Origin of the sequence: Conexibacter sp. CPCC 206217 (assembly GCF_030646165.1) — a bacterium.
Lineage (GTDB): Bacteria > Actinomycetota > Thermoleophilia > Solirubrobacterales > Solirubrobacteraceae > Conexibacter.
Genome location: NZ_JAUTDO010000004.1, coordinates 554,543 through 609,046 on the forward strand (window position 1 = coordinate 554,543; position 54,504 = coordinate 609,046).

Consider the following 54,504-nt stretch of genomic DNA (forward strand, 5'->3'; position numbering starts at 1 on the left):
TCGGCCGCGATCTGCGGATCCAGCGCGGCTGCGCCGCTGGCCGAGTCGCTGACGGTCTCCGGCTGCGGCTCACCGCCGATCGTGTTGACCCGCATCAGCGTCAGGCGCGCGTTGGCGTGGTCGCCGGTCTGGCGCACGACCTGCTCGAGCCTGGCGGTCGGGACGATCGTTCCCGCCACCTGCGCGACCTCGAAGACGGTCTTCTGCGCCGCCTCGCGCAGCTGCGTGATCTTCTCGTCGCGCAGCCGCGACTCCAGCTGCGGCGCGATGTACAGGTAGAGCACGCCGATCGACGCGAGCGTGATCGCGAAGAACAGGAACGCGAGCCGGTTGCGCAGCGAACGCATGACGGGGACGCGACGCGTCGGCGGGGCTATGACGCGTCCGTGTCGCGGAAGCGGTAGCCGACCCCGCGCACGGTGAAGAGGTACTCCGGTTCCTTCGCGTCGCGCTCGATCTTCTCGCGCAGGTGGCGGATGTGGACGTCGATCGTGCGCGGGTCGCGGTAGGCGGAGTCGCCCCACACGCGCGCCAGCAGCATGTCGCGCGTGAACACGCGGCCGGGGCTGCGCGCCAGCGTCAGCAGGATCTCGAACTCGACGAAGGTCGTCGCGATCGCCTCGCCGCGAACCGTCACCGTGCGCTTGTCCGGGTCGATCCGCAGCTCGTGCATGTCCAGCGAGCCGCCGTCGCGCTCGGACGCGCGCGACAGCTCGGAGCGGCGCAGCGCCGCCTTCACGCGGCTGCGGAACTCGCGCATCGAGAACGGCTTGGTGATGTAGTCGTCGGCGCCGATCTCCAGCCCGACGACCTTGTCGATCTCCTCCGACTTCGCCGTCAGCATGATGATCGGGACGGAGCTGCGGCTGCGCAGGCGGCGGCAGACCTCCAGCCCGTCGAGCTGCGGCAGCATGACGTCGAGCACGACAAGGTCGAACGGGCGCTCGTCGAAGCGCTCGAGTGCCTCCCGCCCATCCGTCGCCTGAACGACCTCGTAGCCGTCTCTGCGCAGGGGGTAGGAGAGCAGGGTCTGGATCGACTGCTCGTCGTCGACCAGCAGGATGCGCGTTGATCGCTCGGTCATCAGCTCCCGCTCGGAAGGTTAGTGCGTTGGCGCACGTACGCACAGGCGAGCCGGCCGGCCGGCCTGGATAACCTGCGGGTGTGCTCGACCCGCGGATCTACCGTGCCGCGTTCTTCCCCCTCCTGTTCGTGTTGGTGCTCGTCGGCTTCTCGCTGCGCGAACAACCGCGCGGGGCGACGACGACGCTGGCGCCCGACGCCTTCGACGGCGCCGGTGCCTTCAGGCAGCTCGACGCGCTCGCGACGGCCGCGCCGAACCGAGAACCGGGCTCCGCAGGCGACGCGCGCATCGCCGCGCGCGTGCGGGAAGGGCTCAGAGCGAACGGCTTCGACGTCAGCTCACGCCGCTTCCAGGCGCAGACGAGCGCGGGCGAGCGGACGGTCGAGACGGTCCTCGGCGAGCGCACCGGCTTCTCCAGCAGGCGGATCCTCGTCGTGACGCAGCGCGACGCGGTCGGCAGCCCGGCGCGCGCGCAGCTGTCGGCGACCGCCGCGCTGCTGGAGCTGGCGCGCGTGCTCGGCCAGCGCACGCTCGACCGCACGCTCGTGCTCGCGTCGATCAGCGGCGGCCCCGCGGCGGCGCGGGAGCTGGCGCAGAACCCGGGCGGACCGGTCGACGCCGTGATCGTGCTCGGCGACATGGCCGGCACCGAGACGGTCCAGCCGCTCGTCGTGCCGTGGGGCGACGACGCCAGCGTCGCGCCGCTGCAGCTGCGCCGCACGGTCGAGCTGGCGCTCGGGACCGAGGCCACGCTGCGCTCCAGCGGCTCCTCGCCGGCGTCGCAGTTCACGCGCCTGGCGGTGCCGCTGACGGTCGGCCTGCAGGGGCCGTTCGTCGGCGCTGGCCTGCCGGCGGTGCTGCTGTCGGCCAGCGGCGAGCGGCCGCCGGCGGCCGACCAGCCGGTCTCGAGAGAGCGCATGACGGCGTTCGGGCGCACCGCGCTGCGCAGCGTCAGCGCGCTCGACTCCAACCCCGAGGTGGCGCCGCCGTCGGCCTACGTGCTGATCGAGAGAAAGCTGCTGCCGGCGTGGCCGATCCGCCTGCTGGGCGCGGCGCTGCTGCTGCCGGTGCTGCTGGCGGCGATCGACGGGTTCGCGCGCGTGCGCCGCCGCCACGAGCCGGTCGGCAGCTGGCTGCGCTGGGTCGGCGCCTGCGCGCTGCCGTTCGTGCTCGGGCTGCTGCTGACGCTGCTGCTGAAGCTGACCGGCCTGCTCGACGCCGTCCCGCCGGGACCGGTCGCCGCGGGCGCGATTCCGCGCGACGGGACGGCGCTCGCCGCGATCGTCAGCGTGCTGGTCGTGATCGTGCTCGGCTGGTTCGCGCTGCGACCGCTGGTGGCGCGGCTGGTCGGCGCGCAGGGCGATCCCGCCACGCCGGGCGCCGCGTCGGCCGTCGTGCTCGTGCTGTGTGCGCTGGCGCTCGTCGTCTGGCTCGTCAACCCGTACGCGGCGCTGCTGCTGGTGCCGGCGCTGCACTTCTGGCTGCTGGCGATCGGGTCGCAGTCGCGGATCCATCCGTTCGCGGCGCTCGCGCTGTTCCTCGCCGGTCTGCTGCCGCCGCTGCTGATCGCCTACTCCTACATGCACCAGCTCGGCCTCGATCCGCTCGAGCTGGCGTGGATGGGCGTGCTGCTGGTCGCCGGCGGCGGGATCGGCTTCGGGATGGCGCTCGTCTGGGCGCTGCTGCTCGGCTGCGCCGGCGCGGTCCTGACGATCGTGCTGCGCAGCTGGTCGGGCGGCCCCGAGGCGTCCGCGCCGGTGACGGTGCGCGGCCCGTCGTCCTACGCCGGTCCGGGCTCGCTCGGCGGCACCGAATCGGCGCTGCGGCGGTGAACGCCGGCGGCGCACGCGGCCGCCGCGCACGCGGCGGCCCGCTCAACGGACCGGCATACTGAGCTGATGCGGCGCGCCCTGCGGGCTCTCTCCACCGTCCTGATCGTGGCCGGCGCGCTGCTGCTGGCGGACGCCGGCATCACGCTGCTCTGGCAGGAGCCGATCTCGGCGTTCATCGCCAACAGGCAGCAGAACAAGCTGTCCCAGCAGCTGCAGCAGATCGAGCAGACCGCGCCGACGCCGCTGCAGAGCAGAGCGCTCGCGGCGCTCAGAACCGAGCAGCACAGGATCGCCTTCCTCGCGCGCGTGGCGCGGCGCGAGGCGAAGGACGGCGAGCCGTTCGGGCGGTTGCGGATCCCGTCGATCGGCCAGGACTCCGTCGTCGTCAACGGGACCGCGCCGGACGACCTGCGCAAGGGGCCCGGCCACTATCCCGACACGAACTTCCCGGGACTCGGCGGCACCGTCGCGATCGCCGGCCACCGCACCACCTACGGCGCGCCGTTCAACAAGATCGACCAGATCGGCAGGGGCGACACGCTGGTCCTCGAGATGCCCTACGCGCGCTTCACCTACGTCTTCACGAGACAGCTGATCGTGAAGCCGACGGCGACGTGGGTGACGAGAGACGTCGGCTACGAGCAGCTCGTGCTGTCGGCCTGCCACCCGCTCTTCAGCGCCGCCGAGCGGATCATCGTGTTCGCCCGCCTGCAGTCCGTGCAGGAGCGCGGGGCGGCCGCCTCGCCGTCGCGCCAGCGCGCCGCGAACTGACCGCGGCCGAGCGGCCGCAGCAGTCTGACCGCGATCCGGCGCATCGACATCCGGACGCCTTCGTCTGGCCGGATGTCCAACTACGAACCCTGTTGCTCATGTGCCACCTCGGGGGTGGCGATAGACGGGTCAAGGACGGGCATCCTGATCAAGCGGGAAGCGCATTCGAGCGTGCCGCTGGCTTCAGCGCGCACGCGTCCGGAGAACCATGGACGAAACCAGAGCGATGAAGATCGACGAACTCAGAAACCGCATTGCGCGGGCGGACTACGACGTGGACGTCGACGCTGTCGCGGAGGCGTTCGTCGTCCGCATGCTCGCCGTCCACGGCGCGCTGCGCCGCGCCGACGTGCGCGCCCTGCTGGGCGACGCCTACGACGAGATCGGCGGCGTCCCGTCGCGGAAGTCGTGCTCGTAGCCGCGCAGTCGTGCGCTGTCGCCCGCCGCCGCCTCGGCGTCGCCGGCTGACAGCAGCACGGCGCCGGCTGCGGACGACGCGCCGGTCGCGGCGACCGTGCCGATCCACGTGATCGGGGCGGCCCGCTCCGCCGCTCCACGTGCCGCAGGCGGCACGCAGACGCACAGCTCGTAGTCCTCGCCGGCAGTCGCCGCGAACGCCGCGGGCTCGTGACCGAGCGCGCGCGCGACCTCGGCGACGCCGTCGGCGAGCGGGATCAGCTCCAGCTCCAGCCGCAGTCGGACGCCGCTGCGGTGGGCGATGTGGTCGGCGTCGGTCGCGAGGCCGTCGGACAGGTCGACCATCGCGCTGGCGCCCGCGGCCGCCAGCGCACGGCCCGCGGCGATCCGCGGCAGCGGCCTCAGGTGGGCCTGCACGAGCGCGTCGCGCGTCGCGCCCGGCGCGAGCTGCGCGCGGCCGTCCAGCAGCGCGAGTCCGGCGCCGGAGCCGCCGAGCGGGCCGGTCACGCCGACGAGGTCGCCGGGCCGTGCGCCGTCGCGCCCGACCAGCTCCCGCTCGCTGTCGGCCCACCCGACGACGGTGACGGAGACGACGAGCGCGGGGCCGCGCGCGAGGTCGCCGCCGGCGATCGCGACGCCGCAGCTGTGCGCGAGCGCCTGCGCGGAGCGAAACAGCTCCAGCACGTCCTCCTGCTCCAGCCCGGGCGGCAGCACGATCGCGAGATACGCCTCGCCGGGATCGGCGCCCATCGCGCCGAGGTCCGACAGCGCGCCGGCGAGCGCGCGGTGGCCGACGTCGGCGAGCGTCGCCGTCGCGTGCGGCGGGGCGAGGCGGAAGTGGACGCCGTCGACCATCGTGTCGACCGACGTGACGGCAAACGGTCGTGCGCGCACGACGGCAGCGTCGTCCCCGATACGGCGGACGACGCGGTCGTGGTCATGGTCGAGAATCTCGCTCAGCGCTTCGATCAGCGCGAGCTCTCGCATCGGTCAGGCTGCCCCGAGTCGGGCTCGGTCCGCCCGCCGCTCAGCGGTGGCGGTAGACGATGCGCGCGCGGTCGAGGTCGTACGGCGACAGCTCGCAGCGCACGCGATCGCCCGGCAGGATGCGGATGCGGAAGCGGCGCATCTTGCCGGCCACGTGGCCGAGGACGAGATGCCCGTTGTCGAGTCTCACGCGGAACATTGCGTTCGGCAGGGCCTCGACGACCTCGCCTTCGAGCTCGACCTTTTCTTCCTTCGGCAAACCGTGTCCTATCTGGGTGGGTGGATGTGGGCAGGCGCACGCAGCGCGCAGGCGCCCACCAAAGAAAGGTACCAGCCACCGCAGGGGCGGGGGGCGAATTCAGCGGCCGCAGCGGCGACCGCAGCGCGCGTCGGCGCTCGGACTCAGTTGCCCGGGGCGGCTGCGCCGCCGCCCTCGCCGCCGCCGGACGGCGTCTGTATGTCCGGCTCGCCCTGGGGCGGCCTGGCATAGGCACCGGGATCGGGGTTGGCCGTGCCGGTGTCGCCCCCGGTCGTGCCGTCGTCCGTCGTCCCGTCGTCGGAGCTGCCGTCGTCGGTCCCGTCGTACGAGTAGTCCTCGTCGTCCTGCTTGCCGGTGCTGGCGTATCTGCCGAAGAACGGCTCGGACTCGAACGTGCCGCCCTCGGGCCAGTCGGCGCCGCAATAGCCGTCGGAGGCGACCTGCATGTAGTCGTGCCAGATCGGCGCGGGGAACGTGCCGCCCTGCACGGACATGCCGTGCACGACCATCGGCGTCGGCGTCTTGTAGCCCATCCAGACGGCGGTCGACAGTCTCGGCGTGAAGCCGACGAACCAGGCGTCCTTGATGTCGCTGGTCGTGCCCGTCTTGCCGCCGGCGGGGCAGCCGTAGCCGGCGCTGACGCCGGTGCCGGACTGGACGTTCTTCTCCAGCACCGAGCGGGCCATCTCCGTCTGCGCCGGCGTGAAGGTGCGCTTGCTTCTGGTTCTGCCGAGGTCCTGGACGTCGCCGTTGCGCAACCGCACTCTCGTGATGATCGTCGGCGTGTGGCGGATGCCGCCGTTGGCGATCGTCGCGTACGCGTTGGCCATCTCCAGCACGGTGACGCCGTTGGTGAGGCCGCCGAGGCCCTCGGCCGGGTACGCGTCGAGTCTCGACGTGATGCCGAGGTCGTAGGCTGCCTGGCGCACGGCTTCGGGCGTGACGTCGGCGTCGAGCTGCGCGTAGACGGTGTTGTCGGACTGCAGCGTCGCGGCGGTGATCGTCTCGCTGCCGCTGTAGGTGAGGCCGAAGGTCTTGACGCCGTAGGTCGGGTCGCTCGCGAGCCAGCCGGGCTGCAGCTCTCTCGACGTGTAGTACGTCGTGTCCGGATTGATGCCCTTGCGCAGGGCCGCCATCAGCACCATCGTCTTGAAGGTCGAGCCGGGCTGACGCTGCGCGGTCGCGGCGTAGTTGTAGTTCGTCTTGCCGTCCTTCTCGTCGCCGTAGACGGCGGACGAGGCCATCGCGAGGATGTGGCCGTTGGCGGGGTCGACGGTGACGATCGCGGCCGGCGGATCGGCCGGGTCGTAGAGCACGCCTCTGATCGCGGCGCGCGCCGCGTCCTGCTTGGCGAGGTCGATCGACGTATAGACTCTCAGCCCGCCTGCGCGCACGACGTCGGCGCCGTACTTGGCGATCAGCTGCTGTCTGATGTAGTCGAAGACGAACGGCTCCCTGCGCTGCTGGTAGAAGGCGTTCGCCTTCACCCCCAGCGGGCTCGCCTTCGCCTCCTCGGCCTGCGCCGGCGTGATGTATCTGGAGTCGACCATCGCGTCGAGCACCTCGGAGCGGCGCTGCTTGGCGCGTTTGGGGAACTCGAACGGGTTGTAGCCGCTGGGCGCCTGCGGCAGGCCGGCGAGCAGCGCCGACTCGGCCAGGTTCAGCTGCGAGGCCGGCTTGTCGAACAGCACGCGCGCCGCCGCCTGGACGCCGATCGCCTCCTGGCCGCCGACCGTCGTGAACGGCACGTTGTTCAGATACGAGACGAGTATCCACTCCTTCGAGTGGAGCTTCTCCAGTTCGTCGGCGAGCTTCGCCTCGCGGATCTTGCGCGTCAGATCCTTTCTGTATCTGTTCTCCGTTATGTAGAGATTGCGCACCAGCTGCATCGTCAGCGTCGAACCGCCCTGCGACGAGGCGTCGCCGTCGGTGACGTTCTTGACGGCGGCGCGCACGACGCCGAGATAGTCGACGCCGCTGTGCTTGTAGAAGCGCTTGTCCTCGATCGCGACGGTCGCGCGCTTCATCAGCAGCGGGATCTGCGCGCCGTCGATCGGCGTGCGCAGCGTGTCGCCGCCGGCGATGAAGCCGAGCCGCGAGCCGTCGCCGGCGTAGACGGTCGAGATCGCGCCGGCCGGCTTGGGCCGGATCTGCTCGATATCGGGCGTGTCGTCGACGACGCCCATGACCCAGGTCGCACCGACCACGCCGGCGCCGATGCCGCCGAGCAGCAACAGCGTCACGATGACGAGGATGGTGCGCCGCACGGGGCGGCCGCGGTTGCGCTTGCGGCGCTTCTGTCGCTCTCGACGACTCACGGGTCCGGGGGAGACGAAGCGCCGCAGATCAGCGGCGCCGGTGCCAAAAGGATAGCCAGACGCGGATTTCGGCCAGCCGGGCCGGGCTCCTGCCGCTGGTGCTCAGCTTGCAGCGAGCTCGCTCAGCAGGCCGCGCTCGCGCAGCGCCCGCAGCGCGTCCGCGCGCAGCGCCGAGGCGTGCAGCGGTCGCTCGCGCGGCCCGACCGTGCCGCGCGAGAGCGTGTAGCGGACGCCCTCGGAGGCGACCTCGCCGATTCGCGCCACGGGCGTCCCCTCGATTCTGGCGAGCGCGTCCAGGACAGCGTCGGCGTCGAGCGCCAGCGGCAGCCAGAGGTCGACCTCCAGGTCGATCTGCGGCTCGACGATCGAGTCGTTGCGCAGCACGCCGGAGGCCAGCCGCTCGTTCGGGATGAAGACGCGGTGGCCGTCGCCGCCGCGCACGACGGTGTAATTCAGCCGCACGTCCTCGACGGTGCCGCTCTCCTCCTCGATCGCGACGCTGTCGCCGATTCGCAGCGGCTGCGCGATCGTCAGCATCACACCGGCGATCAGGTTCGCCAGCGTCTGGCGCGCCGCGAAGCCGATCACGGCCGCGAGCAGCGCGCTGGAGGCGAGCACGGTCGTCGCGAGCTGGCTGAGCGCGTCGAACTGGGCGAGCGCCGTCATCGCGCCGATCACGAGGATCACGAGCGTCGTCAGCCGCCGCAGGAAGCGCATCCGCGTGTCGACCTCGGACGTCAGGTCGTCTCTCATGACGGCCTCGGCGAACCGCTTGCCGCGATGGAAGATCGCGCGGTCGACGACCCATGCGACGACCACCGCGATCAGCAGCGAGAGGATCGCGGCGGCCCAGCGGTGCTCGCCGAGGAAGCCGTCCGACGACGCCGCCGAGACGAACGGGATGACAACATCGGCGGCGACCATGGACCGCGAGCGTAACGGCAGCGTCGGCGAGGCGTGGCGCGTCCTCTGGACGTCGCGTGCCGCCGTCTGGGCCGCAGGACTGCTCGGACTGCTGTGGCTCGGGCAGGCGCCGGGCAGCGAGCAGTTCGATCCTGGCGGGCTGACGCGCCCGTTCTCGCCGCTGGGCGATCTGCTCGTCGCGCCGTCGGCGCGCTGGGACGCGGTCTGGTACCTGTCGATCGCGCAGGACGGCTACAGCGACTCCGTCGACGGCGCGAAGGCCGCCTTCTACCCGCTCTATCCGCTGCTGACGAAGGTGCTCGGCTGGTTCGTCGGCTCGACCGTCGTGGCGGGGCTGCTGGTCTCGCTCGCCTGCTTCTTCTTCGCGCTCGTGCTGCTGCACAAGCTCGCGACGCTCGACCTCGGGGCGCGCGACGCGCGCTCGACGCTGCTGCTGGTCGCGTTCTTCCCGACGGCGTTCTTCTTCTCCGCGATCTACTCCGAGTCGCTGTTCCTGCTGACGTCGGTGGGCGCGGTGCTGGCGGCGCGGCAGGGGCGCTGGGCGTGGGCGGGGGCCGCGGGCGCGCTCGCGGTGCTGACACGCAACAGCGGCGCCGTGCTGCTGCTGCCGCTGCTGCTGATCTACCTCTACGGCCCGCGCGAGGACGCGTCGCCGCGCGGCGACGGGCGCTGGTGGAAACCGCGCTATCCGCTCGGGCCGTCGCTGCTGTGGCTCGGCCTGATGCCGCTCGCGCTCGCCGCCTACCTCGCCTACTGCGCAATCGTGCTCGACGATCTCTTCGCGCCGTTTCAGGCGCAGGGCCTGTGGGGCCGCCACCTCGTCCCGCTCGGCGGGGTCTGGGACGGCGCGCGCGCCGCCTGGCTGGGGCTGCGCCAGCTCGTGCACGGCTCCGCGACGCCGGTCTACTTCACCGACTCCGGCGGCGACCCGTTCTCCAACGCCGGCCAGAACATGATGCTGTTCGGCTTCCTCGTGTTCGCGCTCGTCGCGCTGGTCGGCGTGCTGCGGCGGCTGCCGCTGGCGTACGGCGCCTACACGCTGGTGGCGCTCGTGCTGACGCTCTCCTACCCCGTCGACGCGCAGCCGCTGATGTCCCTGCCACGCTTCGTGCTCGTGCTGTTCCCGCTCCAGATGTGGCTCGCGCGCTGGCTCGGCAACCGCGACGACGGGGCCGTCGAGCGCGGCGTCGCGATCAGCGCCGTGCTGCTCGGCCTGCTCGCCGCGCAGTTCGCGCGCTGGGGGTTCGTGGCGTGAGCAGCCGCGCGCAGAGCGCCTGCCGCTCACGCCGTCGGGAACGCTCGCCTGGCGGCTCGCCTTCCCGCGCCAGGGGTCGTCCGTGAGCGCGTCGGCGCACATCCCTCGCGCCTATCTCCTGGACGCGCTCGGCACCCTGCTGGAGCTGGAGCCGCCGGTGCAGCCGCTGCGCCGCGAGCTGCGCGAGCGGTTCGGGCTGGAGCTGAGCGCGGAGCAGGCGTACGCCGCTATGAAGGCCGAGATCGGCTGGTATCGCGCCAACCACGACAGCGCGCGCGACCGCGCCTCGCTCGCCGTCCTGCGCCGCGACGCCGCGGCCGCGCTGCGCGACGCGCTGCCGCCCGCGGCCGCGCGGATCGAGCTGGAGCCGCTGACGGAGGCGCTGCTGGCCGCGCTGCGCTTCCGCCCGTTCCCCGAGGTGCCCGGCGTGCTGCGCGCCGCGCGCGCCGCCGGCATCCGGCTGGTCGTCGTCTCCAACTGGGACGTCTCGCTGCACGACGCGCTCGCGCAGACCGGCCTCGCGCCGCTGCTGGACGGCGTGCTGACCTCCGCCGAGGTCGGCAGCGCCAAGCCCGCCCGGGAGATCTTCGACCGTGCGCTGGCACTCGCCGGCGTCGAGGCGGGCGCCGCGCTGCACGTCGGCGACGACGTCGCGGCGGACGTCGAGGGCGCACGCGCGGCGGGGATCGACGTGCGGCTGGTGCTGCGCGACGGCGCGTCCGCGCCCGCCGGGATCACGACGATCCGCTCGCTGCGCGAGCTGCCGGGCGTCGGCGCTGCGTAATCTCTGAAGCCGTGAGCAGCAGCGCCCCGCCCCCTCGCTTCGTCGCGCCGCCGCCGCGCCCGCTCGCCGACCCCGAGCGCGAGACCGCGTGGCGCCCGTGGATGGCGCCGTCCGCGCTGATCGGCGGCTTCCTCGCCGCCTTCATGGGCCAGCTGATCATCGCGGCGGTCGGCTCGCTGTTCGGGACGCCGGTCTCCGACCCCTCGCCGGCGGTCAACATCCTCGCGACGCTGTGGCAGGACATCTGCTTCGTCGGCGCGGCGATCTTCTTGGCGCGCTCGGTCGGGCCGGTCTCGCCGGGGCAGTTTGGCCTGCGCAAGACGGACTTCTGGCGCGCCGTCCTGATCGTCGTCGGGACGTTCGTCGCGTTCACGATCCTCAGCGGCCTGTGGTCGCAGCTGATCGGGATCAGAGGCGACGACGAGCTGCCCGACTCGCTCGGCGTCGACCGCAGCACCTACGCGCTCGTCGCCGTCTGCGTGCTCGTCACCGTCGTCGCGCCGCTGGCGGAGGAGTTCCTCTTCCGCGGCTTCTTCTTCGGCGCGCTGCGCAACTGGCGCGGCGTCTGGCCGGCGGCGATCATCACCGGCGTCGTCTTCGGCGCGATCCATGGCGCCGGGACCGACGCGGAGTTCCTGCCGCTGCTGATGCTGCTCGGTTTCCTGCTGTGTGTCGTGCGGTGGGTGACCAGATCGCTGTTGCCCTGCATCGCCCTGCACGCGGTCAACAACTCGCTCGCGTTCGGCGTCACCGCGGCCGATTGGCAGTGGTGGGCGGTCGTGCTGCTGATCGTCGGCGCGGTCAGCGCCTGCATGCTGATCTGCTGGCCGTTCGTCGGGCGTCGATCTGACCAGGCGATCGGCGCGGCGACGTGACGACGGCCCGCTCATCTAGGATTGCCTGCCTCATGACCGGCCGCACCGCCATTTCCGCCATCGCCGCGTCGCTTGCGATCGCCGCGACACCGGCCGCCGCGTTCGCTCAGGACGCGCCCGCCGAGCCCGTCGTCGATCCCGCCGCTGCTGCGGCGGCCGCCGCGCCCAGCGCAGCGGCGGGCGGTCCCCAGGCCACCACCCCCCCGCCGGCGGGCAGAGAGGCGGCCAGAAGAGGCGCCGCGAGAAGGGTCGCCGTCAAGAGAGCGGCCGGCAGAATCGGCGTCAACCTCGTCGGCGGCGTCTACCACGTCGGTTCCGCAACGCTGACGGTGCCTGGCAGAGACGTTCGGATCAGCGGCCGGATCGTGCCGTACGTCCCGCACCAGAAGGTGCAGGTCAGAGTCTGGCTCGGCAGCAAGCTGGCCAAGAACGTGACCGTCACGCCGAAGCCGACGAAGACGAAGGCGACCGCGACCTTCAGCGCCAGATTCATAGCCGGCAAGACCGGCGACGTCAGAGTCTTCGCGACGCACGCCCAGACGCCCGAGCAGGCGAGACTCGCCTCCAAGGCCGCCGCCGTCACCGTCGTCGACACGAGCGCCGGATTCGGCAGCAGCGGGCCGTTCGTGAGCCTCGTGCAGCAGAAGCTCGCCGCGCTCGGCTACGCGACCTCGACCGGCGGCACCTTCGACGCCGCCCTCGGCCGCGCGCTGGAGGCGTTCCGCAAGGTCAACGGGATGGACCGCACGCAGACGCTCGACGGCGCGATCGTCGACAAGTTGCTGCGGGGCGTCGGCGGCTTCAAGGTCCGCTACCCGCAGCACGGCCGTCACGTCGAGGCCCATCTCGGCCAGCAGGTGCTGGCGCTGATCGAGAACGGCAGAGTCTTCCGCGCGTACACGACCAGCTCCGGCAAGCCGTCGACGCCGACCGTGCTCGGCAACTTCCGCTTCTACTGGAGACAGCCCGGCGTCAACGACAGAGGCATGGTCGACTCGACCTACTTCATCCGTGGCTACGCGATCCACGGCTACCCCGAAGTTCCGACCTACCCCGCCAGCCACGGTTGTCTGCGGGTCCCGATCCCGGTCGCCGCCGACATCTACAACTGGGTGCACATCGGCGATCAGATCGACGTCTACTACTAGGCGCCGGGAACGGGGCGTTCCACGCATGCCGATCGTCGAGGCTCCGTACGGCGTCGAAGAGGCGCGCCGCCGCCTGGTCGCGGCGCTGCGCGCCGAGGCACTGGTGATCGGCGAGGTCGTGCTGACCAGCGGCGCGGTCGCGCAGTACCTCGTCGACGTGAAGCGGGCGATCCTGCTGCCGGAGGGTTTCTTCGCCGCCGGCGTGCTGATCGCCGAACAGGCGCGCGCGCTCGGCGCGACCGCCGTCGGCGGCCTGACGATGGGCGCCGACCCGCTCGCCTGCGCGGCGCTCGCCGGCGGCGCCGACGTGAAGGCCTTCTTCGTCCGCAAGGAGGCGAAGCAGCACGGGCTCAGCCGCCGCATCGAGGGCCCGCTGCTGACCGACGGCGACCGCTGTCTGATCGTCGAGGACGTCGTCACGACCGGCGGCTCGACCGTCAAGGCGATCGAGGCGGTGCGCGCCGAGGGACGCGAGATCTGCGGCGTCGTCGCGATCTGCGACCGCCTCGCCGGCGGCGCGGCTGCGATCGAAGAGGCCGCGCAGGCGCCGTACGTCGCGCTGACGTCGATCGACGAGGTCTATCCGGAGCGGCCAGACAGGGCGGCCGCGTAGCTGCGGCGTCGAGCGCCGGCCGCCGCGGCGCTCAGGCTGGACGTTCCGCGTGCAGCGTGTCGACGACTCGGCCGACGACTCTGCGCGCCGGCGAGCTGGGCGACTGGGCGCTGCGGAAGGCCAGCAGCGTGAAGGTCGCGTCGCCGCGGCGCTGCAGTGCGACGAGCGTGATCGCCTGCTTGACGCCGGTATCGGCGTAGGTGCCGGTTGCCGTCGCCAGCGCGCCCGGGTAGGGCGCCTCCTGCACCTCGCGGGCCGGCGAGGAGCGCAGGCCTCTGTAGCCCCTCAGGCTCTCGATCGCCTCCCTCGCGTACGTGTGCGGCGCGGCGATCTTGCCCGGGTCGCTGCGGTCCGCGCCGACCGCGATCGCGAGCGTGCGATCGCGCGAGCGCAGCACGAGCGTGCCGTCGCTGCGGCGCGATGTCCAGCCGGGCGGCAGCCCGACGCTGAAGCCGGCCTGCGGATCGCGCACACGTCTCCACCCGCGCGGCAGCTGCGGCTCCGGCCCCGCGGGCGCGACCGGCACGTTCGCCGCGGTCGCCGCCGGCGTCGTCGTCGTGATCGTGCGCGTGCCGCCTTCGGCGCCGAGCCCGCCGAACGCCTTCACGGTCGCGACGCCAGCCGCCAGCGCGCAGACGGTCAGCAGCACGACGCGTCGCCCCGTCCGTGACATGTCCCCAGCCTAGAGGCTCGGGCGGAGATCGGCCTCGACCAGCTCCTCCTGCGCCACCTCGCGCGCTGCCGCTCGCACCGCCGTGCGGGCCTCGTCACCGTCGAGCCCGAGCGCGCGCAGCAGGTCGACGGCGGTCGAGCGGACCTGGCCGACGAGCACGCTGACGGACATGTTGCCGGTCCGCTCCAGCACCAGCGTCGCGCGCGCCGCGGCCCGCAGCGCAGCGGCGCGCGGGCCCGCGGAGGTGTCGCCGCCGTGGTCGGAGAGGGCGTCGTCGAAGCCGCGCACGGCGACCGCCAGCTCCTGCAGCGCGAGCGGGATGTCGTCGGGCACGTGGTCGCCGAGCTGCAGCGCGCGCATCGCGCCGCGCGCCAGCACGCGCACGTTGCGCACCGCGTTGTCGAGTTGGGGGTCGGCGTCGGCGTAGTGGGCGACGGCGTCGCGCGTGCGCCAGCGCGGCGGCGCCATCCGCGCGGTCTCGCCGGCGGCGACGACCGCGGTGTGGAACGCGCCGGCCTTCGCGTCGAGCGTGCGCGCCCGTGCGAGCGCCCGCTCGCAGGCGGTCGCGTCGTCGGTCCGCAGCGCGGTCGCGACGTCGTCGAGCGCGCCGGCCAGCTCGTTCAGCAGCGGGCGCACCGTCCGATGCGCGAGCGCGAGCGGGTCGACGGGCAGCAGGATCGCGACCCCGATCGCGACCAGTCCGCCGGTGAACGCGTCGATGATCCGCGCCCAGTAGATCCCCTCCGTCGGCGGCTGCAGCGTCACGACGAGGATCGCGGCGCTGGCCGCCTGCGCGACGAGGATCGGTCCGCCGCCGACGAACACGGCCGCGCCCATCGCCAGCGCGACGACGACCATCAGCTGCAGCGTGCCGACGCCGATGACGGAGATCAGCAGGTCCCCGACGGCGATCCCGATCGTCACGCCGACCATCAGCTCGACGGTGCGGCGGCCGCGTTCGACATAGCTGGCGCCGAGGCAGATGATCGCCGAGATCGGCGCGAAGAACGGCCGCGCGTGGCCGAACACCTCGGTCGCGATCAGCCACGCGGCGCCGGCCGCGAGCGTCGCCTGCAGGATCGGCAGCCCGGCGCGGCGCAGATCGCCGAGACGGCTGCGCAGCCGCATCCGTCTGCGCGTCGATTCGAGCACGCTGACAGCATGCCCTCCAACGGGCTCGCGCGTCGCCCGGGGCATCGGCGCGGTCTGCTTGATCGCCGTCGATGCCCCGGGCAGGAGTCGAACCTGCGACCTACTCCTTAGGAGGGAGTCGCTCTATCCAGCTGAGCTACCGGGGCGCGTGGCACAGCGTAATGGTTCATGTATACGCCGTGAGCCTGTGCTATGTCACGGTTCAAGACAGGAGTTGCACACTCATAGGCGAACTTCGAACGGTTCGAATGTCGGCGATCGATCGTGCAACTGACGCGCTGCAAACACCTGCGGGGGGACCCACAAGGTGAGCGTAGGCACGCCAGGTTTTCTGCAAGGGCAGCCGGCCGAGTTCCCCCTCGACGGCGCCGGCGGCGACCATGCGCGCTCGCCGGCGCAGCTCTTCTGGCAGCGCCTGCGCCGTGACCGCGTCGCGCTCGCGGCGCTCGTCGTGATCGTTCTGCTGGTGCTCGTCGCGCTGCTCGCGCCGCTGGTCGTGAGACTGTTCGGCGCGCCTGGACCCAACGCGCGCGACCGCGACGCGCTCGACGCCTTCGGCGCGCCCGCCGGCCCCAGTTCCGAGCATCTCTTCGGCGTCGACGACTTCGGTCGCGACGTCTTCTCGCGCACCGTCTACGGCGCCCGCGTCTCGCTCTTCGTCGGGCTCGCAGGCACCGCGATCGCCGTCGTCATCGGGGTTGCGCTCGGTCTCGTCGCCGGCTGGTACCGCGGCTGGGTCGACACCGCGCTGGCCGGGCTGACCGACGTGATGCTGGCCTTCCCGGTGCTGCTGCTCGGGCTCGGGATCGCCTCCGCCTGCACGCTCGGCGACGGGTGCGCGGGCGGCCTCGTCCAGCCCGGGCTGCGGACGGTCCTGCTGGTCGTCGCGATCATCGGCTGGACGGTCGTCGCGCGTGTCGTGCGCGGGCAGGTGCTGTCGTTGCGCGAGCGCGAGTTCGTCGACGCCGCGCGCGCCGCGGGCGCCTCCGATCGTGTCGTCTTGCTGCGCGAGATCCTCCCGAACCTGACGCCCACGATCATTGTCTACTCAAGTCTGATGATCCCGCAGACGATCTTGTTCGAGGCGGCGCTGTCCTTCCTGGGAGTGGGAGTGTCACCGTCGACCGCGAGCTGGGGCTCGATGATCGCTGACGCAGCACCGAACTTCGATACGCAATGGTGGTACATGCTGTTCCCAGGGTTGGCACTGCTTGTCACTGTGCTGGCGTTCAACCTGTTGGGTGACGGTGTGCAAGACGCACTCGACCCGACGACCAACCGGTGAGACTTCTCCCTGATCCGATGATGAAAGGACCGACAATGCCGCGAAACGCCGTGCGGGCGCTCCTCGCGGGCCTCCTCTGCCTGTCCCTCGCCGCCCTCCTCACCGCGTGTGGTGACAGCGGCAACGACAACGGCGGTGACAGCAGGGGAGCCGACGCGACCGCGAAAGCGGACGACGGCGCCAGCGGGAGAAGAGGCGGCGTCCTGAGAATCGTCAGCGAGGAGGACGTGCAGCAGCCGCTGGAGTCCGGCGCCGCCTATTCCAGCGGCGCGCTCAACGTGCTCGCCGGCACCGTTCGCCCGCTCTACCGCTACGACCCGGACGACCCGACCGACGCCGTGCCGGACCTCGCCGCCGGCCCGCCGCAGATTTCACCTGACGGCAGAACGCTCACGGTGAGAATTCGCAGCGGGGTGAGATACAGCCCGCCGGTGAATCGTGAGGTGACGTCGAGAGACGTCAAGTACGCGGTCGAGCGTGGCTTCAACCCCGCCGTCGGCAACGGCTATGCGGGCACCTGGTACGGCGCCGTCGTCGGCGCCGACAGAGCCTCGGGCGGCCCGCTCGCCGGCATCACGACGCCCGACGACCAGACGATCGTCTTCAGACTCACGCGGCCGACCGCCGGCCTGCTCGCGCAGGCGATGATCCTGCCGCTGTCGGCGCCGGTGCCGCCGGAGTACGCGCGCAGATACGACGACAAGAGAGAGGGCCAGGTCTCCAACTACGCCGCGCACCAGGTCGCGACCGGCCCGTACATGTTCGACGCGGACGCCGACGGCAGAGTCCAGGGTGTCGGCATCGTGCCGGGCCGCAGACTCGTGCTGAAGCGCAACCCGAACTGGGATCCGGCGACCGACGACCGCCCCGCCTACCTCGACGGGATCGAGTGGTCGATCGGCAACGACCCGAACGTCGCCGGCCGCCAGGTGCTCGAGGGTGAGGACATGACGCTCGGCGACACGCCGACCGCGGCGATCCTCAAGCGCGCCGTCCAGCGCTACCCCGACCAGATCTTCTTCAGCCCCGGCGCCGGCTCGCGGTACGCGGCGCTCAACACGCAGATCCCGCCGTTCGACGACGCGAACCTGCGCAAGGCCGTCGCCGCGCAGCTGGACCGCGACCAGATGCGGCTCGTGCGCGGCGGCGAGGTGCTGGGTCCGATCGCGACGCACTTCCTCTACCCCGGCGTCGCCGGCTTCGAGGAGGCGGGCGGCCTGAGAGGGCCGGGCGTCGACTTCCTCGCCAGCCCCGCGGGCAACCCCGCGGTGGCGAGAAGATACATGGCGGCCGCCGGCTATCCGGATGGCAGATACACGGGCGACGAGACGGTCAGCGTCGTCGGCGACTCCGGCGACCCGTCCGACAAGGACGCGCAGCTCGTCGACGAGGCGCTGCGCGAGCTGGGCTTCAGAACGAAGCTGCAGCTGGTCGACTCCGGCACGATGTACGAGAGATTCTGCACGGTGCCGAAGGCGAGAGTGAACGTCTGCCCGAACCTCGGCTGGCAGCGCGACTTCGCCGATCCGCAGACGGTCCTCGACGGTGCCTTCAACGGCGCCGCGATCATCCCGAACGGCAACTCGAACTGGCCGCAGCTCAACGATCCGAGAATCAACGCGGCGATGGCGAGAGCGGAATTGCTCGTCGACAAGCAGGAACGTGCCGACGCGTGGGCGAAGATCGACGAGATGATCACCAAGACGGGTGCGGCGATCCCCTGGCTGTGGGACAGCCAGCCGATCGTCTCGTCGGAGGACGTGCGCTGCGCCAACCAGCTGTGGAACCAGGGGCACTGCGACTTCGCCTACAGCTCGCTGAGATAGGCGGGCCGTCACGGCGCGCCCCGCGCGGGGCGCGCCGGCGATGATCCGCTACCTGCTGCGGCGGCTGCTGTGGGCCGCGTTCGTGCTCGTCTGCGTCTGCGCGCTCACGTTCGTGCTGTTCTTCCTGCTGCCGTCGGGCGACCCGGCGGTGCTGCGCGCGGGTAGAGACGCGTCGCCGGAGACGCTCGCGCAGATCCGCACCCAGCTCGGCCTCGACGACCCCGTCTACGTCCAGTTCTGGACGTACCTGAAGGGCGTCGTGCTGCACTTCGACCTCGGCTACAGCTACTTCAGCGGGGCGTCGGTCTCCTCGCTGCTGCTGGACCGGCTGCCGGCGACGATCTCGCTCGCGCTCGGGGCGGCGCTGCTGTGGCTGGCGATCGCGACGCCGATCGGGATCGTCTCGGCATTGCATCGGCGCACGTGGGTCGACCGCGTCTTCATGGGCGGCGCGCTGATCGCGATCTCGGCGCCCGTCTACTGGGTCGGCCTGATCGTGCTCTACCTGTTCGCCGACGACATCGGCCGCTTCCCGCTGCTGCCCGGCGCCGACTCCTACGTCGGGCTGACCGACGATCCCGGCGCGTGGTTCGGCTCGATGCTGCTGCCGTGGCTGGTGCTGGCGGGCTCGTTCGCGGGCATCTACGCGCGGATGCTGCGCACGAGCCTGATCGAGACGATGGGCCGCGACTTCATCCGCACGGCGCGCGCGAAGGGGATCTCGGAGCGCCGCGTCGTGCTGCGCCACGGCGTGCGCGTCGCGATCACGCCGGTCGTGACGCTGCTCGGCGTCGACCTCGGCGTGCTGCTGGGCGGCGCGATCCTGACCGAGCGCGTCTTCAACATCCCCGGCATCGGCGGGCTCAGCCTCGACGCGATCAGATACGCCGACTTCCCCGTGATCCAGGGGACGGTGCTGCTGGCCGCGCTCTTCGTCGTGCTCGCGAACCTCGTCGTCGACGTCGTCTACGCGTTCCTGGACCCGCGCGTGCGCTACGGCTGACTACTCGGCGTCGGCATCCTCGTCTTCGTCGTCCTCGACGTAGAGCGACTCGCGCGCAAGCTCCTCGCCGGTCGCGGAGAACAGCTTCACGTCGAGGAAGTCGGAGCGGTACGCGTCGGGCGCGATGAGCGTGAAGCGGTAGTCGACCAGCTCGCACTGGTCGACCGCCAGGTCGGCCAGCTCGGCGGTCACGATCGCGCCGTTCTTGACGAGCGGGATGCCCCAGATCAGCGTCATGTCGGCGCTTCTGCCGTTGTGCCCGCGCCAGCGCCCGACGACCTCCTCGTTGAGGTCGATCTGCCAGTCGGGGTTGGCGTCCGCGGTCTCGCTCGTGAAGTCGGCGTGCGCGGCGAAGTTCTCCGGCGCGCCGCCGGGACCGTCGCCGAAGGAGACGTAGCCGAACAGCTCGAAGCCGTTGGCGGTGCGCGCGGTGGCCGGCACGTAGGTGCGCCCGCCGTAGCTGCGGTCGGGGAACCAGACGACCTCGCCGGTCTCGCCGAGCTCCTCCTCGCCCGGATCGATCGCCGCGACGGCCTCGAGGAACCAGCTGCGCAGCGTGTCGGCCCAGCGGCCGTAGGGGAGCGTCTCCTGGGGCGGCTCGGCCGCGAAGCGGATGACGTAGCGATCGGTCGGCGGCATGGTCGCGCAGCCTACTGCGCCGCGCCGCCATTCGGTCTCGCGGGCTGCGCCGCCGCCGTCGGCGCGGCCACCTCCAGCAGCAGCGTGACCGGCCCGTCGCCGACCGACTCGACCTCCATGTGGGCGCCGAAGACGCCGCGCTGCGCGTTCAGGCGCGCGCAGACGCGCTCGTACAGCGGCTGCGCCAGCTCCGGCCGCGCCGCCGCGACGTAGCTCGGGCGCGTGCCCTTGCGCGTGTCGCCGTAGAGCGTGAACTGGCTGACGCAGAGGACCGCGCGATCGGGCCCCAGCGGCTCGTTCATGCGGCCGTCGGCGTCGGGGAAGACGCGCAGCGCCACCAGCTTGTCGGCGAGCCGGTCGGCCTCGCGCTCGCCGTCGCCGTGCGTGACGCCCAGCAGCACGAGCAGACCCGCGCCGATCTGCGCGACGGTCGCGCCGTCGACGCGCACGCTCGCGCGGGAGACGCGTTGGACGAGGGCTCGCAACGCCTACGCCTCGCGCAGCTCGGCGGCGGCCTGCTCCGGCGCGACGATGTTCATGTTCAGCCCGGTGCCCAGCTCCAGCCCGGCGACGTGCGTCAGGCGCGGCAGCACGTCGATCCGCCAGCAGAAGTGGTCGGCGCCGCTGGGCGCCGTGCGGACCCACAGGTTCAGCGGCGGGTTGGCGCCGAGGCGGCGGCCGAGGCGGCCGAGCACGTCGTGCAGCAGCGCGGCGCCGGTCGGGCCGTCGTGCTCGAAGTGCGTGCGGGCGCGCCGCGGGACGATCGTCAGCTGGTAGGGCAGGCGACTCGCGTACGGCGCGATCGCGACCGCCTCGTCGTCGATCGCGACGATCCGCTCGCGCCGGCGCACCTCCTCCTGCAGCAGGTCGGCGAGCAGGTTGCCGCCCATCGTGCGCACGGCGTAGGCGCCGAAGCGCTCGCGCTCGCGCGCGACGCCCGCCGGCACGAAGTCGAGCGCATACAGCTGCGCGTGCGTGTGCGGCAGCGACGCGCCGGCCTCGGGGCGTTCGTTGACGATCAGGTGCGTGTAGGCCGACTGCGGCGCGTGCACCCGCATCCGCTGGCGCCAGACGTCCATCGCGGTCGCGACCTGCGCGGGCGTCAGGTCGGCGAGCGCCGTGACCGATTGCGGCGCGTTGACGATCACCTCGTGCGCGCCGCGTGCCGGCGCGGCCGTGAAGAGGTCGCGGTTGGCCTCCGGCTCCGGCTCCGGCGCGTCGGCCGTCAGCGCCGGGTAGAGGTTCGGCACGACCCGCACCGTCCAGCCGGGCCTGTCGGGCTGCGGCGGCTCCTGTCCCGGGCGCAGCGCGTACAGCTCCGGCGGCGTCTGCTGCTCGTTGCCCTCCGCGAACGGGTCGCTGGCAGGGTCCAGCGGCGCGGCGGGGGACGCGCTGAGCGCCGCGCCCGGCCGGCTCGCGCGCTCCGCCGCGACGATCGTGCGCAGGCCGGTGAGCGGGTCGACGCGGATCTCAGGCAAAGCGCTTCTCCATCGCTATGTGCTCGATGCTGGCTTCGGTGAAGACCCTGCCGTGCGGCTCGTAGCCGTTGGCGAGGTAGAGGTCGCGCGCGTAGGTCTGCGCGTGCAGCACGATCCGCCGCGAGCCGGCGTCGAGCGCCTCCGCGTCGGCGGCCAGCAGCAGGCGCGTCGCGAGCCCGTGACGGCGTGCGCTCTGCTCGACCGCGAGGCGGCTGAACTGGACCGTGCGATCGACGAACAGCAGCCGGCAGGTGCCGACCACGACGCCGTCCTGCACGGCGACGAGGTGGACGGCCTCGGGATCGCGGCCGTCGATCTCCTCGCGCTTGGGGACGCCCTGCTCGACGCAGAAGACGCGATCGCGGATCGCCAGCGCCGCGTCCATCTCGGCGCGGTTGGCGACACGGCGGATCTCGACGGTCACACGCAGCTCCTTCGTCCGGAAGACCGAGCCCCCTGGGCGAGATCTTCCAGTGGAAAGCAAGCCCTTTGAGCGCAGCTTTTCACGGGTTGGGGGTCGCCCCGGCGTAGCGCTGCAGGTCAGCCTCGAGCGCCTTGTCGTCGCGGTACGGGCCCTGGTGGGCGTACGCTCTCTCGCCGTCTCTGTCGAAGTAGACGGTCGTCGGCAGGCCGACGGTCGCGCCGACCGAGCGCGCGATCTTCGAGTCCGGGTCGAGGAAGCTCGGGTACGAGACCCAGTGGTCTCTGAGCCAGTCTCTCGCGTCGCCGACCGGATCGGTCACGTCGAGCCCGACGAACGCGACCCCGGAGCCGTATCTGACCGCGACGCGCTGGAAGACCGGGAACTCCTCCTTGCACGGGCCGCACCACGAGCCCCACGCGTTGACGACGACCGGGTAGCCCCTCAGCTCGGCCAGCCGTCTTCTGAAGGCGTCCGTGCCGCCGGGCAGCAGCTCGCTCGCCTGCTCGTGCAGCGCGCGCAGCTGCGGGGGCGCGCCGCGCAGCGCGGCTCTCGCCTCCGAAGGTGTCGGCACGGACCCCGAGTCGGCGTCGCTGCCGCCGCAGCCCGCCATCGATGCCGCCGCCAACGTGCAGCATGCGATCAGGACGGCGAGGGGGCGCATCGGGAAAAGCTTGGCACATCGGCCGATCCGCAGCCCCTATCTGCTTCAATACGGATATCCTGCTGTGTTGCACGGGGGGAGCACTGCGAGGGACCCCCTCCGTGCCCGGCTGATGCCGGTCCTCTGAGTCGCCGAAAGCTTCACCGCGGCTCATCCCTGATCTCAGAGGCAACGTTCAACTTGAGGCACCGCCTTACGCCGTTTGATGGCTGAATCAACGTTCCTTCCTGACGCCCACTCGATCGCGAGTGCTGAGCGCTTCACGCGTGAGCGCTTCGTGCACGATGGCGAAGAGCCCGCTGACGCGCTCGTCCCCGGCAGCGCCCGTCGGCGCGCGCTCGACGCTGCGCTGGCCGAGATCGCCGCCGGCCTGAGGGTTCCCTCGATCGCCTGGCGGCGCGAGTACTCGCTGCTGGTCGGCCTCGAGCGGCTGCTCAGCGAGGAGGAGGCGCGCCTCGCCGACGGCACGCTGCTGAACCCGCACCAGGTCGACGCGCTCTCCGGCACGTTGACCGCCCTGATGGCCGAAGTTCAGCGCACCGGCAACGGGTCCAACGGGAACGGCAACGGCCACGCGGCCGCGCCGGAGGAGCCGGTCCAGCTCGCCTCCGCCGCGATCCCCGGCGAGGAGGACCTCGACCTCGAGCTCGACGACGAGGACGGCGGCGAGCCCGACGAGGAGCCGCAGGACTGGCAGGACGACCAGGGCGGCGAGGACGACGAGGTCCAGCTCGCCGAGCAGCCCGAGGATCCCAACGCCGCCCGGCGCTTCTGGTTCGAGCACGCGACCGGCGCCGGCAAGACCGTCGCCGCGCTCGGCTTCGTCGAGGCGTCGCGCAGCGGCGGCGTGCTGATCCTGACCCATCGCCGCAACCTCGTCGACCAGTTCCACGGCGAGCTGAGGGACCGCGGCTACGCGAACCGCATATCGGCGCCGCTGCTGGCCGGGCAGGACAGCCCGAGAGGGCCGGTCACGGTCGAGACCTACCAGTGGTTCGTCCGCAACGCCGGCAGAATCTCGGACGCCTACACGATCGTCATCTGCGACGAGGCGCACACCGCGCTGGGCGAGAAGACGAGCGGCTCGATCCGCAGATGGGCCGGGCCGGTCTTCGTCGGCATGACCGCGACGGGCGCGCTGATCGCGCGCCATGTCACCGACCTGTTCCCGACGCAGACGTCGCGCTTCGACCTTGCGCAGGCCGCCCGCCGCGGCGTCATCTCGCCGCTGCGCTGCATTCGCATCCCGCCCGGCCCGGGCGTCCGCACGATCGCGAAGGTGCCGCTGCGCCGCGGCGAGGTCGACACCGAGTTCGACCAGGAGATGCTGGCCGAGCTGCTCGATCAGCTGCCCTTCAACCTCGCGATCGCGGACCTCTACAAGACGCGCTTCAACGGCGTCCCGGGCGTCGTCTACACGGCCGGCGTGCGCCACGCCTACAACGTCGCGCAGGCCTTCCGCGACGTCGGCATGAAGGCGCAGGCCGTCTCCGGCGAGACGCCCAAGCGCGAGTTGGCGCGGATCCTGGCCGACTACGAGCGCGGTCAGATCGACGTGCTGATCAACGCGCAGCTGCTCGCCGAGGGGTGGAACTCGCCGCGCGCAACGGTCTGCATGCACCTCGCGCCGACCGCCTCCAAGCGGATCTACCAGCAGCGCGTCGGCCGCGTCACGCGTCGCCATCCCGGCAAGGAAGCCGGCATCGTGATCGACTTCGTCCACCCCGCGACGAAGAACGACGAGTCGGTCATCACGCTGCACTCGCTGCTGGACCGCGACGTCTACCGCGGCGGCGCGATCGTCGTCGGGCCCGTCCGCCGCGGCCGCGGCCGGCGCGTGCGCGTCGAGCGTCGCGTGCTGCCCGTGACGCCTGATCCGGAGAGACGTGCCGAGGTCTTCGAGCGCGAGCTGTGGCGGATCGCGGTCGACCACCTCGACTACGGCGAGCAGCACGTCTGGTCCGCGCTCGCCGGCGCGCGCGTCGCGCCGAACGGCTGGCGGCGCGCGAAGGCGATGCTGCACTTCGATCGCCAGGGCGACCTCAAGCGCCGCTTCCTGATCACCGCGGTCGAGCGCAACCGCAACGCGCAGCTGCGCCTGCGGGCCCTGCAGGAGATCGCCGCCGCGAGGGATGCGGAGGCGTTCGACCAGGCGATCGACCTGATGGGCACCTGGCCGCGCGACGAGCGCCGCGAGGGCGTCAAGATCATGCTGCAGGCGCTCGCCGAGAAGAGGATTGGCCGTAGGGACCAAGCGAACGCATGGATCTGGCGGATGGCGGAGTACACGCGCGAGGTGCACGAGGAGTACGCCGTGCAGCGCTGGCCCGAGACGAAGCGCCTGCTCGGCCTGCTCGTGAACTCCTCCGGCGGCGCGCACGCGCGCAACGCGCGCCGGCTCGTGCACGCCTCGAGGAGACAGGACAGGCGCCTGTCGGCCGCATTGCTGGCCGCCGCGCTCGCCCACACGCCCGAGGCCGAGGAGGCATTGCGCGGCGCCCGCACGAGGCTGGCCCGCAAGCCGTCCGCACTCGCCCGTGAACTGCTGAGGAATTTCCCGAGAGGCAGGCGCTCCCGCGGCGCGCGCCGCCGCCGCAAGGGCGGCAAGGAGGTGCTCGCGCCGGAGGAGACGCTGGCGGCGACCGGCGTCGCGACCGACGACGGGCTCGATCACGACTTCGACGGCGACGGGCCGGACACGGCGGTGCTGGACGAGGCGCTCGGCGACGGCGCCGAGGCGGCGGTCGTCGGTTCCGGCTCTGGGTCCGGTTCCGGCGCGGGCTCCGCGCGCTCCAGACGCGGCTCGCGCAGACGCCGCGGCTCGCGCGGTCGCAGAGGCGGCGGCAACGGACAGCCGGAGGGCGGCGGCGACGGGCAGTCGCAGTCACAGGACGGCGGGAACGGCCGATCCGAGCGCGGCGGCGACGGGCAGCCGCGCGGTGGCGGGCGCGGCCAGTCCGACGGCAGCGGCGACGAGCGACCCGAGAACGGCGGCGACGGCCAGCGCGAGCGCAGCGGCGGACGGTCCGAGCGGACCAGCGACCGACGGCGCGGGAGCGGCCGTCCGGCGGCGGGCGGCGACGCGGCTCGCGACGAGCGGCGCGAGCGCGAGCCCGTCGCCGAACGTGCGCCGGACCCCGTGGCCGAGCCTGCCGAGCAGCATGTGCAGGAGGACGCGGCCGTCCCGGCCGCGAGAAGAGCGCGCAGACGTCGCGTGAGCAGAAGAACCGAGATAGCAGCGGTCGCGCCGGTCGACGGCGGCAGCGTGCCGGCGGTCGAGACGCAGCCGGCGGCTGACGGGCGCCCTGCGGCCGAGCGTGCCGCGTCGCCCGAGCCGCGTCGCGAGGAGGCGCCGGCCGCGGCTGCCGCCAACCGGCGGCGCGCGGCCGAGCCGGTTGCGCCGGCCGAGTCGCGTGCCGACGTGTCGGCCCCGCGCGCGGATGACGCCGCACCGCTGCCGACGGCCGCCACGATCGCCAGAAGAACCGTGCGGGCCAGAAGAGCGGCCGCGAGAAGAGCGACCGGCGGATCCGCGACCGCGGCGAGAAGAGCCGCTCCGCGTTCGCGCAGAGCGGCGGCGCCGAGCGACCAGCTGCAGCTGGTGCCGCCCGTCGTCGACGAGCTGCAGAGACCGCGCGGCAGGCGGACCACGACCGCGCCCGGGATCCTCGACGCGGTCACCGCAGCGGCCGAGGCCGTGCGCGCGGCGGCCGGCGAGAACGGCACGAGTGCGAGAAGAGCCGCTGCCAGAGCGAGACGACCCGCGGTGAGAGCGAGCAGAGCGGCGAGACCTGCGGCTGCGAGAAGAGCGGCGTCCGCGAGCGGCGCGGCGGTGACCGCCGCTGCCAACGTCGTCGCGAGACTCAGAAGATCTCCGGTCGCGAGAAGACCTGCCGCGAGAGCGGTCGCCGGCAGAGCCGCCGCGACGAGAAGACCGGCGGCGAGAGCGGCCCGCGCGGCCAGAGCCGCCAGAGCCCCCGCCGCAAGAACCGCCAGAGCGCCGGCCGCCAGAAGAGCAGCGGCGAGAGCGAGAAGAGCGCCCGCGGCGAGAGCCAGAAGAGCCGCGAGAAGACGCGCCGCGGTCGCCGCCGCGGACGAGTAGACCGCGCTACTCGGGGAGCGCGCCGAGGTGGATTTCGCCGGCGTCGAGCAGGTGCTCGCGGCCGGCGTCGTCGCGCACGCGCAGACGGCCGTCGTCGGCGATGCCCGCGGCGGTGCCTTGGTTGCCGTCCCAACTGATCGTGCGGCCTTCGAGCGCGTCGCGCTCGCGGTAGGCGTCGAGCAGCTCGGCGGGCTCGGTCGCGAGCCAGCGCTCCAGACGTTCCAGCAGCAGCTCCAGCGCCCGCTCGACGTCGGCGGGCGCGCGGCCGAGCGTCGTGGCGCGGGTGGCCAGCTCGGGCGGGAAGTCGTCCTGCGCGATCGCGACGTTGATGCCCATCCCCAGCACGGCCCAGCCGTCCTGCAGCCGTCCCTCGGCGAGGATGCCGGAGACCTTGCGGCCGTCGAGCAGCACGTCGTTGGGCCACTTGATCGCCGGCGCGCGCCCTGCAACGTCCAGCGCGGCCGCGACGTCGGCGACCGCGAGCGCGGCGGTCAGCGTCAGCAGCGCCGGCGGATCGCGCAGCACGACCGACGCCGCCAGCGCGGTCCCGGCCGGCGTCGACCACGCGCGCCCCTGGCGCCCGCGCCCCGCGGTCTGCTCAGCGGCCGTCACGACGGTGCCGTGCGGCGCTCCCGCTGCCGCCAGCTCCTGCGCCCGCGCGTTCGTCGAGCCGATCGTGCGGTGGTGCAACCGCGGCGTTCCGAGTCTGGTCACGCGGCTCAGTCTGCCGGAACGCCCCGCCGAGCGGCGGCTCGGCGACCCGCCCTCGGCGACCCGCCCTCGGCGACCCGCCCTCGGCGACCCGTCCTCCGCGATCAGCCGATTCTCGTCACCAGCAGCGCCGCGCCGGTCTGTCCGCCGGCCTCAGCTCGCCGCGTCCGCCAGCAGCGCCGCGACGACGCCGTCGACGTCGTGCTCGCTCGCCTCGACGTGCGGCTCGAGGCCGTGCTCGCGCAGCGTCGCGCTCGTGACCGGGCCGATCGAGACCAGGCGCGTCCGCGGCGAGATCGCGTCCGCTCCGCCGAGTGCGTCGAGGAAGAAGCGAACCGTCGAGGACGACGTGAAGGTGACGTAGTCGGCGGCGCCGGCCGCGGCGCGCTCGCCCGCGTCCAACTGCTCGGCGACGGTCTCGTACAGCTCGACCACGTCGACCTCGGCGCCGCGGGCGCGCAGCGCGTCCGGCAGCACGTCGCGGGCGACACGGGCGCGGGCGACGAGGGCCCGTCTCACCGGCACCCCCGCGAGCGCCTCCACCAACGACTCCGCGACGAATCTCTCGGGCACCACGTCGGCGACGACGCCGTGCTCGCGCAGCGCGCGCGCCGTTCCCGGACCGATCGCGGCGACCGTCGCGCCGGCCAGCGCGCGTGCGTCGCGCCCCCCGGCGGCGAGCCGCTCGAACAGCAGTCGGACGCCGTTGGGCGAGGTCAGGCAGACGAGGTCGTAGCCGCTCGGGTCCAGCGCGACGCCCACGTCGACCGGCACGATCTTGATCGCTGGCGTCTCCAGCGCGACCGCGCCGAGCGCGCGCAGCCGCGTCGCCAGCCCGCTCGCCTGCGCCCGCGCGCGCGTGACGGCGACCGACCGGCCCGCCAGCGGCCGCTCCTCGAACCAGCGCACGCCCTCCTCGCGCAGCGCGGCGACCGACCCGACGAGCGTGATCGACGGCGGTCTGAAGCCCTCCGCGGCGGCGCGCTCGGCGATCGTCGAGAGCGTCGCGACGACCGTCCGCTGATCCGGCAGCGTGCCGCGCTCGATCACGGCCGCCGGCTCGTCGGCGTCGCGGCCGGCGGCGATCAGCCGCTCGGCGATCCGCGGCAGCTGGCCGATCCCCATGTAGAAGACGAGCGTCCCCGGGAACGCCGCCAGCGCCGGCCAGTCGATCGCCGACTCCGGCTTGGCGGGATCCTCGTGGCCGGTGATCAGCGCGACGGCGCTGGCGCGGTCGCGATGCGTGACGGGGATGCCGGCGTAGGCCGGCGCGGCGATCCCAGAGGTGATGCCGGGCACGACCTCGAACGGGATCCCAGCCTCGCGCAGCAGCAGCGCCTCCTCGCCGCCGCGGCCGAAGACGAACGGATCGCCGCCCTTCAGCCGCACGACGCGCTTGCCGGCGCGGCCGTGCTCGACCAGCAGGCGGTCGATCTCCGCCTGCGGCATCGACGGGCCGCGGCCCTCCTTGCCGACGTAGATCAGTTCGGCGTCCGGATGGGCGTGATCGATCAGGCCCGGCGGGATCAGCCGGTCGTAGAGGATCACCTCGGCCTCGACGACCGCCTTGTAGGCACGCCCCGTCAGCAGGTCGATGTCGCCGGGGCCGGCGCCGACCAGGTAGACGCGTCCGGGTGCGCTCACAGCTGGACTCCTTCGGGGGTCGAGGCGGGTGGGGGCGAACCGGCGCCAAGCGCCTCGGCGGCCCGCAGCAGCTCGCCGGCGCCGGCCGCCAGCAGGCGGGTTCCGGCGGCGGCGCCGAACAACTCGGGATCGGCGCCGGATCCGGCGGTCAGCTCGTCGCGCAGCCACTGCGAGCCATCCGGCAGCCCGACGAACGACCGCAGCGTCAACGCGCCGTCGGCGCCCCGCGTCGCATGCGCGCCGAGCGGCGTGTGGCAGCTTGCGCCGAGCGTCCGCACGAGCGCTCGCTCGGCCGTCAGGCAGTCGGTCGCGTCCGGCTCGCCGATCGCGGCCGCCGCGGCACGCGCGACGGAGTCCTCGGCGCGCACCTCCAGCGCCAGCGCTCCCTGGCCGGGCGCGGGGACCAGTTCGTCGAGGACGGCGTCGATCGCGTCGGCGCGGCCGAGCCGCTCCAGCCCCGCGACGGCCAGCACGATCGCGCTCGCCTGGCGCTCGGCGAGCTTGCGCAGGCGCGTGTCGACGTTGCCGCGCAGCGCGACGATGCGCAGGTCGGGCCGCAGCGCGCGCAGCTCGGCGGCGCGCCGCAGGCTGCTGGTGCCGACGACGGCGCCGGGCTCCAGCGCCGCCAGCGACGGCGATCCGCAGAGCGCGTCGCGCGCGTCGGCGCGGCGCGGGACGCCCGCCAGCAGCAGGCCGTCGGGCGGCTCGGCCGGCATGTCCTTGGCGGAGTGCACGGCGACGTCGATCTCGCCCGCCAGCAGCGCGGCCTCCAGCTCCTTGACCCAGCGTGACTTGTCGCCCAGCAGCGCGCCGCGGTCCCCGCTGGTGGTGATCGGGACGACCTCGATCCCAGCCGGCTCGCCGCCGAGCATCGTCGCGACGTGGCGTGCCTGGACCAACGCGAGCGCGCTGCCGCGCGTCCCGACGCGCACGTCAGCCCTGCTGGCGCCGGCTGCGGTGCAGCTCGCGCACCTCGGCCAGCGGCGGCTGCACGGCGAGCGCGCCGTCCTGCTCCTCCTCGAGCCCGAAGAGGTCGCGGATCACCTGCATGCGCAGGTGGATGCGGTCGTCCTCCATGCCCTTCATCCGCAGCGTCGGCTCGTGCAGGATGCGGTTGACGACCGCCTGCGCGAGCGCCTCGACGCGCTCCAGGTCCTTCGGCGAGGCGGACTCCCAGCGGCCGGCGTTCTCGCGCACGATCTGGCGCGCGATCTCCTGCCCGCGCGCGCGCAGCGCGCCGACCGTCGGCAGCACCTCCAGCTGGCCGAGCCACTCGGCGAAGCGCTGGATCTCCTCCTCGACGATCCCCTCGGCGTGCTGCGCCTCGACCTGGCGGACCGATCTGTTGCGCCGCACGACCGCGCTGAGGTCGTCGACGTTGTAGAGCGAGACGCCCGGCACCTCGCGCACCTCCGGCGCGACGTCGCGCGGGACGGCGAGGTCGAGGATCAGCAGCGGCCGTCCGCCGCGCGCCTCCATCACGGCGGCGATCTCGTCGCCGGTCAGGATCGGGTGCGGCGAGGAGGTCGTGCAGATGACGGCGTCGGCGCGCACCAGCTGCGCCGGCAGCTCGTCGAAGCTCATCGCCTGGCCGCCGAAGCGCTGCGCGAGGCTGAGCGCGCGGTCGCGGCGGCGGTTGGCGACGAAGATCGCCTCGACGCCGTGGTCGGCCAGCGCGCGCGCGGCCAGCTCGCTCGTCTCGCCGGCGCCGACCAGCAGCACCTCGCGCCGGTCGAGACCCTCCAGCTGCTCGCTCGCGAGCGCGGCGGCGACGGAGGAGACGCTGAGGCGTCGCTCGCCGATGCGCGTCTCGCTGCGGACGCGCTTGCCGGTCGCGAGCGCGTCGCGGAAGAGGTGGTTGGTCAGCGGCCCGGTCGTCTGCGCCGTGAGCGCCTCGTCGTAGGCGCGCTTGACCTGGCCCTGCACCTCGGCCTCGCCGACGATCATCGACTCGAGGCCGCTGGTGACGCGGTAGAGGTGGCGGGCGGCGTCGCAGTTGCGCAGCGCGTAGATCGAGTTGGCCAGCTCCGTCGGGCGGATCCCGGCCTTGCGCGCCAGCATCGCCAGCACGGCCGACTCGGCCTCGACCGGGTCGCCCGCGACGACGTAGACCTCGGTGCGGTTGCAGGTCGAGACCGCGACGGCCTCCTGCACGTCGCCGACGGCGAGCGTGTCGCGCAGGAACTCGGCCAGCCTGCCGGGCGTCAGCGCCAGCCGCTCGCGCACCGCGACGGGCGCGGTCTTGTGCGAGACGCCTATGGCGAGGACCTCGCTCATGACGCGTCGGCGCCACCGGCGGACGCGAGCGTCGCGCCTGGCGGTTGCGCGGCGGGGCCCGTGGCGGCCGCGGCGGTCGCCGCGCCGACGGACGTCCCGGCCGCGTCGGGTGCCTCGACGTGCCCGCGCTCGCGACGCTCGAGCTCGCTGTTCAGCTCGCTCAGGTCGCGCTCGAGCCGCTGCAGCTTCGTCGCCATGATCCCGACGTAGATCAGCACGATCGCGAAGAAGACGATGAAGGCGGCCGCGACATAGCGTCCCGCCTTGTCATACGGGACCGCCGGCGCGGCGGCGAGCAGGGCGAGCGGGTTCACGGGCGGGCCTCCGGGGCGATCGTCGGCGCAGCGCTGCGGCCGAGTGGTGCGACTGCGTCATCACCGAGCAGGCGGCGTCTGAGCGCGCGCAGCTGCCAGGTGACGTTCTTCTGGGTGATCTCGTACTTCACCAACAGCCAGAACAGCAAACCCATCGCCACGATCGCGACGACGAAGACGAACATCATCTGGCCGGGCAGGCCGCCGTCGGCGGTCGCGAACGTGCGCGGGTGCACGAGGCTGGTCGCCATCCGCACGGCCATGAAGTTGAGCGGCACGAATGCGCCCGCGAGGATCGCGAAGACCGACGCGTAGCGTGCCTGGCGCTCGGGATCCTCGATCGAGAAGCGCAGCGGCTGGTAGGTCGCGTACAGCAGGAAGACGATCAGGAACGAGACCAGCGTCGGCTCGTCCCAGACCCACCAGTGACCCCACGACGCCTTCGCCCAGATCGCGCCGCTCAGCAGCCCGATCACGTTGAAGATCAGCGCGATGTGGATCACCACGTACGACCTCACGTCCCATCTGCCGTCGCCCGTGCGCAGGTGCATCACGGCGAAGATCCCGGCCACCACGTAGGCCACGAGCGTGATGATCGCGACGGGGACGTGGAGGTAGAAGATCTTCTGGATGAAGCCCTGATCAGCGTCGTTCGGGGCGTAGAAGACCACCAGGCAGAACGTTGCGATCAGAGCGGTGAAGGTCGCGAGCGTGAGGACGCGCAGTCCCTTCCCGTACATACGGTCAATCCTCCAGGAGGAAATCGAAGACGGCGTAGGCGAGAAGCCCGAAGACAAGATCATAGAGCCCGAGCACCAGCAGCCACTTCGCCGCCGGCCAGTCGGCCCCGCCGACGGCCAGCAGCGGCGCGCAGCAGCGCGCCGCCGCGATCAGCGCCGGCACCAGCAGCGGCAGCGCGACGATCGGCACGATCAGGTCGCGCGAGCGGGTCCGGATCGCGAGCGCGGAGACGAGCGCGCCGACGACCGAGAGCGCGCCGTTGACGAGCGCCAGCACGACGATCAGCCCCGGCAGCGCGCTCCACGGCGACGGCCCCAGCAGCAGGATCGCGAACGCCGGCACCGCCACCAGCTCGACGAGCGTGAGGAACAGGAACAGCGCGGCGGACTTCGCGACGAACAGCGCCGTGCGGTCGATCGGCGCCAGCAGGACCGCGTCGAAGCCGCCCTCGGCCTCCTCGGAGACGAACAGCCGGTTGATCCCGAGGATCGCCGCGAACAGGATCGTCACGAGCAGCACGCCGGCCGCCAGCGAGCCCTCGACGGTGTCTCTGCCGAGGCCGAAGTGGAACAGCACGAACGTGACGATCGAGAACAGCACCATCGCCGGCACCGACTCCGGCGCGCGCCGCTCCAGCAGCAGGTCCTTGCGCAGCAGCGCCATCGTCGGGCGCATCGGCCGGCGTTGGCGGCTCATTGGTAGAGCGCCTCGACGGCGGTCACGTCGACCTCGGTGGCGGGCGCCAGCAGCGCCGGTCTGCCGTCGCGCAGGCCGAGCGCGAGGTCGGCCTCGGCCAGGCCGCCGGCCGGGTCGTGGCTGGTGATCACGCGCGTGCGGCCGCTGGCACGGCCGATCAGCGGCTCGATCAGCTCGGTCGCCGCCGGGTCGAGGTTCGCGCGCGGCTCGTCGAGCAGCAGCAGCGGCGGGTCGTGCAGGATCGCGCGGCAGACGGCGACGCGCTGCAGCAGTCCGCGCGAGAGCGTGCGGACGGGGTCGTCGGCGCGGCCGGTCAGGCGCGTCTGCACCAGCAGCTGCTCGACGCGCTCCTCGCCGAGCCGGTGCAGGCGCGCGTGGAAGCGCAGGTTCTCGCGCGCGCTGAGGTCGCGGTAGAGCAGCGCGTCGTGCGCCAGCAGCCCGACTCTGCCGCGCACCGCCCAGTCTCTTCTGGGCAGCTCCTCGCCGAGCACACGGACCTCGCCGCCGTGCGGACGCAACAGCGTCGCGAGCACGCGCAGCAGCGTCGACTTGCCGGCGCCGTTGGGGCCGAAGACGACGAGCGTCGCGCCGGCCTCGACCGTCACGGACACGTCGCGCAGCGCCCAGCGCTCGCCGTAGCGGCGGCCGACGTCGCGCAGCTCAATGACGGGCGCCGCGTCCACCTTCGCGATTCAGCTGCGCGACGACGTGCGACAGCGTCGGGGCGATCACGCCGAACAGCTGCGCGATCGCCTTCGGGCTGCCGGGGAAGTTGACGATCAGCGTGCGGCCGGCGATCCCGGAGACGCCGCGCGAGACCATCCCCATCGGCGTGTGTCTGAGCGACTCGGCGCGCAGCGCCTCCGCGAAGCCGGGCGCCTCGCGCTCGATCGCGTCGCGCGTCGCCTCGGGCGTGTGGTCGTCGGGCGTCATGCCGGTGCCGCCGGTCGTGAAGACGAGCGGCAGCCGCTCGCTCGCGTAGCCGCGCAGCAGCGAGGCGATCGCGGAGCGGTCGTCGGTGACGCGGTCGCGCGCGACGATCTCGCAGCCGGCCGCGGTCGCCTGGCGCTCCAGCTCCGCGCCGGAGAGGTCTTCGCCCTCGCCGCGGGCGAGCGTCGAGGAGATCGTCAGGATCGCCGTCTGCATCTACGCCTCGCGCCGCCACTCGCCGGAGCGCCCGCCGGACTTCTCCAGCAGCACAACCTCGGCGATCTCGACGCCCTTCTCAAGCGCCTTGACCATGTCGTAGACGGTCAGCGCGGCGACGCTCGCGGCCGTCAGCGCCTCCATCTCGACGCCGGTCTGCGCGCGCGTGCGGGCCTCGGCTCTCAGCACGATGCGGCCGCCGTCGGCGTCGACCTCGGCGACGACGTCGACGAACGACAGCGGCAGGCCGTGGCAGAGCGGGATCAGCTCCGAGGTCCGCTTGGCGGCCTGGATGCCGGCGATCCGCGCGGTCGAGATGACGTCGCCCTTCGGCGCGTTGCCGTCGCGCACGGCCGCGGCGGTCGCGGGCAGCATCCGCACGGTCGCGCGCGCCACCGCGCGGCGGTCGCTGACGGCCTTCTCGCCGACGTCGACCATCCGCGCGTTGCCCTCGTCGTCGATGTGCGTCAGCCCGCTCACCCGACCAGTCTGTCACTTCCCTGGCGCCGCGAGGCGGTTCGCTCACGCGGCCAGGGCGTGGCGGTGCGCGGCCTCGATCAGGCCGTCGCGCAGGCGTCGACCGGCGTCGCTCGCCTCCGGCAGTTCCGCGTGCCACTGCACGCCGACGGCGAACGGCAGGCGCGGGTCCTCGATCGCCTCGATCAAGCCGTCGCTGGAGACCGAGGCGACGGTGAGGCCGCGGCCGAGGCGGTCGACCGCCTGGTGATGGAGCGTCGGCACGGCCGCGCGGGCGCCCAGCATCCTGCGCGCGAGCGTCTGCGAGCGCGAGCCGATCGGGTGCGTGCCGGTGTCGTGCTGGTCGCCGCCGTGGCCCGAGATCTCGCTCAGGTCCTGGTGCAGCGAGCCGCCGCGGGCGATGTTGATCAGCTGGTGGCCGCGGCAGATCCCGAGCACCGGCATGCGCGTCGCGAGCGCCTCGCGCACGATCGCGACGTCCGTGCGGTCGGCCTCCAGCCGGGGGTTGCGCGCGGCGCGGATCGGCTGGCCGTACATCGCCGGGTGCACGTCGTGCTCGTCACCGCTCAGCACCAGCGCGTGGGCGGTCGCGAGCTGGCGCGCGGCGTCCTCGGGCCTGACGCGCCGCACGCGCACGTCAGCGCGGCTGAGCCAGTTCTCGTAGACCTCGGGCTGCTCGTCGCGCGCGACCAGCAGCACCAGCGGCGGCAGGTTCGCGGGCTGTAGCGCGGCGTAGGAGATGCGGAAGCGCTCACGCGCCCGCGTCAGCCGCTTGCGCGCGGCCTCGGGCGTCGTGCGCAGCAGGCGCGCGGCGTCGGTCGGGCCGAAGCCGGCGAACTGCAGCGTCACGAGCGCGCGGTCGCGCGGCTCCAGCTGCGCCAGCGCCGCCTCGATCGCGAGCCGCTCGTCGTGGTCCTCGACGGTCGCGGCGGCGGTCGTCTCGAGTCCGTCGAGCAGCGTCGCGTCGTCGAGCGGGCGGCGGGCGCGCAGCGCGTCGATCGCGGCGTTGCGCGCGACGCGGAACAGCCAGGCGCGCTGGCGTTCGGGCGAGATGTCGCGCGGTATGTGCTTCCAGGCCCGCAGGAAGACCTCCTGTGCGAGGTCCTCGGCGAGGCCGGCGTCGCCGACGTACCGGCGCAGGTGGCGCTCGATCGGGCGGCGGTGGGTGGTGATGAGGAGATCGAGATCCATGTCACCTGTGGAGACGGATGCGCGCGGCCGAAGCGGACACGCGCTCCGGCCGCCTCATGCCGGCGCGTGGGTCCGCTGCGCCGCGGCGATGATGTCGAGCACGGCCGGCTCGTCGTCGGCGCGGATCAGCTCGATCGGGTCGGGCGCCCCGTTGACGATCGACTCGAAGAAGTCCTTGCGCTCCTGATAGGTCGGCAACGTCGACTTCGCCCAGCCGCGCGCGTCGTTCAGCATCACGGCGAGGCGCGCGTAGTCCTCGCCGAACAGCTGCGAGATCTCGCGCTTCATCCGCTTCGCCAGCGCCGGCGAGGCGCCCGCGGTCGAGATCGCGATCGCGAGCGGGCCGGTCCGCACGATCGCGGGCAGGATGAAGTTGCACAATGGCGGCACGTCGACGACGTTGACGAGCATCGCGCGCTTCTCCGCGTCGTCGTAGACGCGGATGTTGACCTCGGAGTCGTTCGTGGCGGCGATCACCATGAACGTGCCCTCGAGGTCCGCCGGCTCGTATTCGCGCGCGATCCAACTGATCGAGCCCTCGTCGGCGAGCCGCTGCAGCTCGGGCTGCAGGTCCGGCGCCACGACCGTCACGTCGCCGTCGCAGGCGAGCAGTCCCTCGACCTTCTCGAGGCCGACGTCACCGCCGCCGACGACGAGGCTGCGGCGTCCTCTGAGCTTCAGGCACGCGATGTAGAACGGCGTGTCGAGCATGTCGCGGACGCAGGTCTGGTCGCAGATCCCCTTGCGGTACTGGCAGACGCATTCTTTGCCGCTGTAGGCCTGTGCTGGCATGCGATCCAGGGTACCCGCCCGCCGCCACCCGCTCGCGCCACCCGCCTGCGCCGGCATCCGTGCGCCGCGCTGCGAACCGTTGCGGGCGCTGCTTCGTACCCTCGGTACATGGACGCAATCGGGGTCTACGACGACGACGCGGCGATCCGTCGCGTCCACCGCGAGCAGATCGTCGCGCTGGCCGGCCCGCGCGCGCTGCTGATGCAGGCCGCTCACCCGGTCGCGTTCGCCGGCTTCTTCGCCCACACCGGCGCGATGGACGAGCCGTACGAGCGGCTGCACCGCACCGCGCTGGCGGTCAACCTCGTCGTCTTCGGACCGCGCGCGGAGGCCGAGCGCGTGACCGCGATCGTGCGCAGAGTGCACGGCGGGATCCGCGGCGAGCTGGAGCGGCCGGCCGGCCGCTTCCCCGCCGGCACGCCCTACGCCGCCGACGATCCGGCGCTGCTGCTGTGGATCCTCGCGACGCTCGTCGACTCGGGACTGACGGTCTACCAGCGCTACGTCGGCCCGCTCAGCCGCGACGAGCGCGACGCCTACTGGCGCGACTACCGCGTCTTCGGGCGCCTGTTCGGCCTGCGCGAGCGCGACATGCCCGCGACGATCGAGGGCTTCGACCAGTACATGCGCGGGATGCTGGACGGCGGCGACCTGCACGTCGGCGACGAGGCGCGCGCCCTGGCGATCGACATCGTGATGCGCCCACCCGTGCCGCTGCATGTGCGCCCGCTGCTGGAGTACGCCAACTTCGCCACCGTCGGCCTGCTGCCGAAGCAGATCCGCCGCCTCTACGGCTTCCGCTGGGACCCGGCCAGAGGTCTCGCGCTGCGCAGCGGCCAGGAGTACGCGCGGCGCGTGCTGGTGCCGCTGCTGCCGCACCGGCTGCGGTACGTCAGACCGCGGTTGCCAGCGGCCGTGTGAGCGGCCCGCTCACACGGCCGCTCTCATGGTGTCTTCCCCCGCGCTCTGCGAATCCGCTCGTGCCGCTCGCCGAGCGCTCTCTCGGTTCCGCTGGCGGTCCAGAAGCGCTGGCCGGCGACCGTGTCGGGCAGCAGTTCCTGCGGCGAGACATGGCCGGGGCGGTCGTGCGGGTAGTCGTAGCCCTCGCCGCGCCCGCCGGAGCGCAGCGGCACCGGCGGCGGCGCGGCGCCGTTGTCGCGCACGTGCTGGCGCGCCCGGCCGAGCGCTTTGTAGGCCGCGTTCGACTTCGGCGCCAGCGCGAGGTAGACGGCGCACTGCGCCAGCGCGTGCGCACCCTCCGGCAGCCCGATCAGCTCGACCGCGTGCGCCGTCGCGACCGCCACCTGCAGCGCCTGCGGATCCGCGTTGCCGATGTCCTCGCTGGCGAGGATCACCATCCGGCGCGTGATGAAGCGCGGGTCCTCGCCGCCCTCCAGCATCACCGCGAGGTAGTAGAGCGACGCGTCCGGGTCGGAGCCGCGCGTCGACTTGATCCAGGCCGAGATCGTGTCGTAGTGGTTGTCGCCGACGCGGTCGTAGTGGAGGATCCGTCTCTGCAGCGCCTCCTCGGCGTGCGCCAGCGTGACGACGCTCGCGGGCGCCGTCGTCGCGGCCAACTCGAGCGCGCTGAGCGCCGTGCGCGCATCGCCGGCGGCGCGCGCGACGAGCCATTCGACCGCGTCGTCGTCGACTCTCACGAGGCCCAGTTCGCCGCGCTCCAACGCCCGCAGCAGCAGCGTGCGGACGTCGTCGTCGCTCAGTCCGCGCAGCTCGTAGACGCGCGCCCGTGACAGCAGCGCGCCGTTGACCTCGTACGAGGGGTTCTCGGTCGTCGCGCCGATCAGCGTCACGAGCCCCTCCTCGACGGCCGGCAGCAGCGCATCCTGCTGCGCCTTGTTGAAGCGGTGGATCTCGTCGAGGAAGAAGACCGTGCGGCGACCGGTGCGGCGGCGCTGCTCGGCGCGCTCCATCACCGCGCGCACCTCCGGTCTGCCGGCCTGCACGGCGCTCAGCTCCTCGAAGACGGCGTCGGCGCTGTCGGCGACGATCCGCGCGAGCGTCGTCTTGCCGGTGCCGGGCGGGCCGTGCAGGATCATCGAATGCGGTCTGCCGGACTCGATCGCGCGCCGCAGCGGCGAGCCGTCGTGCAGCAGGTGGTCCTGGCCGACGTACTCGCCGAGCGTGCGCGGGCGCATCCGCGCCGCCAGCGGCGCGCCGGCCCGGACGGTCTCGGCGCTCGGTTCCGGCGGCTCGAACAGGGAGGACATCTGTCAAGTCTGCCGCACGCGCTCCTGCGCGGGCTCGCCGCGAAGCCGTAGCATCCGCAGGCGATGCCAGCCGACCTCCAGTCAGAGACGACCGAGCTGCTGCAGCGGCTCGTCCAGTTCGACACCGTCAACCCGCCCGGCAACGAGCGCGCCTGCCAGGAGTACCTCGCCGCCCACCTCGGCGCGGCCGGCTTCGAGGTCGAGCTGCTCGGCGCGGAGGAGGAGCGGCCGAACCTGATCGCGCGCCTGCGCGGCGAGGCCGAGGGCCCGACGCTGGCGTTCCTCGGCCATGTCGACACCGTCCTCGCCAACCCCGACGAGTGGGAGCACGACCCGTGGTCGGGCGCGCTCGCCGACGGCTTCCTGTGGGGCCGCGGAGCGCTCGACATGAAGTCGCAGGTCGCGGCCGAGGTCGCCGCCGCGGTGGCGCTCGCGCGCGACGGCTGGCGCCCCGCGAAGGGCGAGTTGCTGGTGATCTGCGTCGTCGACGAGGAGACCGGCGGTCGGCTCGGCGCGCAGTGGCTGACCGAGCACCACCCCGACAAGGTCCGCTGCGACTACCTCCTCAACGAGGGCGGCGGCGAGGTCTTCGAGTACCGCGGCAGACGCCGCTACGGCGTCTGCACGGCGGAGAAGGGCGTCTTCCGCTTCACGATCACGACCGCCGGCGTCGCCGGCCACGCGTCGCAGCCGAAGATGGGCGACAACGCGCTGCTGAAGCTGGCGCCGCTGCTGGAGCGGCTCGCGACGCGGCAGCCCTCCTACGAGCTGACCGAGGCGCCCGCGGCGTTCCTGCGCGGCCTCGGCGAGAACCCGGCCGACCCGGCCGCCGCGGTCGCGCGGATGGAGGCGACAGACCCGCGCCTGATCGCGATGTTCGAGCCGATGTTCGGCGTCACCTTCACGCCGACGAAGGTCTCCGCCTCGGAGAAGATCAACGTGATCCCGAGCCGTGCGGAGCTGAAGGTCGACTGCCGCGTCCCGCCGGGACTCGGTCAGGAGGCGGTCCGCAAGGCGATCGCCGAGGTGCTCGGCCCCGAGGACGGCTTCCGCATCAGCTTCGACGAGCAGGTCTCTGGCAACAGCTCGCCGATCGGCTCGCTCCTCCGGGAGGCCATCAACGGCTGGATCTCCTCGCAGGACCCGGCCGCCTCGACGGTGCCGCTGATCCTGCCCGGCTTCACCGACTCGCGCCACTTCCGCGCCGCGTTCCCCGACTGCGTCGCGTACGGCTTCTTCCCGCAGCTGCACCAGACCCGCTTCGAGACCGCTCCGCTGGTGCACAGCGCGAACGAGCGGATCGACGTGCGCGACCTCGGCTTCGCGGCGACGTTCTACCGCGACGTGGCGAGGGAACTGTTGAGATAAGTGGCCACGCGCGAGCGGCTCGCCCCCGACACCTTCCGGCTCCCGGTGCAGCGCATCCGCGACGGCTACTACTCCGACGCGTACTTCGTCTCGACCAAGCGCCTGCTCGAGGACGACGACCACCACCCGCAGGTGCTGCTGCAGGTGTTCCAGAAGCGCGAGTCGCTGCTGGGCGGGATCGACGAGGCGATCGCGATCCTCAAGCTCTGCGCCGGCCGGCGCGCGCCCGACGGCGCCTGGATCCCCGGCTGGGACGAGCTGGAGGTGCACGCGCTGCACGAGGGCGACCGGATCGAGCCACGCGAGACGGTCATGACGATCGCCGGCGACTACACGCTGGTCGCGCACCTGGAGACCGTCTACCTCGGCACGCTCGCGCGCCGTTCGCTGATCATGCGCAACGTGCGCGAGGTCGTCGAGGCGGCGCGCGGCAAGCAGATCTTCTACTTCCCCGCGCGCCACGACCACTGGCTCGTGCAGACCGGCGACGGCTGGGCCGCGCACGTCGCCGGCGCGATCGGCGTCTCGACCGAGGCGCAGGCGTCGTGGTGGGGCGGGCGCGGGATCGGGACCGTGCCGCACGGGCTGATCGCCGCGTACGGCGGCGACACGGTGCTGGCCGCGACGAAGTTCGCCGACCGCTACCACCCGGACGTCAACGTGACCGTGCTGGTCGACTGGGAGAACGACTCCGTCGGCACCGCGCTGAAGGTCGCGGAAGCGCTCGGCGGCCGCCTCTGGGGCGTGCGGCTGGACACCGGCGAGCAGCTCGTCGACCGCTCGCTGTGGGAGGAGATGGGCGACTTCAGACCGACCGGCGTCAACCCGCGGCTGGTCGAGAAGGTCCGCGCGGCGCTCGACGCGGCCGGCTTCGGCGCGGTGCGGATCGTCGCCTCCGGCGGTTTCGACGCCGAGCGGATCCGCGCCTTCGAGGCGTCCGGCGTGCCGGTCGACGCCTACGGCGTCGGCTCGTCGCTGATCCGCGGGCAGAACGACTTCACCGCCGACGTCGTGCGCGTCGACGGGCGGCCGTGCGCGAAGGTCGGCCGCGGCGAGCGGCCCAACCCGCGGCTGGAGCGGGTCGGCTAGGGCACGGTCGCGCCCGGCGGGGCGCGCTCGGCACGGCCCGCTGCTCGCTATGCTCCGCCGCGCATGCTCGGCCGCATCGACCACATCGGGGTCGCCGTCGAAGACCTCGACGCCGCCCTCGAGACCTACGCCAACGGACTGAAGATGCCCGTCGTGCACCGCGAGATCGTCGCGGAGCAGGGCGTCGAGGCGATCCTGCTCGACGTCGGCGAGGGCCACGTCGAGCTGCTCGCGCCGCTGGGGCCCGACACGCCCGTCGGCAAGTACCTCGCCAAGAAGGGCCCTGGGCTGCACCACGTGGCCTACCAGGTGCAGGACATCGAGGCGACGCTCGCGTCGCTGAAGGCGTCCGGCATGCGCTTGATCGACGAGACGCCCCGCATCGGCATCCGCGGCTCGAAGGTCGCCTTCGTGCACCCCGCGGCGACCGGCGGCGTGCTGAGCGAGATCGTCCAACCCGCGGAGGGACACTGATGGCAGCCGAGGAACAGCGGATCACGATCGGCTTCCGGGGGCAGACGCTCCCGGTGCGCGCCACGCCCGACGCGGTCTCCGACCTGCTCGGAGCGCTCGGCGGCGACGCCAAGGGCTGGTACGACATGAAGACGGCCGACGGCTCGATCTTCCTCGACCTCGGCAAGGTCGAGTACGTGCGCACCGACGCGCAGGAGCAGCGCGTCGGCTTCGGGCTCTCCTGAGCCCGCAGCCGCCGGCAGAGCTGTCCGCGATGGTGACGTTCCCCGCTCCGCTGCAGGCGCTCGACCTCGCCGGTCTGCGCCTCACGCGCACGCTCGGCCACACGCCTGCGCTGGAGCGGGCTGTGCGCGGCTACTCGCAGCTGGGCCAGTACGCGTCCGGGTGGCTCGCGATCGGTGCCGCCGGCGTCGTGCTGGACCGCCGACGGCGCGGCCGCTGGGCGAGAGCGGTCACCGGCGTCGGCGCGGCGTACGTCGCCAACCAGGCGATCAAGTTCACCGTCCGGCGGCCGCGCCCGCAGCTGGAGGATCTGCCGCAGCTGACGCAGCCGCCGACGCAGCTCAGCTTCCCCAGCGCGCACGCGACCTCGTCGTTCGCGGCCGCGCAGGCATATGCGGGACTGCTGCCGGCGCGACCGCTGCTGCTGGCGGCGTTCGCGATGGCGGGCTCGCGGCTGTACCTCGGCGTGCACTGGCCGTCGGACATCGTCATCGGAGCCGCGCTCGGCACGGCGATCGGCAAGGGAGCACGCACATGAAGGTCGGGATCGTCGGCATGCCGAACGCGGGCAAGTCCTCGCTCTTCAACGCGCTCACGCGCGCTGGGGCGGAGGCGGCCAACTACCCGTTCACGACGATCGAGCCGAACGTCGCGGTCGTGCCGGTCGTCGACGAGCGGATCGACGCGCTCGCGCAGATGCTGGGCTCGTCGGAGACGGTCCATGACACGGTCGACTTCCACGACATCGCCGGGCTCGTGAGAGGCGCGCACGAGGGCGAGGGGCTCGGCAACCAGTTCCTCGCGAACATCCGCGAGACCGACGCGATCATCCACGTCGTGCGGGCGCACAACGACGACAACGTGATCCACCCCGAGGGCCGTGTCGACCCGCTCGCCGACATCGACACGATCGAGACCGAGCTGATCTTCGCCGACCTCGAGCAGGCCGAGCGCCGCCACGGCCGCGTCGTGCGCGCAGCGCGCGGCGGCGACAAGGTCGCGATCGCCGAGGAGGCGTGGCTGGCCGCGCTGATCGAGGCGCTGCAGGCGGGCAGACCGGCGCGCACGGTGCCGGCGCCGGAGGACGCGCCGAACGCGATCAAGGAGCTGCAGCCGCTGACGGCGAAGCCGGTCCTGTTCGTCGCCAACGTCGACGAGGGCACCGACGAGGTGCCGCCCGCGATCCTCGCGCACGCCGAGGCGCACGCCGCGAAGGCGGTCGCGATCTCCTCGCGGATCGAGGCGGAGCTGTCCGAGCTCGACGACGAGGAGGCGGCGATCATGCGCGCCGAGCTGGGGATCTCCGAGTCGGGCCTGCAGCGGATCGTCCGCGGCGCCTTCGACCTGCTCAACCTGAACGCCTTCTTCACCGTCGGCAGCGGCGTGCGCGCCCAGTCATGGCACCTGCGCAGAGGCCTCACCGCCTGGCACGCCGCCGGCGAGATCCACTCGGACATACAGAGAGGATTCGTCCGTGCCGAGGTGATCAACTGGAGAGAGCTGATCGACGCTGGCGGCTACAACGCCGCCAGAGAACGCGGCACGCTCAGAGTCGAAGGCCGCGACTACGTGATGCAGGACGGCGACGTGATCACCGTCAAGTTCACGCCGTAGAACCAGGCAGACGCCACGGAGCGAATCCGTGCGCGTGAGGGCGTGTTCGCGACGATTTCGCGTCAGAGCTGCGACGGGTCTGACACGTCGCGCAGGCGTCTGGCGAGTCTGTTCATGCCGAGCGCCGCTGCCGCGGCGGCGCCGCCGGCGAGGTCGACCGGGGCGTCGGCGGGGAGGGCGACGTCGATCCGCTGCAGCGTCGCGATTGCGAGGTAGTCGCGCAGCTCGTCGGCCTGCTCGCGCAGCGCTCTCGCGACGCGCGGTCTCTCGCCGTCGGGGTTGGCCAGCGCCGCCTCCAGCGAGCCGTGGCGGCGCAGCAGGTCCGCGGCGCCCTTCTCGCCGATCCCTCTCGCGCCCGGCAGCCCGTCGGACGGGTCGCCGCGCAGCGCGATGAAGTCGGGCACGAGCGCAGGCGGGATGCCGTAGCGCTGCTCGACGGCCGCCGGCGTCATCGGCTCGAACCCTCTGACGCCGGTCTTCAGGTAGAGCACCGTGACCGTGTCGGTCGCGCACTGGAACATGTCGCGGTCGCCGGTCATCAGCAGCGCGCCGCCGCCCGCGTCGACCTCGCTCAGCGCGAACGAGTGCAGCAGGTCGTCGGCCTCCAGTTCGCTCGTGCCCGCGAGCGTCCAGCCGAAGCCCTCGAACAGCTCGCCCGAGCGCGCGAACTGCTGCGCGAGCCCCTCGGGCACCGGCGGACGGTTCGCGTGGTAGCCGCCGTAGCGCTCGACGCGGTATCTCGCGGCCTCGGCACCGTTGCAGATCACGACCGCGCGCGGAGCGTGGTCGGCGACGATCCGCAGGATCGCGTTCGTCGCGCCCAGCAGCGCGTTGACCGGCATCCCGCCCGCGCCGCGGATCGAGTCGGGCAGCGCGAACCAGGCGCGGTAGAGCAGCGACGGCGCGTCGACGGCGAGCAGCGGAGCGGGCATGCGGCGCAGCCTATCGCCCTCGGAACTAGCCTTGCGACCCCTGCACAGTGGCGAGAGGAGACCAGTGATCACGCTCAACGGCATCGACGAGATCAAGGCTCGCGTCGGGCAGGAGCTGGGCGTCAGCGAGTGGCATGAGGTGACGCAGGAGGCGGTCGACAGATTCGCTGAGGTCACCGGCGACCATCAGTGGATCCATGTCGATCCGGCGAGAGCGGCGCAGACGCCGTTCGGCGGGACGATCGCGCACGGCTACTACACGCTCTCGCTCGCGCCGAGCTTCTCCTACCAGCTGTATACGGTCACGGGCGTAGCGTTCGCGCTCAACTACGGGCTCAACAAGGTCCGCTTCCCCGCGCCGCTGCCGGTCGGCTCGAGAGTTCGCATGCGTGCGACGATCGCCTCCGTCGAGGACATCCCCGGCGGCATCCAGCTGGCGACGGCGCTGACGTTCGAGCGCGACGGCGGCGAGAAGCCCGTTTGCGTCGCCGAGACGCTGGCGCGCATCTACGCGGGCTGACGCCGTTTGCAAACGGGCGGCCCGTGTTACGTTGGGACGATGGCCGCCCACCGCCGCGCCTCAGATCTGTTCGTCGAATGCCTCGAGGCCGAGGGCGTCGAGTACGTCTTCGGGATCCCCGGAGAGGAGACGCTCGACCTGAACGAATCGCTGGAGGACTCCTCCGTCGCGTTCGTTCCCGTGCGCCACGAGCAGGGCGGCGCCTACATGGCCGACATGTACGGCCGTCTCACCGGCCGCGCCGGCGTCTGCCTCGGCACGCTCGGCCCCGGCGCGACGAACCTGATCACCGCTGTCGCCGACGCCTATCTCGATCGCGCGCCGCTGGTCGCGCTGACCGGCCAGGCCGACGTCGAGCGGATGCACAAGGAGTCGCACCAGTACATCGACCTGGTGCAGATCCTCAGACCGGTCGTGAAGTGGAACGCGCGCGTGTCGAGCCCGGACATCGTCCCCGAGGTGGTGCGCAAGGCGTTCAAGCTGGCGGAGGCGGAGAAGCCCGGCGCGACGCACCTGGAGCTGCCGGAGGACGTGATGATGGCGCCCGTCGACGACAGCGACGTCGCCGCCTCCACGCCGCTGCCGCGCCAGCAGCCGGTCCGGACGGAGCCGCGCGCCCGCGACCTGCTGCGCGCCGCCGAGATCATCCGCAGCGCGAAGCGGCCGGTCGCGCTCGCCGGCAACGGCGTCGTGCGCGGCGGTGCGGCGCCCGCGCTGCGCGAGTTCGCGCGCGCGACCGGGATCAAGGTCGCCGAGACGTTCATGGCGAAGGGCGTGATCGACGACGAGTCGCCGCTCGCGCTCGGCACGGTCGGGCTGCAGGCGCGCGACTACGCGCTCGCCGGCTTCGAGGACGCCGACGTCGTGATCGCGATCGGCTACGACCTCGTCGAGCACGCGCCCAAGCACTGGAACCCCGTGCGCGACAAGCAGATCGTCGTGATCGACACGGTGCCGGCCGAGATCGACGCCAACTTCGTGCCCGACGTCGAGCTGATCGGCGACATCTACGGCGTGCTGGCGCGGCTGGCGGACGAGTGCCGCGACACGCTCCACGCGGGCGGCTCGCAGCAGCTGCGCGAGCTGGTGCGCGGCCACCTGCAGGGCGCCTCCTCCGACGACAGCTTTCCCGCCCATCCGCCGCGCGCGCTGCTGGAGATCCGCCGCGCGATGGGGCGCGACGACATCCTGATCTCCGACGTCGGCCTGCACAAGCTGTGGATCGGGCGGATGTTCCCCGCGCACGAGCCGAACACGGTGATGATCGCCAACGGCCTCGCCGGGATGGGCTTCGCGGTTCCGAGCGCGATCGGGGCGAAGCTGGTCCACCCCGAACGCAAGGTCGTCACCGTCAGCGGCGACGGCGGCTTCCTGATGAACTGCCAGGAGCTGGAGACGGCGAAGCGGCTCAGAACCCCGTTCGTCAACGTGATCTGGGAGAACCGCCAGTACGGTTCGATCGTCTGGAAGCAGGACAAGAAGTTCGGCCGCCACTTCGGCGTCGACTTCACCAACCCCGACTTCGTCAAGCTGGCCGAGGCGTTCGGCCTGCCGGGCTGGCGCGCGGAGTCGATCGACGACTTCGCCGCGCGTTTCCAGCACGCGCTGACGCTCGACGTCCCGTCCGTGCTGGTGCTGCCGATCGACTACTCGCCCGACGTGGCGCTGACGCAGCAGCTCGGGACCGAGACCGTCGCGACCTGACCTGATGGCCGCTCTGACCCGGCGCCAGCTGCTGGCACGCGGCGCTGGGGCCGGCGCCGCGGCGGCCGCGCTGCTGCTCGACGCGAGCCGCGCGGCAGCGCAGGAGGCGCCGCCGGCCGCCCCGCCGCCCCCGACGCAGCCGGCCGCCGTCCCCCCGCCGCCTGCGGTCGCGCTCCCCAGCGAGCGCATGCTCAAGGGCGTCTCGCTGATCGGCGACGTCAACCCCTACGACGACTCGCTCGGTGTACGTCCGTACCTGCTCGGCGGTGCGCGACCGACCGAGGTCGTCACGTTCTGGATCATCTGGCCGGAGGTGCAGCCGCACCGGCCCGAGCCGCAGACGCTCGCGGCGTCGTTTGCGCAGCTGAGCGATCCGGCCGGTCCGGCGGCCGCGAAGATCGCCGCGCTGGACGCGCAGATCGCGCAGGCCAACGCCGACGGCCGCCGCGTCGGACTGACGCTCTACCAGGCGTTCGCGGACTGGGCGCACCCGGGCATCGGCTGCCTGAACCCGGCGATGGAGCAAGGGCAGGGCGGGCCGGGCCTGCCGGGCCAGGGACGGCTCGGCAACGGCAGCTACGTCCCCGACGACCGTTCCGAGGACGGTCCGTGGGCGTGGTTTGTCGCCTGGTGCTGCGCGCGCTGGGCCGACACCGGCGGCGAGAGAACGCCGGGACCGGGCCGCGCCGGCGCCGTCGCCGGCAACCCGCAGGGCGCGCGGCTGGACTGGCTGCAGCCGCTGAACGAGCCGAACCTCGCCTGGTGGCCGCAGCTCGACGACCGCTATCCGGACGGCACGATCGTCTCCGCGGTCGCCGAGATGATGCGCAGCGCCGCGGCCGTCGCCGCCCGCTACCGCAACGGCGAGGCGTTGCCGCGCGGGCCCGAGCTGCTGATGCCGAACACCGCCGACGTCGTCGCCGACGACAGCGATCACGGCACGCCGTGGCGCGCCTTCACGCGCGAGCTGGTGGCGCAGCTGGCCGGCTGGCAGCCGCCGACGCCGGTCGGCTGGTCGCAGCACAACTACGGCGACGTCAAGTACGGCCCGCAGCAGGAGGGCCCTGGCAGAGGGTTGTGGCGGGCGCAGGAGGCGATCGAGCTGCTGCGCACCGGCGGCTGGCCCGACCCGGCGCTGTGGCTGACCGAGGGCGGCTACCAGTTCGGCGTCAGCGAGACGGCGCCGGACGTCTACGTCGTCGATCCCGCCAAGACCGCCGGCGACGACGCGAAGGACGCGTTCGCCGAGCAGGTCGCGAAGCTGGCGGAGAACTGGACCGCGATGGCCCAGCTCCCCGTCCGCCTCTGGAGTCAGTACCTCGTCAACGACAAGGATGTGCGCTTCCAGAGCAGCCTGCGCGGCCCGGTGCGCACAGCGCCCGACGGCACCAGAGTGCCGTTCGACCCACCGTACCCGGCCTACGCGCTGTGGCCGACGCTCGGCGCGTGAGGCGTCAGCCTCATGCCCCGCTGCCGCGCGCGATTCTGCGCAGGTCCAGCGCCTCGGCGAGCGTCTCCTCGCTGACGCCCTGCTCGATCGCGACCTCGCGCAGCAGCCGGCCGGACGCGGCCGCCTCCTTGACGATGTCGGCAGCCTTGTCGTAGCCGATGTAGGGATTGAGCGCGGTCGCGACCGCCAGCGTCGACTCGGCGGAGCGCTCACAGCCCGGGAGGTTCGCCTCGATCCCGTCGACGCACTTCTCCGCGAACAGCCTCGAGGCGTTCGCCAGCAGGCTGATCGACTGCAGCAGGTTGCGCGCGATCAGCGGGATCCGCACGTTCAGCTCGAACTGGCCCTGCAGGCCGCCGATCGTGATCGCAGTGTCGTTGCCGATCACCTGCGCGCTGACCTGCAGCACGACCTCCGGCATCACCGGGTTGACCTTGCCCGGCATGATCGAGGAGCCCTTCTGCAGCTCCGGCAGGTACAGCTCGCCGATGCCGGCGCGGGGGCCGGAGCCCATCAGCGCGAGGTCGCCGGCGATCTTCGTCAGCGAGACCGCGATCACCTTCAGGGCGCCCGACAGCTCGACGAGCGCGTCGCGCGCGCCCTGCGCCTCGAACGGATCCTCCGGCGGGCTGACCTGCAGGTTGCTGCTCTGCGCGAGCTTGCTGCGCACGCGCGCGGCGAACTCGGGGTGCGTGTTGAGGCCGGTGCCGGTCGCGGTGCCGCCGAGCGGGACCTGGCCGACCTGCGAGAGCGCGTTGCGCACGCGCCGCGCGCCGAGGTGGACTTGTGCGGCGTAGCCGCTGAACTCCTGCCCCAGTGTCACCGGCACGGCGTCCATCAGGTGCGTGCGGCCGGACTTGACGACGTCCTGGAACGCGGCGGACTTCGCCTCCAGCGACGCCTCCAGCTGGCGCAGCGCCGGCAGCAGCGTGTTGGTCGCCTCGTCGAGCGCGGCGAGGTGGACGGCCGTCGGGAAGACGTCGTTGGACGACTGGCCCATGTTGACGTGGTCGTTCGCGTGCGCGCCATCGCCGGCGAGCTTCGCGATCACCTCGTTCGCGTTCATGTTCGTCGAGGTGCCCGAGCCCGTCTGGAAGACGTCGATCGGGAACTGCGCGTCGTGCTTGCCGGCGGCGATCTCGTCGCCGGCGGCCGCGATCCGCTCCGCGATCGCGGGGTCGAGCAGGCCGAGCTCGCCGTTGACGCGCGCCGCCGCCGCCTTGATGCGGCCGAGCCAGCGCACGACCGGGATCGGCACGCGCTCACCGGAGACGGGGAAGTTCGCGACGGCCTTGTCCGTCTCGCCGCCCCACAGCTGCTCCTGCTCCTGCACGCCCATGAAACCTCCGCCTCGTCAAGAATCTCGTGTTCGGGAACTGCGCCTGCGAACGCTACTCCCGCGGCACCGTCCGTGGCCGCTGATACCGCGCGCACGTGAACCAGAGGGTCAGCCGCAGAACGAGATCAGCTCGCGCGCGAGGCCCACTGGATCGTCGTAGGCCATCAGGAAGCCGGTCGCCGACAGCACCCGCAGCTGGCCGTCCGGCAGCAGGTCGAGCGCCTCTCTCGCCGCCCTCAGCGGGTGCGCCGGATCGCGGTCGGCCCACAGCAGCAGCGTCGGCGCGACGATCTCGGGATAGGCGTCGAGCAGCTGGCGCTGCGGCTCGCTCGGCCAGCGCCGCGCGAAGCGCGCCCAGGCGCGGGCGCGGTTGCCGTTGCCGGCGACGTCCATGAAGGCGTGGCGCAGCAGGTCGCGCGCGGCCGGGTTGCGCTGCACCGACAGCCGCTCGCCGATCGACGGGCGGAAGACGAAGGTGGCGCCGCGTGCCAGCACGCGGTCGAGCCCCGGCACGGCGGCCGCCTTGCAGGCGGCGCGCCACAGCGCTCGCTGCGTGCGCTGCTCGTCGGGACGGTGCAGCCGGTTGGGCATCAGCACGAGCCGGCGCGGCGTCAGCAGGCCGCAGGCGACGGCGCGCAGCGCCAGTTCGGCGCCGACGTCGTGCCCGCCGACGAGCGGCCGCGGCCCGACCGTCTCGGCGCAGAAGCCGGCGATCACCTCCGCGAACCAGTCCGGCGTGTAGGGGTGGCGCGGGCGGTCCTCGCTGTCGCCGTGCAGCGGGAGGTCCGGCAGCACGAGGCGGAAGCGCGTCGAGAGCGACTCGACGACCGGCTCCCACTCGCGGTGCGAGAGGCCGAGCGAGTGCAGCAGCACGAGCCCGGGCCCGGTGCCCGACTCGCGGTAGGCGACGCGCGTGCCGTCGCTGTGGTGGTACAGCCGCAGCCTCATCCGCTGGCTCTTCCGGCCGCCATCCCGCGCTCCACCTCGGACCGCACGGCGGACGCTTCGGCCTGGAACGCGATCGCCTGCTGCAGTCGCTGCACCAGCTCTCCCTGCGTGCCGCCCGTTGGGCCGGCGCCGCGTTGCGCCGCGCCGATCAGGAAGCCGAGCTCGTATGCCGCCCGCGCGTCACGATCGCTGCGCGCGGTCAGCGCGTCGGCGACGGCGACGAAGGTGATGCCGAGGTTCTGCAACTCGGCGTCGTCCTCGGCGCGGTCTATGCAGGTCGACAGCAGCGTGCCGTCGGACAGCCGCGCGCGGTCCGGCGCGCCGCGCAGGACCTGCAGCACCTCGGGCCTGCCGGCCTGCAGGCAGGCCTGCGGAAGCGGCTCCTCCGCGCCGCAGCCTGCAAAGATGACTGGCGTGGAGAGGACCGCGAAGACGGCCGTGCAGGCGCGGGCAGTGGCGACTCGTCGCACTGCCAGCATCCTGTCAGGTCGCACGCTCTGCATCACCTTCTGTCCCGGAGGTTGTGCAAAACCTCCGCATCGCTACGCACTGGGGGCGAAACGGGCACAAATGCAGCCATGCCTTTGCAGATGCACGGGATGAACTCTCGTCCACTGGGTCTTTCGACCTCGCAGGCAGCGCGCGAGCTCGGTGTCTCACTTGGCACGGTGCGTCGTTGGTCGGACATGGGATATCTCCAGTCCTACCGCACGCCCGGCGGCCAGCGGCGCTTCAGCGTCGAGCACATCGAGCAGTTCGTGCGTTCGCTGCAGCAGAACGGCGTCGCTTCGCGCGAAGAGCGCGGCCAGACGTCGTTCCAGCAGCGCGCCGCGGGGTAGCAAGCCGAGCCGGACAGGGGGCACCGGTCGCTCAGAGCGCGTCAGCCGCAGGCTTGGCGCGCTTTCGTCGTGCTCAGGTCGCCGCGGCTTCGTTGATCCGCCGCTCGAGGTCGAGCTCGCGGCCGAAGTCGGCTGCGTCCGCGTGGCGGTACGTGATGTCGCTGCCCGCCAGCAGCTCCGCGAGGATCTCGACGTATCTGCCGTCCAGCTGCGTCCCGCTGACGCGCCGCAGCTCGGTCAGCGCCTCGAACGAGCTGACGGGGGTGCGGTAGGTGTCGTGCGCGGTGAGCGTGTCGTAGACCTCGGCGACGGCGATGATCTTCGCCGCCTCCGGGATTCTGTCCGCCTTCAGCCGGTCCGGGTATCCGCGGCCGTCGATCCGCTCGTGGTGGGCGTGGACGATCTCGGCGACCGGGCCGTAGAGGCCGAGGTCACGCAGCATGTCGGCGCCCAGCTCCGGGTGGCGGCGGATCGCGGTCCAGTCCTCGTCGTTCAGCACGCGGCCGCGCTCCGCGACGCGGTCCGACAGCGCGAAGTGGCCGATGTCGTGCAGCAGCCCGGCGGTGTGGACCAGCTCGCACTCCTGCGGTCCCATGCCCGAGGCTCTCGCGATGTCGCGCGAGAAGGCGGCGACCGCGGCGGCATGGCGCGCGGCGCGCGGATCGCGGATGTCGAGCGTGCGCAGCAGACCTGACAGGACGCCCCAGGACAGCGAGGCGTACTGGCGGCTGCGGTGGCGGGCCGTCGCGACGAGGTTGGCCATGTAGCCGAAGGCGACGAGCGAGATGACGGCGAAGACGCTGCCGGCGGTGCCGAGCTCGACGATCAGGCCGGCGGCCGCGAGCGCGAGCGGGACGTTGATCGCGAGCGACACCAGCAGCGCTCTCGACGCGCCGACGACGACGGAGCGGAACGTCACGCCGTCGACCGTGCGCAGGCACGCGAGGAACAGCAGGTTCAGCACCAGCACGAGCATCGCGGCGAGCGCGAGCGCGAGGAAGAAGCCGGGCGACGCGTCGTCGCCCGGCTCCAGCGCCTCGAAGACAGTTCCTGCGATCAGCATCGGGCCGCCGCCGCCGAGCAGGTTGACCGGCACGCTCTCCAGCCGGTAACGCTCGACGAGCCAGCTGATGACCTCGGCTATCGCGATGATCGCGAAGGCCGCGGCCGGCCCGAAGAAGGCGATCGCGAGTATCCCGGCGAGCGCTGCTCCGGAGAGCGAGACGCGCTCAGCGTCCGTGTAGGCGTCGAACAGGTTCGCGAAGACCGCGCTGAGCGCGAGCACCACGAACAACCAGTCCAGCCGAGAGACATCGGCGACAGCGACCGCCCAAACGATGCAAAGGAGCGCGCCGACCACTCCCGTGCCTCTGACGAGTTCGACACGCGTGAGTCGCCACCCTCGTGCGGGACGCATGCCGACAACCGTAACGACCAGCGCGGTTCGTTACGACGGTTGCAAGGACTTCGACTACTTCTGACGCCAGATCATCGCGACCCTCCTTCAAGACTCGGTGCTCCCAAACCGGCCCCGGCGCGCCCCCGTGGCGCCCCCGGCCCGCTGCACTTGTGCTCCTGACGATAGAGGACGAATGGAGCTTTTGCAGCATTTGAGCGCCAAAACTTGTGCAATGTTGCGCGTACCGCTGCAGGTATGGGTGTCAGACGCCGACCTTGTGTCGTGATGCGCTATCTGAAGACGAGCGAGGCTGCGGCGTTGCTGAACGTCAGCCCGAACACGCTGCGCGCCTGGGAACGCCGCTTCGGCTTCCCGCGTCCGCAGCGCTCGCCGGGCCGTCACCGCCTCTACACGCACGGGGAGATCGCCGCGCTGCGCGACGCGCTGCTCGACGGTCTCTCGATCTCGTCTGCCGTCTCACGCGCACGTGAAGGTCTGGGCGCTGACACCAACGCGCTCGTCGGCGCGCTGAACGCGTTCGACACCGCTCGCGCCGACGCCGCGCTCGAGGGCGCGCTCGCGCTGCGCTCGCTCGACCGCGCCGTGCAGGAGGTGCTGCTGACCGCGCTCGACGAGGTCGCGCGCCGCCACGGCACCGACTCCGTCCAGTGGGCGTACGCCGCGCGCTGGGGCAACAGCTGGCTGAGCCGCGCCCAGCGGCTCGTGTCGCCGTCGATCCAGTCGGTCTCGGTCGTGCTCGGCGACGCCTCGCGCGACGACCTCGATCCCGACGCCGCCTACATCCGCGCGCTCGAGCTGCTGCTCGCCCGCTCCGGCGCGACCGTGCTGGGCCTGTCCGTGCGCGGCGTCTCGAACATGTCGGAGGCGCTCTCGGCCCACCGGCCCGACGCGGTCGTGATCGCGGGCGGGGCGCTGGCGGACGACGCCGTCGCACGCTGGGCCTACGCCGTGCGGCTCGCCACCGGCCCGCTGCCCGTCGCCGTCTTCCGCCGCGGCTCGCAGCGCCAGCGCGTGCGCACGACCGGCGCGGCGATCCTGCCGAGCACGCCCGGCGAGGCGGCGCGGCACCTGATGGAGATGGCCAGCCACTCGATCTCGAACCCGACCACGACGCGTACCACGGCGCCGCGACTGCTCGCGGACGGCGCCTAGGACGCGAACGTCATGGGCAAGGAGGCCTCACAGCGATGACCGGCTCACCAGACCGCTCGGCGCGCGCGCTCCTGCGGCTCGTCCCCTCGACGGCCGAGGACGCCTGTCCGTCCCAGTGGTTCTGCGGTCATTGCGGCTCGCCGCCACCGAACAACCAGACGCCCGCGCCGCCGGCGCGCGTCTGCGGCGAGTGTGGCCTCGGCCTGCTGCTGGAGGCGCGCGCGGACGCCGTCCCGCGCCCCAACGACGCGTTCCTGATCGTCGACGGCTCGCTCGCCGTCTGCGCGCTCTCGGCCGAGAGCGAGAAGCTGCTCGCGGTCGCCGAGACCGACGTCATCAACCGTCCCGTGACGGAGCTGCTGACGCCGGCCGATGCCGAGGCGTCCGCGCCGGAGAGCCTCGCCTCCGCGATCATGTGGGCCGCGCGCGGCGAGGACGAGCCGACGCGCGTGATGGTGCGCCCGGCGAACGTCTTCGGCGTGCGCATGCCGCTGCGCGTCGGCGCCTGCGGTCCGCCGCGCGCCGCGCTGCTCGTGCTCGAGTAGCGCCCGACTTGCAGGACGAAGCGTGCGCTTTGCTGCACGTTTCGTTGCGAAACTTGCGCAAGGGCGCGCCAGCGGCGATAACGGTCTCGCGATGAGCGGAATTCGGACCAATGCAGCCGCGGTGATGCTCGGGGTCAGCCCCAACACGCTGCGCAGCTGGG

The 54,504-nt window shown here is 72.6% G+C and carries 57 protein-coding genes and 1 tRNA gene (2 of these 58 only partly in view); 26 read left to right on the forward strand and 32 right to left on the reverse strand.

All coding sequences use genetic code 11. From position 1 onward, the window contains the following. Window positions 1–347: the beginning of a HAMP domain-containing sensor histidine kinase gene (locus tag Q7L65_RS13845; protein ID WP_304722004.1), read on the reverse strand. It extends 1,039 nt beyond the left edge of the window; 347 of the gene's 1,386 nt are visible here — the first part of the coding sequence; the start codon lies at window positions 345–347; its stop codon lies beyond the left edge, outside the window. A gap of 26 nt (window positions 348–373) precedes the next feature. Beyond that, window positions 374–1,084: a response regulator transcription factor gene (locus Q7L65_RS13850; RefSeq protein WP_304722006.1), complete on the reverse strand. Its 711-nt coding sequence runs from the start codon at window positions 1,082–1,084 to the stop codon at window positions 374–376. A gap of 80 nt (window positions 1,085–1,164) precedes the next feature. Here Q7L65_RS13850 and Q7L65_RS13855 point away from each other — a divergent pair, with 80 nt between their 5' ends. From Q7L65_RS13855 to Q7L65_RS13865, 3 genes are all read left to right on the forward strand, one after another. Next, window positions 1,165–2,916, forward strand: coding sequence for a hypothetical protein (locus Q7L65_RS13855; RefSeq protein WP_304722008.1), 1,752 nt, complete (start codon window positions 1,165–1,167; stop codon window positions 2,914–2,916). 66 nt (window positions 2,917–2,982) lie between these two features. Further along, window positions 2,983–3,687, forward strand: coding sequence for a class E sortase (locus tag Q7L65_RS13860; protein ID WP_304722009.1), 705 nt, complete (start codon window positions 2,983–2,985; stop codon window positions 3,685–3,687). A 208-nt stretch (window positions 3,688–3,895) separates the two neighbouring features. Further along, window positions 3,896–4,105: a flagellar biosynthesis anti-sigma factor FlgM gene (locus Q7L65_RS13865; RefSeq protein WP_304722010.1), complete on the forward strand. Its 210-nt coding sequence runs from the start codon at window positions 3,896–3,898 to the stop codon at window positions 4,103–4,105. Here Q7L65_RS13865 and thiL read toward each other — a convergent pair. The 4 genes from thiL to Q7L65_RS13885 form a co-directional block, all read right to left on the reverse strand. After that, the gene (thiL, locus tag Q7L65_RS13870) at window positions 4,060–5,091 is read right to left on the reverse strand and encodes a thiamine-phosphate kinase (protein WP_304722012.1); all 1,032 of its coding nucleotides are present in this window, start codon (window positions 5,089–5,091) and stop codon (window positions 4,060–4,062) included. The genes Q7L65_RS13865 and thiL overlap by 46 nt on opposite strands. Window positions 5,092–5,131: 40 nt before the next feature. Further along, on the reverse strand, window positions 5,132–5,350 hold the full coding sequence (gene infA, locus Q7L65_RS13875; protein ID WP_012937351.1) for a translation initiation factor IF-1: 219 nt from the start codon (window positions 5,348–5,350) through the stop codon (window positions 5,132–5,134). Between the two features lie 143 nt (window positions 5,351–5,493). Further along, window positions 5,494–7,593, reverse strand: a complete 2,100-nt coding sequence (locus tag Q7L65_RS13880; RefSeq protein ID WP_304722014.1) for a transglycosylase domain-containing protein — start codon at window positions 7,591–7,593, stop codon at window positions 5,494–5,496. 177 nt (window positions 7,594–7,770) lie between these two features. Then, a complete protein-coding gene (locus tag Q7L65_RS13885) occupies window positions 7,771–8,592 on the reverse strand; it encodes a mechanosensitive ion channel family protein (protein WP_304722016.1) in 822 nt (273 codons plus the stop codon). On the opposite strand from Q7L65_RS13885, the gene Q7L65_RS13890 reads away from it, so the two are divergent. From Q7L65_RS13890 to Q7L65_RS13910, 5 genes are all read left to right on the forward strand, one after another. Then, the gene (locus tag Q7L65_RS13890) at window positions 8,591–9,847 is read left to right on the forward strand and encodes a mannosyltransferase family protein (protein ID WP_304722017.1); all 1,257 of its coding nucleotides are present in this window, start codon (window positions 8,591–8,593) and stop codon (window positions 9,845–9,847) included. The two genes, Q7L65_RS13885 and Q7L65_RS13890, sit on opposite strands and share 2 nt — an antisense overlap. Window positions 9,848–9,929: 82 nt before the next feature. Further along, the gene (locus tag Q7L65_RS13895; RefSeq protein WP_304722018.1) at window positions 9,930–10,631 is read left to right on the forward strand and encodes an HAD family hydrolase; all 702 of its coding nucleotides are present in this window, start codon (window positions 9,930–9,932) and stop codon (window positions 10,629–10,631) included. A gap of 11 nt (window positions 10,632–10,642) precedes the next feature. After that, entirely contained in the window at window positions 10,643–11,506 is an 864-nt protein-coding gene (locus Q7L65_RS13900) for a CPBP family intramembrane glutamic endopeptidase (RefSeq protein ID WP_304722020.1), read from the forward strand. 32 nt (window positions 11,507–11,538) lie between these two features. Then, entirely contained in the window at window positions 11,539–12,654 is a 1,116-nt protein-coding gene (locus Q7L65_RS13905; RefSeq protein WP_304722022.1) for a L,D-transpeptidase family protein, read from the forward strand. Window positions 12,655–12,679: 25 nt separating this feature from the next. After that, window positions 12,680–13,267, forward strand: coding sequence for an orotate phosphoribosyltransferase (locus tag Q7L65_RS13910; RefSeq protein WP_304722023.1), 588 nt, complete (start codon window positions 12,680–12,682; stop codon window positions 13,265–13,267). 31 nt (window positions 13,268–13,298) lie between these two features. Here the strand turns inward: Q7L65_RS13910 and Q7L65_RS13915 are convergent, their stop codons facing one another. The 3 genes from Q7L65_RS13915 to Q7L65_RS13925 form a co-directional block, all read right to left on the reverse strand. Next, entirely contained in the window at window positions 13,299–13,940 is a 642-nt protein-coding gene (locus tag Q7L65_RS13915; RefSeq protein ID WP_304722024.1) for a hypothetical protein, read from the reverse strand. A gap of 9 nt (window positions 13,941–13,949) precedes the next feature. Beyond that, window positions 13,950–15,092, reverse strand: coding sequence for an aromatic acid exporter family protein (locus tag Q7L65_RS13920; RefSeq protein WP_304722025.1), 1,143 nt, complete (start codon window positions 15,090–15,092; stop codon window positions 13,950–13,952). A gap of 72 nt (window positions 15,093–15,164) precedes the next feature. Next, window positions 15,165–15,238 (reverse strand) — tRNA-Arg (locus Q7L65_RS13925). Between the two features lie 161 nt (window positions 15,239–15,399). Here Q7L65_RS13925 and Q7L65_RS13930 point away from each other — a divergent pair. From Q7L65_RS13930 to Q7L65_RS13940, 3 genes are read left to right on the forward strand one after another with little or no spacing between them, the layout of a single operon-like run. Beyond that, window positions 15,400–16,377 (forward strand): ABC transporter permease, encoded by a 978-nt coding sequence (locus Q7L65_RS13930; RefSeq protein WP_304722027.1) that lies wholly within the window; start codon window positions 15,400–15,402, stop codon window positions 16,375–16,377. Between the two features lie 35 nt (window positions 16,378–16,412). Continuing rightward, window positions 16,413–18,203: an ABC transporter substrate-binding protein gene (locus Q7L65_RS13935; protein ID WP_304722028.1), complete on the forward strand. Its 1,791-nt coding sequence runs from the start codon at window positions 16,413–16,415 to the stop codon at window positions 18,201–18,203. 40 nt (window positions 18,204–18,243) lie between these two features. Next, on the forward strand, window positions 18,244–19,206 hold the full coding sequence (locus tag Q7L65_RS13940; protein WP_304722030.1) for an ABC transporter permease: 963 nt from the start codon (window positions 18,244–18,246) through the stop codon (window positions 19,204–19,206). Here Q7L65_RS13940 and Q7L65_RS13945 read toward each other — a convergent pair whose 3' ends face one another. The 5 genes from Q7L65_RS13945 to Q7L65_RS13965 all read right to left on the reverse strand — a co-directional run bounded on the left by Q7L65_RS13945 (window position 19,207) and on the right by Q7L65_RS13965 (window position 22,408). Next, on the reverse strand, window positions 19,207–19,845 hold the full coding sequence (locus tag Q7L65_RS13945; protein WP_304722031.1) for a hypothetical protein: 639 nt from the start codon (window positions 19,843–19,845) through the stop codon (window positions 19,207–19,209). 11 nt (window positions 19,846–19,856) lie between these two features. Then, a complete protein-coding gene (gene dtd, locus Q7L65_RS13950; RefSeq protein ID WP_304722032.1) occupies window positions 19,857–20,330 on the reverse strand; it encodes a D-aminoacyl-tRNA deacylase in 474 nt (157 codons plus the stop codon). A 3-nt stretch (window positions 20,331–20,333) separates the two neighbouring features. Continuing rightward, window positions 20,334–21,323, reverse strand: a complete 990-nt coding sequence (locus Q7L65_RS13955; protein WP_304722034.1) for a DUF4921 family protein — start codon at window positions 21,321–21,323, stop codon at window positions 20,334–20,336. Further along, entirely contained in the window at window positions 21,316–21,747 is a 432-nt protein-coding gene (locus Q7L65_RS13960) for a GNAT family N-acetyltransferase (protein ID WP_304722036.1), read from the reverse strand. The genes Q7L65_RS13955 and Q7L65_RS13960 overlap by 8 nt, the downstream gene beginning before the upstream one ends. A gap of 79 nt (window positions 21,748–21,826) precedes the next feature. Then, window positions 21,827–22,408, reverse strand: a complete 582-nt coding sequence (locus Q7L65_RS13965) for a TlpA disulfide reductase family protein (RefSeq protein WP_304722037.1) — start codon at window positions 22,406–22,408, stop codon at window positions 21,827–21,829. Between the two features lie 205 nt (window positions 22,409–22,613). On the opposite strand from Q7L65_RS13965, the gene Q7L65_RS13970 reads away from it, so the two are divergent. Then, window positions 22,614–26,510, forward strand: coding sequence for a DEAD/DEAH box helicase family protein (locus tag Q7L65_RS13970; protein WP_304722038.1), 3,897 nt, complete (start codon window positions 22,614–22,616; stop codon window positions 26,508–26,510). A 6-nt stretch (window positions 26,511–26,516) separates the two neighbouring features. On the opposite strand, the gene Q7L65_RS13975 is transcribed toward Q7L65_RS13970, so the two are convergent. The 12 genes from Q7L65_RS13975 to Q7L65_RS14030 form a co-directional block, all read right to left on the reverse strand. Next, window positions 26,517–27,224 carry a biotin--[acetyl-CoA-carboxylase] ligase gene (locus Q7L65_RS13975; RefSeq protein ID WP_304722039.1) on the reverse strand — a complete coding sequence of 236 codons (708 nt, stop codon included), beginning with the start codon at window positions 27,222–27,224 and terminating at the stop codon, window positions 26,517–26,519. Window positions 27,225–27,374: 150 nt separating this feature from the next. Next, window positions 27,375–28,865 (reverse strand): uroporphyrinogen-III C-methyltransferase, encoded by a 1,491-nt coding sequence (cobA, locus tag Q7L65_RS13980; protein WP_304722041.1) that lies wholly within the window; start codon window positions 28,863–28,865, stop codon window positions 27,375–27,377. Continuing rightward, the gene (gene hemC / locus Q7L65_RS13985; protein WP_304722043.1) at window positions 28,862–29,797 is read right to left on the reverse strand and encodes a hydroxymethylbilane synthase; all 936 of its coding nucleotides are present in this window, start codon (window positions 29,795–29,797) and stop codon (window positions 28,862–28,864) included. Before hemC ends, cobA begins: the two co-directional genes overlap by 4 nt. Before the next feature lies 1 nt (window position 29,798). Next, entirely contained in the window at window positions 29,799–31,142 is a 1,344-nt protein-coding gene (hemA, locus tag Q7L65_RS13990) for a glutamyl-tRNA reductase (protein WP_304722044.1), read from the reverse strand. Further along, on the reverse strand, window positions 31,139–31,456 hold the full coding sequence (locus Q7L65_RS13995) for a hypothetical protein (RefSeq protein ID WP_304722045.1): 318 nt from the start codon (window positions 31,454–31,456) through the stop codon (window positions 31,139–31,141). Before Q7L65_RS13995 ends, hemA begins: the two co-directional genes overlap by 4 nt. Then, the gene (locus Q7L65_RS14000; RefSeq protein ID WP_304722046.1) at window positions 31,453–32,196 is read right to left on the reverse strand and encodes a cytochrome c biogenesis protein; all 744 of its coding nucleotides are present in this window, start codon (window positions 32,194–32,196) and stop codon (window positions 31,453–31,455) included. Before Q7L65_RS14000 ends, Q7L65_RS13995 begins: the two co-directional genes overlap by 4 nt. 4 nt (window positions 32,197–32,200) lie before the next feature. Then, the gene (locus tag Q7L65_RS14005) at window positions 32,201–32,893 is read right to left on the reverse strand and encodes a heme exporter protein CcmB (protein WP_304722048.1); all 693 of its coding nucleotides are present in this window, start codon (window positions 32,891–32,893) and stop codon (window positions 32,201–32,203) included. Further along, on the reverse strand, window positions 32,890–33,576 hold the full coding sequence (locus Q7L65_RS14010; RefSeq protein ID WP_304722049.1) for an ATP-binding cassette domain-containing protein: 687 nt from the start codon (window positions 33,574–33,576) through the stop codon (window positions 32,890–32,892). Before Q7L65_RS14010 ends, Q7L65_RS14005 begins: the two co-directional genes overlap by 4 nt. Then, on the reverse strand, window positions 33,554–34,039 hold the full coding sequence (locus Q7L65_RS14015; protein WP_304722051.1) for a molybdenum cofactor biosynthesis protein B: 486 nt from the start codon (window positions 34,037–34,039) through the stop codon (window positions 33,554–33,556). Before Q7L65_RS14015 ends, Q7L65_RS14010 begins: the two co-directional genes overlap by 23 nt. Beyond that, window positions 34,040–34,519: a cyclic pyranopterin monophosphate synthase MoaC gene (moaC, locus tag Q7L65_RS14020; RefSeq protein WP_304722052.1), complete on the reverse strand. Its 480-nt coding sequence runs from the start codon at window positions 34,517–34,519 to the stop codon at window positions 34,040–34,042. Window positions 34,520–34,561: 42 nt separating this feature from the next. Beyond that, window positions 34,562–35,707, reverse strand: coding sequence for a sigma-70 family RNA polymerase sigma factor (locus Q7L65_RS14025; RefSeq protein ID WP_304722055.1), 1,146 nt, complete (start codon window positions 35,705–35,707; stop codon window positions 34,562–34,564). 54 nt (window positions 35,708–35,761) lie between these two features. Beyond that, window positions 35,762–36,499 (reverse strand): bifunctional precorrin-2 dehydrogenase/sirohydrochlorin ferrochelatase, encoded by a 738-nt coding sequence (locus Q7L65_RS14030; protein ID WP_304722056.1) that lies wholly within the window; start codon window positions 36,497–36,499, stop codon window positions 35,762–35,764. 108 nt (window positions 36,500–36,607) lie between these two features. Between Q7L65_RS14030 and Q7L65_RS14035 the strand changes: the two genes are divergently transcribed. Continuing rightward, window positions 36,608–37,420, forward strand: coding sequence for an oxygenase MpaB family protein (locus Q7L65_RS14035; protein ID WP_304722058.1), 813 nt, complete (start codon window positions 36,608–36,610; stop codon window positions 37,418–37,420). Between the two features lie 23 nt (window positions 37,421–37,443). Here Q7L65_RS14035 and Q7L65_RS14040 read toward each other — a convergent pair whose 3' ends face one another. Next, window positions 37,444–38,727 carry a replication-associated recombination protein A gene (locus Q7L65_RS14040; protein ID WP_304722059.1) on the reverse strand — a complete coding sequence of 428 codons (1,284 nt, stop codon included), beginning with the start codon at window positions 38,725–38,727 and terminating at the stop codon, window positions 37,444–37,446. Between the two features lie 63 nt (window positions 38,728–38,790). On the opposite strand from Q7L65_RS14040, the gene Q7L65_RS14045 reads away from it, so the two are divergent. From Q7L65_RS14045 to ychF, 6 genes are all read left to right on the forward strand, one after another. Further along, a complete protein-coding gene (locus tag Q7L65_RS14045; RefSeq protein ID WP_304722061.1) occupies window positions 38,791–40,095 on the forward strand; it encodes a M20/M25/M40 family metallo-hydrolase in 1,305 nt (434 codons plus the stop codon). Continuing rightward, entirely contained in the window at window positions 40,096–41,184 is a 1,089-nt protein-coding gene (locus Q7L65_RS14050) for a quinolinate phosphoribosyl transferase (RefSeq protein ID WP_304722063.1), read from the forward strand. A 63-nt stretch (window positions 41,185–41,247) separates the two neighbouring features. Continuing rightward, window positions 41,248–41,658, forward strand: a complete 411-nt coding sequence (mce, locus tag Q7L65_RS14055) for a methylmalonyl-CoA epimerase (protein ID WP_304722065.1) — start codon at window positions 41,248–41,250, stop codon at window positions 41,656–41,658. Beyond that, window positions 41,658–41,882 (forward strand): hypothetical protein, encoded by a 225-nt coding sequence (locus Q7L65_RS14060; protein ID WP_304722067.1) that lies wholly within the window; start codon window positions 41,658–41,660, stop codon window positions 41,880–41,882. The genes mce and Q7L65_RS14060 overlap by 1 nt, the downstream gene beginning before the upstream one ends. Before the next feature lie 29 nt (window positions 41,883–41,911). Beyond that, on the forward strand, window positions 41,912–42,418 hold the full coding sequence (locus Q7L65_RS14065; RefSeq protein WP_304722070.1) for a phosphatase PAP2 family protein: 507 nt from the start codon (window positions 41,912–41,914) through the stop codon (window positions 42,416–42,418). Beyond that, window positions 42,415–43,494 carry a redox-regulated ATPase YchF gene (gene ychF / locus Q7L65_RS14070; protein ID WP_304722071.1) on the forward strand — a complete coding sequence of 360 codons (1,080 nt, stop codon included), beginning with the start codon at window positions 42,415–42,417 and terminating at the stop codon, window positions 43,492–43,494. Before Q7L65_RS14065 ends, ychF begins: the two co-directional genes overlap by 4 nt. 62 nt (window positions 43,495–43,556) lie before the next feature. Here the strand turns inward: ychF and Q7L65_RS14075 are convergent, their stop codons facing one another. Continuing rightward, complete coding sequence (locus Q7L65_RS14075) at window positions 43,557–44,426, reverse strand: 5'-3' exonuclease (RefSeq protein ID WP_304722072.1); 870 nt, start codon at window positions 44,424–44,426, stop codon at window positions 43,557–43,559. A gap of 64 nt (window positions 44,427–44,490) precedes the next feature. Here Q7L65_RS14075 and Q7L65_RS14080 point away from each other — a divergent pair, with 64 nt between their 5' ends. The 3 genes from Q7L65_RS14080 to Q7L65_RS14090 are packed head-to-tail and all read left to right on the forward strand — an operon-like array spanning window position 44,491 to window position 48,100. Beyond that, window positions 44,491–44,946: a MaoC family dehydratase gene (locus Q7L65_RS14080; RefSeq protein ID WP_304722073.1), complete on the forward strand. Its 456-nt coding sequence runs from the start codon at window positions 44,491–44,493 to the stop codon at window positions 44,944–44,946. A 39-nt stretch (window positions 44,947–44,985) separates the two neighbouring features. Further along, the gene (locus Q7L65_RS14085) at window positions 44,986–46,650 is read left to right on the forward strand and encodes an acetolactate synthase large subunit (RefSeq protein ID WP_304722074.1); all 1,665 of its coding nucleotides are present in this window, start codon (window positions 44,986–44,988) and stop codon (window positions 46,648–46,650) included. Window positions 46,651–46,654: 4 nt separating this feature from the next. After that, complete coding sequence (locus Q7L65_RS14090) at window positions 46,655–48,100, forward strand: hypothetical protein (RefSeq protein ID WP_304722075.1); 1,446 nt, start codon at window positions 46,655–46,657, stop codon at window positions 48,098–48,100. A gap of 10 nt (window positions 48,101–48,110) precedes the next feature. On the opposite strand, the gene Q7L65_RS14095 is transcribed toward Q7L65_RS14090, so the two are convergent. From Q7L65_RS14095 to Q7L65_RS14105, 3 genes are all read right to left on the reverse strand, one after another. Beyond that, window positions 48,111–49,439 carry a lyase family protein gene (locus tag Q7L65_RS14095; protein WP_304722077.1) on the reverse strand — a complete coding sequence of 443 codons (1,329 nt, stop codon included), beginning with the start codon at window positions 49,437–49,439 and terminating at the stop codon, window positions 48,111–48,113. 108 nt (window positions 49,440–49,547) lie between these two features. After that, window positions 49,548–50,387 (reverse strand): alpha/beta fold hydrolase, encoded by an 840-nt coding sequence (locus tag Q7L65_RS14100; RefSeq protein WP_304722079.1) that lies wholly within the window; start codon window positions 50,385–50,387, stop codon window positions 49,548–49,550. Continuing rightward, the gene (locus Q7L65_RS14105; protein WP_304722080.1) at window positions 50,384–50,857 is read right to left on the reverse strand and encodes a hypothetical protein; all 474 of its coding nucleotides are present in this window, start codon (window positions 50,855–50,857) and stop codon (window positions 50,384–50,386) included. Before Q7L65_RS14105 ends, Q7L65_RS14100 begins: the two co-directional genes overlap by 4 nt. Window positions 50,858–50,986: 129 nt before the next feature. On the opposite strand from Q7L65_RS14105, the gene Q7L65_RS14110 reads away from it, so the two are divergent. Continuing rightward, window positions 50,987–51,226, forward strand: a complete 240-nt coding sequence (locus tag Q7L65_RS14110; protein ID WP_304722099.1) for a helix-turn-helix domain-containing protein — start codon at window positions 50,987–50,989, stop codon at window positions 51,224–51,226. 73 nt (window positions 51,227–51,299) lie between these two features. Here Q7L65_RS14110 and Q7L65_RS14115 read toward each other — a convergent pair whose 3' ends face one another. After that, a complete protein-coding gene (locus Q7L65_RS14115; RefSeq protein WP_304722100.1) occupies window positions 51,300–52,514 on the reverse strand; it encodes an HD-GYP domain-containing protein in 1,215 nt (404 codons plus the stop codon). A gap of 396 nt (window positions 52,515–52,910) precedes the next feature. On the opposite strand from Q7L65_RS14115, the gene Q7L65_RS14120 reads away from it, so the two are divergent. The 3 genes from Q7L65_RS14120 to Q7L65_RS14130 all read left to right on the forward strand — a co-directional run. Then, window positions 52,911–53,798 carry a MerR family DNA-binding transcriptional regulator gene (locus tag Q7L65_RS14120; protein ID WP_304722082.1) on the forward strand — a complete coding sequence of 296 codons (888 nt, stop codon included), beginning with the start codon at window positions 52,911–52,913 and terminating at the stop codon, window positions 53,796–53,798. 35 nt (window positions 53,799–53,833) lie between these two features. Beyond that, window positions 53,834–54,343 (forward strand): hypothetical protein, encoded by a 510-nt coding sequence (locus Q7L65_RS14125; RefSeq protein WP_304722084.1) that lies wholly within the window; start codon window positions 53,834–53,836, stop codon window positions 54,341–54,343. 91 nt (window positions 54,344–54,434) lie between these two features. Next, window positions 54,435–54,504: the beginning of a MerR family transcriptional regulator gene (locus Q7L65_RS14130; protein ID WP_304722086.1), read on the forward strand. The gene runs 821 nt beyond the window's last position; 70 of the gene's 891 nt are visible here — the first part of the coding sequence; its start codon is at window positions 54,435–54,437; its stop codon lies off the right edge, out of view.

Bases quoted from the DNA above. Each gene is read 5' to 3' on its own strand.
- Q7L65_RS14030 (WP_304722056.1), bottom strand. From the start codon at position 36,499: ATGCCAGCACAGGCCTACAGCGGCAAAGAATGCGTCTGCCAGTACCGC.
- Q7L65_RS14095 (WP_304722077.1), bottom strand. From the start codon at position 49,439: ATGGGCGTGCAGGAGCAGGAGCAGCTGTGGGGCGGCGAGACGGACAAG.
- Q7L65_RS14090 (WP_304722075.1), top strand. From the start codon at position 46,655: ATGGCCGCTCTGACCCGGCGCCAGCTGCTGGCACGCGGCGCTGGGGCC.
- Q7L65_RS14005 (WP_304722048.1), bottom strand. From the start codon at position 32,893: ATGAGCCGCCAACGCCGGCCGATGCGCCCGACGATGGCGCTGCTGCGC.
- Q7L65_RS14015 (WP_304722051.1), bottom strand. From the start codon at position 34,039: ATGCAGACGGCGATCCTGACGATCTCCTCGACGCTCGCCCGCGGCGAG.
- Q7L65_RS14040 (WP_304722059.1), bottom strand. From the start codon at position 38,727: ATGTCCTCCCTGTTCGAGCCGCCGGAACCGAGCGCCGAGACCGTCCGG.
- Q7L65_RS14100 (WP_304722079.1), bottom strand. From the start codon at position 50,387: ATGAGGCTGCGGCTGTACCACCACAGCGACGGCACGCGCGTCGCCTAC.
- thiL (WP_304722012.1), bottom strand. From the start codon at position 5,091: ATGCGAGAGCTCGCGCTGATCGAAGCGCTGAGCGAGATTCTCGACCAT.
- Q7L65_RS14120 (WP_304722082.1), top strand. From the start codon at position 52,911: ATGCGCTATCTGAAGACGAGCGAGGCTGCGGCGTTGCTGAACGTCAGC.
- mce (WP_304722065.1), top strand. From the start codon at position 41,248: ATGCTCGGCCGCATCGACCACATCGGGGTCGCCGTCGAAGACCTCGAC.
- Q7L65_RS13970 (WP_304722038.1), top strand. From the start codon at position 22,614: ATGGCTGAATCAACGTTCCTTCCTGACGCCCACTCGATCGCGAGTGCT.
- Q7L65_RS14110 (WP_304722099.1), top strand. From the start codon at position 50,987: ATGAACTCTCGTCCACTGGGTCTTTCGACCTCGCAGGCAGCGCGCGAG.
- ychF (WP_304722071.1), top strand. From the start codon at position 42,415: ATGAAGGTCGGGATCGTCGGCATGCCGAACGCGGGCAAGTCCTCGCTC.
- Q7L65_RS13850 (WP_304722006.1), bottom strand. From the start codon at position 1,084: ATGACCGAGCGATCAACGCGCATCCTGCTGGTCGACGACGAGCAGTCG.
- Q7L65_RS13915 (WP_304722024.1), bottom strand. From the start codon at position 13,940: ATGTCACGGACGGGGCGACGCGTCGTGCTGCTGACCGTCTGCGCGCTG.
- Q7L65_RS13940 (WP_304722030.1), top strand. From the start codon at position 18,244: ATGATCCGCTACCTGCTGCGGCGGCTGCTGTGGGCCGCGTTCGTGCTC.
- Q7L65_RS14075 (WP_304722072.1), bottom strand. From the start codon at position 44,426: ATGCCCGCTCCGCTGCTCGCCGTCGACGCGCCGTCGCTGCTCTACCGC.
- Q7L65_RS14045 (WP_304722061.1), top strand. From the start codon at position 38,791: ATGCCAGCCGACCTCCAGTCAGAGACGACCGAGCTGCTGCAGCGGCTC.
- Q7L65_RS14060 (WP_304722067.1), top strand. From the start codon at position 41,658: ATGGCAGCCGAGGAACAGCGGATCACGATCGGCTTCCGGGGGCAGACG.
- Q7L65_RS14035 (WP_304722058.1), top strand. From the start codon at position 36,608: ATGGACGCAATCGGGGTCTACGACGACGACGCGGCGATCCGTCGCGTC.
- Q7L65_RS14000 (WP_304722046.1), bottom strand. From the start codon at position 32,196: ATGTACGGGAAGGGACTGCGCGTCCTCACGCTCGCGACCTTCACCGCT.
- Q7L65_RS13905 (WP_304722022.1), top strand. From the start codon at position 11,539: ATGACCGGCCGCACCGCCATTTCCGCCATCGCCGCGTCGCTTGCGATC.
- Q7L65_RS13965 (WP_304722037.1), bottom strand. From the start codon at position 22,408: ATGCGCCCCCTCGCCGTCCTGATCGCATGCTGCACGTTGGCGGCGGCA.
- hemA (WP_304722044.1), bottom strand. From the start codon at position 31,142: ATGAGCGAGGTCCTCGCCATAGGCGTCTCGCACAAGACCGCGCCCGTC.
- Q7L65_RS13865 (WP_304722010.1), top strand. From the start codon at position 3,896: ATGGACGAAACCAGAGCGATGAAGATCGACGAACTCAGAAACCGCATT.
- Q7L65_RS14085 (WP_304722074.1), top strand. From the start codon at position 44,986: ATGGCCGCCCACCGCCGCGCCTCAGATCTGTTCGTCGAATGCCTCGAG.
- Q7L65_RS14025 (WP_304722055.1), bottom strand. From the start codon at position 35,707: ATGGATCTCGATCTCCTCATCACCACCCACCGCCGCCCGATCGAGCGC.
- Q7L65_RS13860 (WP_304722009.1), top strand. From the start codon at position 2,983: ATGCGGCGCGCCCTGCGGGCTCTCTCCACCGTCCTGATCGTGGCCGGC.
- Q7L65_RS14065 (WP_304722070.1), top strand. From the start codon at position 41,912: ATGGTGACGTTCCCCGCTCCGCTGCAGGCGCTCGACCTCGCCGGTCTG.
- Q7L65_RS14125 (WP_304722084.1), top strand. From the start codon at position 53,834: ATGACCGGCTCACCAGACCGCTCGGCGCGCGCGCTCCTGCGGCTCGTC.
- Q7L65_RS13935 (WP_304722028.1), top strand. From the start codon at position 16,413: ATGCCGCGAAACGCCGTGCGGGCGCTCCTCGCGGGCCTCCTCTGCCTG.
- Q7L65_RS13910 (WP_304722023.1), top strand. From the start codon at position 12,680: ATGCCGATCGTCGAGGCTCCGTACGGCGTCGAAGAGGCGCGCCGCCGC.
- Q7L65_RS13945 (WP_304722031.1), bottom strand. From the start codon at position 19,845: ATGCCGCCGACCGATCGCTACGTCATCCGCTTCGCGGCCGAGCCGCCC.
- Q7L65_RS13885 (WP_304722016.1), bottom strand. From the start codon at position 8,592: ATGGTCGCCGCCGATGTTGTCATCCCGTTCGTCTCGGCGGCGTCGTCG.
- Q7L65_RS13890 (WP_304722017.1), top strand. From the start codon at position 8,591: ATGGACCGCGAGCGTAACGGCAGCGTCGGCGAGGCGTGGCGCGTCCTC.